Below are 57,042 nucleotides of genomic sequence, written 5' to 3' on the forward strand. Positions count from 1 at the left end.
ATACCGAAGAGCAAGGATTTTCGAAGCATGACCACCCACCCGGCCACGGCCGAAGCACTGAAAGAGATTCTGCGGGTTACCGCGAGAGATTGGGAGTTGAGGGATGGATGAAGCCGGCGACGATTGGAACGAGCAAGAAGCCGAGTATGACGACGAACATAGTACCTGCCCGCACGGGATCACACCGAAATGGGACTGTGATTGGTGCGAGCGGCCGGAAGAGTGAACTGGGGGAGTAACATGGAATCGTTGACCCTTACCGAAAGCGAGATTGTCGAGGCAACCGGGTACAAGCAGCCCGCCAAGCAACTCTCCGCATTGAAACGCGCTGGAATCACAGCCGACCGACGGCCTGATGGCAGCGTGCGCGTCTGGCGCCACCACATCACTGGCATCAGCATGCCCAAAGCATCACCCCAGCGCCACGAGCCAAAACTGAAATCTGACCGGAAGGCTGCCTGACCATGATCGGACGACGCAAGAACGCCTCTCCCTTGCCTGCACGCGTGTACGAAAAGCACGGCTCATGGTGGTTCGTTGACACTCGCCGCAAATGGTTCAAGCTTTGCCGTGTCACCGACGGCCTGACGACGCTCTATGCCGAACTCGCGAAGTTCACACGCGAGTCCGACGACAAGGAGTTGGATACGATGCCGTCGCTGATCGACGACTGGCTGCTCAAGAAGCTCGGCAAATACGCTCTGTCGACGCGGGAAGACTATCGTCGGATGGCAACGTTCATACGCAGCGAATTCGACGGTGAGTGGCTGGTGACTGACGTCAAGCCGACACATATCGCGCGCTTCCTCGACAAGCACTTCGAGGCAAAGCCGAACACCAGCAACAAATATCGCGCCCTCTTCTCCCTCCTGTTCGCCCACGCTGTGCGCAAAGGGCTCCGCGACAGCAACCCTGCGAGTGAGGTTCAGGGCGCCATCGAGCGCAAGCGCGACCGATATATCAGCGACGCCGAGTTCTACGCCATCCGCGCGGCAGCCATGACCGGCCGAGACGGCCGAGTCACCGAGTCGGGAAACACGATCGTCTGCCTGATCGACCTGGCCTACCAGACTGCACAGCGGATCAGCGACCTACTGGCGTTGAACTGGCAGGATGTCAGTGACGAAGGCATTTTCTTCAAGCCCGCCAAGACGGTAAATTCAAGTGGCGTGCGTATGCTGATCGAGATGACGCCGGATCTACGCGCTACGATCGACAGCGCAAAAGGCGGCAAGGTAAAGGCGATCGGCCCCGTAATCTGTACGCAAACCGGGAACCGTTTCGCCTATAGCGGTGCTCAGTCGGCATGGAAGCGTGCGTGCCAACGTGCGCGGGAGAAATACGAGGAAGCGTGCAACAAGTCCGGCGTGGAACCTGACGCACAATTTTTGCGTGACCTGCACTTCCATGACCTGCGTGCTAAGGCTCTGACCGACATGAAGCGGCTCGAAGGCGCGGACGCCGCCCAGGCACTCGGCGGACACACGACCGCCGAAATGACCGCCCATTACACAAAGTCGCGGGCCGTCGAACGAGTGTCGCCGGTCCCTCTCAAGCGAGCTAGTTGAGGCATTTTTACTGTCTAACTTGGCATTTTGATGCGGCTCAAACCCGCATAAATGCGTGCTTATATTTTAATCAGCAAGTTAGACAAAACACCATAAGCCATTGATCTTAAAAGAATAGCTTTCTATATGGGGTGCAGGTGGTCGGAGGTTCAAATCCTCTCGCCCCGACCAGAATTAAACCCGCACAGTCATTGGCTGTGCGGGTTTTTTCGTTTTGGCCGGATGATGGCGTGGCGCGCGCGGACGGTCGACCACGTCCGATATCTGACGTGCTCCGTAGGAGTCCTACACAGAGAAGAATTTTCGAGGGGTTCGACCGCGCATATCCGTCAGCGCCCACCGCAGCCGGACCGTTCCGGCCGCAGGGTCTTCAGGGCGTGCCCCTCATCAGGCGGTCAGGCCGACAGGCGTTCGAGCAGTGTCCGGGGACGCGATGCGCGACCCGCCGCCGCCTGGGCGGCTTCATGCCAGCGTGCCGTGGGTACGTCCAACGGCGAGAGCAGGCTGTCGAACCCGCACGCCCACAACATCGCCAGTTGATCCGGCAGCAACGGACCCGCCGCGCGAATCGCCCCTTCGAAATGCCACTTGTCCCGCAAGAGCTTCGCCAGCGTAAAACCCCGCCCGTCGCGGGTCTTCGGGAATTCGATCACGATGAGATCGAGTTGCGGCAACAGCGGCGCAATATGTGACGCATCGTCATGCCCCTGCACCCGCAGACCCGCCGGCGCCACGCCCTGCGCATTGGCCGCCAGCCAGGCCTCGAGCGGCAATACGTCCTTGCTGCGCGGTTGCGCAGGCGTGGCCGAATCGTCGGTACCGAGATACGTCCAGACGTCCGCCACAGGCAGTCCGTTTCGATCAATCAACATTCAAAGCTCCCTTGAATTCTTCTGCCCCAACGCGTCCGAGCGTATCGATAAAGCGCTCGCCCTCGTTTCGCAGCGAGAGATAACGTCCGAGAATGTTCTCGATCACTTGCGGCACGGCCTCATAGGTCACCCCCGGGCCGAGAATCTTGCCAACGGCCGCGTTTTCGTCGGCTGAGCCGCCCAGCGTGATCTGATAGTTTTCCTTGCCCGCCTTGTCGACACCCAGAATGCCGATATGCGCGACGTGGTGATGCGCGCAAGCGTTGATGCAACCGGACACGTTCAGCGTCACCGGCCCGATCTCGCGTTGCTGTTCTTCCGTGAACCGCAGCGCAATGCGTTGCGCCACCGGCACCGAACGTGCATTCGCGAGCGCGCAATAATCCAGGCCCGGGCAAGCGATCGCATCCGAAATCAGGCCGATGTTGGCCGTCGCCAGACCCGCCGCCTTCAGGCGCGACCAGAGCGCATGCAGTTCGTCGCGCTTGACGTGCGGCAGCACCAGGTTCTGTTCGTGCGTGACACGCAGTTCGTTGAACGAATATTGCTCCGCCAGATCGGCCAGCAGCAGCATCTCCTGCGCGCTGGCGTCACCCGGAATGCCACCGGCCGGCTTGAGCGAGACGACCGCACTGATATAGCCGGGCACCTTGTGCGCGTGCGTGCAGGTATCAACCCAGCGGCGGAAATCGACATCGCTCGCGTAGGACTGCGCGAACGCCGTGGATTCGCCCGGCAGCGTCTCGAACTCGGGCACGATGAAACGCTCGCGAATCCCCTCGACGACGGCATCGCCCAGCGGACGATGTGTGAGCGCAATGCGCGCGAACTCTTCCTCGATCATCTCGATGAACTTCGCGGGCTGCATCTCCTTGATGAGGATCTTGATGCGCGCCTTATAGATGTTGTCACGTCGACCCAGCGCGTTGTACACGCGCAGAATCGCCTCGACGAAGCGCAGCAGATCCGCTTCGGGCAGCCACTCGCGCACCAGCGTGCCGACGATCGGCGTGCGTCCCAGGCCACCGCCTGCGTAAATCTGGAACCCCACTTCGCCGCGCTCGTTGATGCGCGCCAGAATGCCGATGTCGTGAAAGCGCACGGCGGCACGGTCCGTCTGCCCCCCCGTGATCGCGATCTTGAACTTGCGCGGCAGGTAGGTGAATTCGGGATGGTCGGTCGACCATTGACGCAGGATCTCCGCATACACGCGCGGATCGATGACTTCATCCTTCGCGGCGCCCGCGAACTGGTCGGTCGTGACGTTACGAATGCAGTTGCCGCTCGTCTGGATGGCATGCAGGTCCACGTCGGCCAGCGCCGACAGGATCTCGGGCGAGTCCGACAGCGTCGGCCAGTTGAACTGAAGATTCTGGCGCGTGGTGAAGTGGCCGTAGCCCTTGTCGTAGCGGGTCGCCACGTAGGCGAGCTGGCGCATCTGGATCGCGCTCAACGTCCCGTACGGAATGGCAACGCGCAACATGTAGCCGTGCAGTTGCAGGTACAGACCGTTCATCAGGCGATAGACCTTGAAGTCGTCTTCGCTGAGTTCGCCGGACAGACGGCGCGCCACTTTCTGACCGAACTCGTTGGCGCGATCCTTGAGGAACTCGCGCTCCGACGGGTCATACCGATAAATGCCCGCATGCTCCGGGGCTACGGTCAATGCCGGCACATGCGCCAGCGCCCACGGTTCGCCGCCCGGCTCGGCCTGCTTGCCCAGGTCTTCGCGCACCGACGGCCCGCGCGAGCGCAGTTGCTCGCGAAAATCTTCCGGGACCGGTCCGGCGTCGCTCATTTGCGCCGGGCGCGGCATGGGATCGACGATCAGATTGGCCGCGAGTGCGCTGCGCGCGGCCGCTTGCGCCGGCTCGAGTTCCTGCGCGTCGAACACATGCGCCTGCGTCAGGTCGTCCACCCAGTTGTGTTGCTTGTCCAGCCAAACGACCAGTCCGTCTTGCAGCCGGTTTGCCGAAATCAGATTGCCTGCATTCATTCAACGCTCTCAATGCTTGTCATCATTTTGGTCGCAACTCGCGATTCGACCCGCAGGCTATCAAGACGCGCGCGAAGATACGACCATTTAGTAGTTATGTAGGCATTACGGGATGTTGTTTGGACCCGACGGCCCCGCCAAGCCTGATGGGTCGTGGGGAAGCCGTCGCCCCGCTCGCGGATCCGGGGGCACGGAACGCTTTCGAGATAGCGCTCAAATTCACTGTATTTTTATACAGTACTCGTGCTACAGTCCCGATCACGCAACTTCATCGTGAGTGACACCATGAGCGACGCCAAATCCATCAAGTTCATCGTCGTGCCCTATCGCAAGAACAAGAACGGCGTCTTGCAGCCCGGCGAGCTGCGCCAGGCGAGCACCGAGTTCGGCGCGGTGCGCATCGCGCAATCGATGTCGTCCGGGTTTGCCGGCATCGCCGCCTACGAAGTGCTGGTCGACGAGGAGGACGGCACCATGGACGCGCCGCGCGTGCTTTTCCAGGAAGGCGCCATTCCCGCCTTGGCCGACTGAGCGCCGAATCGCCTGGCGGGACGGCCGCGCAGGCATCAGCGGGGGCTTCGTGCGATGTCGTCCAGCAACGGCACGATGGCCAGCACGATGAGCACCCCCGCGAGCGGAACCGTTGCGACGAAGCCCAGGTGCTTGAAGCCCAATGCGCCCGCCAACCCGCCCAGGAAGAACATGCCCAGCAACGTGCTCAGCAATCGCAGCTTCTGACGGTCTCCCATCACGGGCGGCAGATCGCCCGCCACGCCGGGCCGATTCCAGTAGCCCAACTTGCCCAGCTCGATACCGATGTCCGTCACCAGTCCGGTGACGTGCGTCGTGCGAATCTCGGCGCGGGAGATCTTCGTGATGATGGCGTTCTGCAGCCCCATCACATAGCACAGCAAGCCGACGGTGCCCGGCACATACAACATTCGTCGACCTTCGAGATTGGCCCCCATCACGCCAAACGCCAGCAGCAGCAGGGCTTCGAGCATCAGCGGTGCGGCGTATTCGCTATGGGTGCGATGGCGCCGCCCCCAATTGATGAGGACGGCCGAAGTCGCGGCGCCGAGCAGGAACGCCAGCAAGGCGCTGAACCCGGCCAGCACGAGCATGAGTTGCCCGAGCGCCAGATTGTCGGAGAGCGAGGCGACAATGCCGGACATGTGCGACGTGTACTGCCCGACGGCCAGAAAACCGCCGGCGTTGGCGCCCCCCGCCACGAAGGCGAGCGAGTAGCCCAGGCGCCGGTTCGCAGCATCCGTGCGCACCGGCTGGGTGAATCCACGTAGATATTTGATCGGCATGACGCATGAGTCTCAGGCTTCGCACATGCGCTATTCTAATGTGCGTTGACGCTGCCCAGACGCCCAATGTAACCCACCCGGTACCCGAGAGCCGCAAAACGCCGGGGGCCCTGAGGCCCCCGGCGTGTCTCGTCTTCCCCGCGCGTGATGAATAGGCGCAAGGGGCATGCGATATCGAGATTATTGCTCGATCTGACGATTCCAGCGCTGATCCCACTGCGCGCGACGCTGGTTGATGGCATCCCAATCCACGGTCTTGATGTTCTTGACCAGCTCGTCAATCTTGCCCAGGCGCTTCTGCATCGACGGCGGCACGGTGGCATTCGGATTCGTCGGGATATACGCGCCCGCCGCGGCGGCAAGCGTCTGCCCCTTGGCCGAGAGCAGGAACTGCGCGAGCTTCTGCGCCATGGCGTTGTCCGGGCTGTTCTTCACGACACACAGGTCGACCAGCAACTGCACGGCGCCTTCCTTGGGCGCCACATACGCCACCGGAATGCCCTTCTCTTGCAGCTCGCTCACGGCCGTCGGGGTCAGCGGGAAGATCGCCGCTTCGCCGGTCTGGATCATTTCCGAGAGCTTGGCCGAGTTCGGGATGTACTCGACGACGTTCGGCCCCACGGTGGTGGCCCACTTGCTGAAGCCCGGCTCGACGTTGGTCTCGCTACCGCCCCAGATGCGGTTCAGCGCCAGGAAGCCATGCAAACCGAACGTGCTGCTCGACGCCGACTGGAAGACAACCTTGCCCTTGTACTTCGGATCGGCGAAATCGCTCCACGACGTCGGCGGCGCCCAGCCCTTGTCCTTGAAGATCTTGGTGTTGTAGCCGATACCCGTCATGCCCAGTTGCACACCGGCGCTCATGTCGCCCTTCACGCGCGCGAACGGATACAACGCCTTGAGCGCGGGCGAATCGTCAAGCTTCTGGCACACCCCCATGCTGATCGCGCGGGCCATCACGCCATCGTCCAGGAACACCACGTGCAACTGCGGGCTGTTTCGATTCGCGAGCAGCTTGGCCAGCACGTCGGACGACGTCCCCGGCACCACCACGACCTTCACATTGTTGGCCTTCTCGAATTCGGGGAAGACCTGGGTCGTGTAGGCCTTTTCCATCGAACCGCCATTCATGCCGATGTAGAGCGTTTTGGACTGCGACCAGGCCGCGCTGCTCGCGCCCATTGCCAGCGCCGCAGCGCACATGACGACCTTTCGGGATAGCTTCATCGTGGTTCTCCTTGTGTTTCCTGGGTGTGAGGAAGGTAGTGCTGTGACGAACTCGGGACGTACGGGAATCATTGGCCGATCACGCCTCGGCGGTGGCGGGCGCGAACCGGTCGACGGCGAATGCCTCGATCGGTGTCGCCGTCTCGCCGTGTGTGACCAGATCCGCCAGCACTTCGCCAACGCCGGGCGCCAGCAGGAAGCCGCCGCCCGAAAAGCCGAAGGCGTGCGCCAGACGCGGTGTCGTGCGGCTCATGCCGATGATCGGATTGCTGTCGGGCGTCTCGCCCTCCACGCCGCTCCAGGTGCGAATGAGCAACGCGTGGCGCAACGCCGGCAGCAACGCACAGGCCTCGCGCATGACGGCGCGCGTGGTATCGGCCGACGGCTGGGCGTACTCGCCGTCGCCGGTGCCGCGTCCGCCGCCGATCACGCAGTTGCCGCGCTCGACCTGCCGCGCATACACGCCGCCGCCATATACGCCCAGGTTATGGCCGATGAACTTCGGCAGCGGCTCGGTGACCCACATGTTCGGATAGATGGCATGCATCGGGACGCGCTCGCCGAACGTGCCCGCGATGTGATTCGCCCACGCGCCCGAGGTATTGAGCAGCCAGTCGGCGCTCACGTGCAACGGCTCGCCGTCAGCCGGCTGGGCCGTGAGCTGGAAGCGCACGCCATCGTGCGCCACCGAGCTGATCGGCGTGCGCTCGCGCACGTCAGCGCCCAGCGCGCGGGCGGCGCGCGCAAACGCGGGCGACACCAGACGGGGGTTCGCGTGACCGTCGCTCAGGCACAGCGAACCGCCGACGGCGCCGTCACCCAGCCACGGGAAGCGCTCGCGAAACGCCGCCCCGCGCAGCACGGTCGTCGCGAGTCCATAACGGCTGGCCATCGCCGACCAGACGTCGAGCGGTTCGAGATCACTCTCGCGACGGGCGAGGCGCAGGTGTCCCGAGCGCACGAATTCGCCGTCGATCCCGATCAACTCGGGCAAGCGATCCCAGAGCTTGCGCGCGCGCATGGCAAGTGGCAGTTGTTCTTCCGGGCGCCCCTGGCAGCGCACGCCACCGTAGTTCACGCCGCTGGCCTGCGCGCCGCAATAACGCCGCTCGAACAACGCCACGCGCAAGCCACGTTCGGCCAGCGCGCGCGCCGCCGACGCGCCGACCAGCCCGCCGCCGGCAACGACGACGTCGTAGTGCAGGGTCTCACTCATCGCGCGCCTCCTCGGGAATGGCCGCGACGTTCTCGTCGAACAGCATCGGCGCAATCGGAATCGGTTTGATCGGCGCCTGCGCCCGCAGACGCCCGACTTGCGCAAGCGTCTGCCCGCGCGCCTGCGCCAGCAGATGGCAAGCCGCCTCGCCGCACATGCGGCCCTGGCAGCGCCCCATGCCAACACGCGTAAGCGCCTTGAGCCGGTTGATTTCGGTCACGCCGTCATCGCGCACGCAGTCACGCAGCGTGCGCGCGTCGACCTCCTCGCATCGGCATACGAGCATGTCGTCCGGCCAGCGCGCCGACGGATTGTCGGGCAACGCAAACGCCTGCTCGATCCCCACGCGAAAGCGTTCGATGCGCGCGAGCTTGCGTTCGATGACGTTGACGTCGGGCGCGTCAGGCATCGACGTTGCGGCGATGCCGAGATCGTCGAGCAAGGCGAGCGCCGCACGACGGCCGGCAAGTTCCGCCGCGTCCGCGCCGGCGATGCCCGCGCCGTCCCCCGCCAGATAAATACCGGATTGCGAGCTGCGGCCGGCCGCGTCGCGCTCAGGCAACCAGCAACGATTGAGGACATCGAAGACGAATCGGCACCCGGCCAGATCGGCCAGTTGCGTCTCGGGACGCAGACCGAAGCCCAGCCCCACCGCGCTGCAGGCGAGCGTGTGTTCGCGGCCGCCGCGGTGCCAGCGAATCGCGCGTACCCCCACGCTGCCATCGATGCCGTCGAGCGTCACGCCCTGCTCGACTCGCACCCCATGTGCGCGCAGCCAACCCACGTAATAGAGCCCCTTGGCGAGCGTGGCCGGCTGATTCAGCAGACGCGGCGCGGCCTTCGCCTGACGCGCGAACGTGCTCGTGTCGAGCACGGCGGCCACGTTTGCGCCCGCTTTCGCATACTGGTACGCCACGAGATACAGCAACGGCCCAGTGCCTGCGAACACCACTTGTTCGCCAATCGCACACCCCTGCGCCTTGAGCGCCACCTGCGCGCCGCCCAGCGTGTACACGCCCGGCAGTGTCCAGCCCGGTAGCGGCAGGACGCGATCGGTCGCGCCGCTGGCAATGATCAGATGCGTGAACGGCACCGGCATTTCACGGCCGTCGTGCATCGTATGCAGACGCCCCGGATCACAGGCCCACACAAGCGTCTCCGGCCGGTAATCGACCTGCGGCAACAGTGCGGCCATCGTGCGGTGGATCGCATCGGCCTTGGCCGCTTCGAAGCCATACAGGGCTTGCTTGGACCGCGTGAAGCCTGCGCCGGCCGGCGGCTGACGATAGATCTGCCCGCCCCAGCGCATGTTTTCGTCGAGCACGACCGGACGCTGGCCCGCAGCGACCAGTGTCTGCGCGGCGCGAATGCCCGCAGGACCGGCCCCGACGATCACGATCTGCACGCGCTCAGGCATGGGAGCCTCCGTGCGCGGCGCCGGCATCGGCCGCGCGCGTGAGAATTCGCATACCGGCCTGCACCGGCGTCGAGCAGGCGCGCAGACGCACGAGTTGTGCGTCGCCCGCGGCGCCGGACGCTGCCTCGCAGCGCACCCAGCAGTCCTGGCATGCACCGATCAGGCAGAAGCCCGCGCGCGGCGTGCCGCTGAATTCGCTGATACGCACATGCCGCTGGTGCGTGAGGATGGCCGTGAGCAGGGTGTCGCCCGCGAGCGCCTGCACCGGCTGGCCGTCGAGATAAAAGGTGACGAGCGCTCGCGCCGTCTCGACCAGACGCACCAGTTGCGGATGGCCCGGCGCGCCGGCATCTTGCGAGTCGCGCAAAGCATGGGAAGCATGAGACATGGAATTCGTCCTCGGGCGCGCGTTCAATGCTGGCCGATCAGGATGCGGTTCAGGCCGTAGACACGGTCGAGCAGCAGCATCGCGCCCAGCGTCACGGCAATGACCAGCGCCGAGACGGACGCCATCATCGGGTCGATCGATTCGGTCGCGTACATATACATGCGCACGGGCAGCGTGACCGTCTGCGGCGACGTGATGAAAACCGACATCGTCAGTTCGTCGAAACTGTTGATGAACGCGAGCAGCCAGCCGCCGGTAATGCCCGGCAGGATCATCGGCATGGTCACGCGGCGGAAAGTGGTCCATGCGCCCGCGCCGAGCGACGCCGCCGCATGCTCGACACTACGGTCGAGGCCGCTGATCGCCGCCAGCACGAGGCGCATGATGAACGGCGTCACGACGATCATGTGCGCGAGCGTGAGCGCCGCGAACGACCCGCTCACACCGAGCATGGCGAAAAAGCGCAGCAGCGCGATGCCGAGCACGAGGCCCGGGATCACCAGCGGCGAGAGCAGCAAACCGTTGAGGAAGTTACGCCCCGGAAAGCGCGTGCGGCCGATGGCCAGGGCGGCGGGCAAGGCGATCGCGAGCGAGAGCGTCGCCGACAGGAACGCCAGCTTCAGGCTCGTGAAGAACGACGCGATGAAGTCGGGGTAGTCGAGAATCGCGCGGAACCAGCGCAGCGACACGCCGCGCGTGGGCAGCGAGAGCGTTTGCTCGGGCGTGAACGCGACCAGCACGACGATGATCATCGGTGCGAGGACGAAGAGGATGACGAGCGTATGGAACGCGAGCGCCAGGGGACTGTTTTTACGCATGATGACGAGTGGGTTCTGTTCTGCGGGAGACGCGTCCTGGCCTTAGCCCATGCTGCGCGAGTAGCGGCGATCGAGCAGTCGGTAGTACGTCAACATCACGATCAGGTTCGCCGCGAGCAGCAGCACGGCGATGGTCGCGCCTAGCGGCCAGTTCAACGAACTCAGGAACTGGTCGTACACGGCGGTCGCGGCGACCTTGAGGCGGCGTCCGCCCAGCAGGCTCGGAATCGCGAACGCGCTCGCCGACAGGCCGAACACCATCAAGCTGCCCGACAGAATGCCCGGCACCAGTTGCGGCAGCACAATGCGGCGCAGCGTCGTGGCCGGCGACGCCATCAGCGACAGCGCGGCGTTCTCCGTTTGCGGATCGAGCCGCTGGAGCGACGTCCACACGGGAATCACCATGAACGGCAGCATCACGTGCACGAGCGCGACGATGATCGCGAAGTTGGTGTACTCCAGCTTGTACGGGCCCATGCCGAGCGCGGCAAACGTCTGATTGATCAAGCCGCCGGAGCTGAGCAGCATGCTCCAGCCAAAAGCCCGCACCACGATCGACACAAGCAGCGGCGAGAGAATCACCAGCAAGAAGAGCGAGCGCCACGGGTCGCCCATGCGCGAGAGCACATACGCTTCGAACGTGCCCACCACGGCGCACACCGCCGTGACGGTGAGCGAGATGCCGAACGTGCGCAGGAAGATCGTATGGAAGTACGCGTCGAACAGCACCTCGGCGTAGTTATGGAACTGGAACGCCGCGATCGGACCGCTCGACGGATCGAACTGGTAGAAGGTGAGCGCGAGCGTCATGAGCAGCGGAATGAGCACCAGCGCCACGAACAGCAGCATGGCCGGAGCGCTCATCAACCACATCGGCAGATACGCGTGCCAGGGGGCACGGGTCGCGGGCGCGGTTTCGGGGCCGGCCGCTTGCAATGTCTCAGCCATGGGCGTGCTCTCCCGCGTTCGGCGTGATGAGGCGCACGGCCTCGGCCTGCCAGTCGAGACCGACCGGGGCGCCTTCGCTGAGTGGCTCGCCCCCTTCGTTCTGGCAGCACACGAGCACTTCGCCCAGCGGACTGTCCACGCGGTACAGCCATTGGCTGCCGAGGAAGAAGCGGCTCGTCACCGTGGCCGACATCCGGCCGTCGGCCGGCGCGCACAGACGAACCTTTTCGGGACGCAGGCACAGTGTGACTGCATCGCCCACCGCCATGCCGCGCTCGCGCGGCGAGAGATCGGACAGCCGCGCGCGCTGGGTCAGTTGCGGGCTTAGCTCGACATGTAGATGCTCGTCATCGCGCGCTGCCACACGGCCGGCCAGCATGTTGGCCTTGCCGATGAATTGCGAGACGAACGGCGTTTGCGGACGCTCGTAGGCGCGGTACGGCGTATCGACCTGGGTGATGCGCCCGGCCTCCATCACCACGACGCGATCGCTGATCGACAGCGCTTCGGATTGATCGTGCGTGACCATGATCGTGGTCGTGCCGATTTTGCGCTGGATGGCGCGCAACTCGAACTGCATGTCTTCGCGCAGCTTGGCGTCGAGGTTGGACATCGGTTCGTCGAGCAGGAGCACGGGCGGGGCAATCACGACCGCGCGAGCGATCGCCACGCGTTGACGCTGACCGCCGGAGAGTTCGCGCGGAAAGCGATGACCGAGCGCGTCGAGGCGCACGAGGGCAAGCACTTCGCGGATGCGCGCCTGGCGCTCGGCCTTGTCGATGCCGCGCATCTCCAGGCCGAAGCCGACGTTATCGGCCACCGTCATGTGCGGGAACAGCGCGTAGCTCTGGAACACGATGCCCAGCCCCCGCTTGTTCGGACGCATGTGCGTGATATCGCGTCCGTCGAGCGTAATCCGCCCGGACGTCGTTTCGACAAAGCCCGCGATCATCTGCAATGTGGTGGTCTTGCCGCAGCCCGACGGGCCGAGCAGCGAGACGAACTCGCCCTTCTCCACCGAGAGATTGACGTTCGAGACGGCATTCAGCTCGCCGAACGTCTTGGAAACATCCGTCAACGTCAGAAAAGACATGGTTACGACCTTTGGGCACGTATGCGCCGCAAGAAATGCAATTGCATCGAACAGTAGCGAGCCAAATTGCCTGCCGCAAGACAACGATTCCGTGAAATGAGATAAATATTCATAATATTTTGTTTGATGGAATATTTAGTGAATGAACACACGAATTTATTTCGCGTCACCGCCTCGGGATAATCCCTAACAACCCGTGAATATTGATTGTTTTCGCGATCCTTGGTCGATCGCGACAGTTTTCAAGCAGTATCGGCTTAGGCTAGTATTTCGTTTGACGGAATATTCGAGACACTGATGAACACCATCGATTCACCCCGTACGTTGACGTCGCCGACACAGGAAGCGGCGGGCGCGGGTATTCTCCAACGTACCTTTGCCGTCATCCGCGCGTTGGGCGACGCCAAGCCCGAGGGCGAGCGCGTGACCCACATCGCCAAGGCCGTCGGCCTCAGTCAGGCGACGGTGCACCGGATTCTGCATGCGCTCATCGCCGAGCAAGTGGTAGAACAGGACGAGACGTCCAAGCTCTACCGGCTGAGCATCGACTTCTTCGCGATGGCTGCCCAGGCCGGCAACCCGAGCGGCATGCGCACGCTGTGCCGTCCGTCGTTGCTGCGGCTGTGCGCAAGCCTCGGCGACACCATCTTCCTGCTGGTGCGCAGCAGTTTCGACGCCGTGTGCCTCGACATGTGCGAAGGGCCCTTCCCGATCCGGTCGTTTACCGGCGACATCGGCGGGCGTGTGGCGCTGGGCGTCGGCCAGGGGAGCCTCGCGATTCTCGCCTTCCTGCCGGACGCCGAGCGCGAGGAGATCATTCGTTTTAACGTGCCGCGTCTACGCGGGTATGGCGTGCTCGACGAGGTCTATTTGCGCACCGAGATCGAGCGCGTGCGTCAATTGGGTTACGCGGGCAGCAACAGCGGCGTACTCGACGGCATGGCCGGGGTCGCCGTGCCGGTGTTCGATCGCACGGGGCACGCGGTGGCCGCCCTGAGCGTGGGCACGCTGGCCGCGCGTCTGTCGCAGGATCGCCTGCCGACGGTGGTGGAATTGCTGCGGCGTCAAGCCGAGCTGATCGGCCCGCAGACCAATCCGTTCGACGTCGCCATGCGCCGGCCGATGCACGGCCTCACGCGGGCGCTGACGACCGAGCCGCTGGCGTGACGCACGCCGGCCTAACAAGGAGACATTTCATGGCATCAGGCGAACACCAGTACCGGATCGACGTCGAATGGATTGGCAATCAGGGCAGCGGCACGTCGGGCTATCGCGAGTACGGACGCAATCACGACATTCGCGCCGATGGCAAGCCGACGCTCCCCGGCTCCGCCGACCCCGCCTTTCGTGGCGACGCCGCGCGCTGGAATCCCGAAGACCTGCTGGTCGCGTCCGCGAGCGCGTGCCACAAGCTCTGGTACCTGCATCTGTGCGCCGAAGCGGGCGTGATCGTCGAGCGATACACCGACCATGCCCTCGGCACGATGATCGACACCGCGCAAGAAGGCCGCTTCACGCGCATCGTGCTGCGTCCGCATGTGACGATCCGCGCGGGCAGCGACGCCGCGCTGGCGGCCGAGCTGCACCACCGGGCGCACGCCAGGTGTTACATCGCCAACTCGGTCAACTTCCCCATCGACTGCGAGCCGCGCATCGACGTGTTGCCTGACTGACGGCGTGGTGGGCTGATGGGCCGACCGTCCGATCGGCCGGCAACTAGGCAGCGAGTTGCCTCGCCAGCTCGGCGTCGCGCTGCTGCGCCCGCACGAACGAGTCGCGGGCGCGGAAGCGTTCCACGTAGGCCGTCACGGCTGCGCTCGCCGGTACGAGCTTGAACTGGGTGAGGAAGTGCATCGCGTTGCCCCACAGGGCATCGGCCGCGGTGAACGACTCACCCAGCCACCACGGACCGGCGTCATGCGCCAGGTGCCGCTCAAGCGTCCACATGACGGAATCGTAGTCACCATACGGCGAGCGCGAGCGCTCTGCGCCATCGCGCCCCAGCGACTTGTCGACCACGGCCGGCTCCACACACGAGCCGTAGAACACCATCCAGCGCAGATAGGCACCACGACGCGGATCGCCCGGCATCGGCGCAAGCCTTTTCTCCGGATACAGTTCAGCGAGATACATGTAGACCGCTGCCTGCTCGGTGACGATCGTATCGCCATGACGGATGGCCGGCACCTTGCCCATCGGATTGACGTCCAGATATTCCGAGCCGCGTTGCTCGCCGGTGGCGAAACGCAGCAGATGAAGATCATGCTCGGCCTGCAGTTCGTCGAGCAGCACCAATACGCCTGAGGCGCGCGTATTGGGGGCGTGATAGAACGTGATGCGTCGGTCGGTCGTCATGGGCGTGTCTCCAGTCCAGCGCCAGGCGGGAGCGGCGTGGATCAGTCCGGACAAGCGCCGGGCTACCGCCGTCGAATTACGGCAAATGTTACTTCATCGCGTCCGGCGCTGGCGCACGGTTCCACCGGTCGCGTGCGAAGATAATGGGGGAAACGGTTCCCCGGGCGAGTCGCATTTGTGATTTGATACGGCAGACAGCCTACCCATCGGTTTCTCGCTTTTTCCGCAGGCGGCCTTCGCCAGCCGCTGTTCTTGATTTTCATACTCGTCTATTGTTGGAGGCGGACGTGCCAGGACTACTTCCCGATGTCGACCGCGAGGGGCTCCTCGAATATTCGGTCGTGTACACCGACCGATCCATCAATCACATGTCGCGGCGCTTTCAAGGCATCATGCGCGATATTTCCGACACGCTGAAAAAAGTCTACAACGCGAAGTCGGCGATCATTGTCCCGGGAAGCGGGACGTTTGGCATGGAAGCCGTTGCGCGCCAGTTCGCGACGAACCGGAAGTGCCTGACCATTCGCAATGGATGGTTCAGCTTCCGCTGGTCGCAGATATTCGACGCAGGCGGCATTCCGTTCGAATCGACGGTCATGAAGGCGCGCCCCGTCGAACCCGGAAGGCAGGCAGCCTACGCGCCGGCCCCGATCGACGAGGTCGTGGCGGCGATCCGGGAACACAAGCCGGATCTGGTCTTCGCGCCGCATGTCGAAACCGCCTCCGGCATGATGCTGCCCGATGCCTATTTGCGCGCGGTGTCCGACGCGGTTCATGCCGTCGGTGGCATGCTCGTGCTGGATTGCATCGCGTCCGGCACGGTCTGGGTCGACATGCAGGCGTGTGGTGTCGATGTGCTGATCAGCGCACCGCAAAAGGGGTGGAGCGCGCCGCCGTGCTGCGCCATGGTCATGCTCAGCCCGCTCGCCCGAGAACGTATTGACGCCACCACGAGCACCAGCTTCGCCTGCGATCTGCGGCAATGGCTGCAGATCATGGAAGCTTATGAGAACGGTGGGTTCGCGTATCACGCCACGATGCCCACGGACAGTCTCGCGACACTGCGTGATGTCATGAAAGAGACCGAGGCCTACGGCTTCGACAAAGTGAAAGCGGAACAGCTTGAACTTGGCGCGCGCATTCGCTCGCTCCTGACGGCTCAAGGCTTCAAGAGCGTGGCGGCCGAAGGTTTCCAGGCACCGGGCGTCGTGGTCAGCTACACGGACGACGACGGCATACGATCCGGCAAGAAATTTGCCGATGCCGGCTTGCAGATCGCCCCCGGCGTTCCGCTTCGATGCGACGAGCCCGACGACTTCAAGACCTTCCGCATCGGATTATTCGGCCTGGACAAATTGCATGATGTCGACGGCGCGGTGGCCAGGTTCTCCAAGGCGTTGCAGAGTATCGTGTAGCGCGTTGGTCGGCGAGCGTGCTCGGCGCTTGTCCGAGCACGTTTTTCCAACGCGTGGCGACCCTGGACGGCGTTATTTCTTGCCGACGCTGCCGCCAACCACTTCAATCGCTGAAATATCCACGAGATTCGAAGGCATCCCGATGCCCGAATTGCGGAACATCCGCTTGTTTTGACGGGGGTAGTCGCAAACATCGTGGGGCAGTCGCTCTCCGACGACAATGCAACGCAAGACCTCGGAACCGGTATTCCTGATCGAATGCGCCAAACCGCCTTTCCGGTAACCGATGAAATCCCCCGGCCGGATGACAAATTCGTCGTCCCCGATCACAGCGGTCGCCGTTCCGCTCAATACAAAAATGCACTCATCTTCGTGATGATGGACGTGATACTCCGTCGTCTCTTGCCCCGGCTCAACTTCAATGATGTGAAATCCGAACCCGGTGAGCCCAGTCGCGTCACCCAGCGATTTGTTGGTACGTTTTGCGTTGGCGTTCCGGAAATGCGTTTTCCTGACGCCATCCATCTCGGCAATCGCTTCGCTTTTGATCAGGTACGTGCTCATGGGTGTCGCGCCTCATTTTCGACGGTGGTGCCCTATTTTATTGGAAGTCGCGCCGCCGCCGGCGTGGCAACGTCGCTCACCGACCGTCGGCGTTGGCTCGCCCAGCCAACGGCGCCGCCGTATTGGCGGTTCCCTCACGAATGAACGGCGTTACCGCCAAGGCACTGCATCAACGACCTCGCATTGCGCTGCCCCTGATCCTCGTAATTGTTGTTGAACACCACATACACGCGGGCGACTTCCTTGGCGATGACGCGAATCGGATCGACCAGCGCCGCCAACTCCGCGTCGCGATAGTCGTAGTTGAAGCGATCCGACGCGGCGATACGCTCACGCACATTCCACGTCGCCTGATTGCGCCCGTGCAGGCGCACGACGGCCGCGAGCGGCGTGGTCGTCGCCCAGACCATCGGAATGCTGTTCGCGAAGCCCTGCGGCTCGTCAACGATCGTGTTGACCCAGCCCAACTCGCGCAGCCACGCCAGCGTCGCCTCGCCGTGCGCCCCGTCGAACCAGCCGCGATGACGGAACTCCGCCGCCACGCCATAGCCCTGCATTCGCTGCGCACACGCCTCGATGTGCGCGCGGCTTGCCCGATCTCCCGTCAGCCACGGCGGGAATTGAAAGTGCACCAGCCCCAGCTTCCCCGCCTGCCGCAAAGGTGCGAGCGCGTCGAGATAGCGCCGCCAGATCTCGTCCCTGAGGGCGTCGGGAATGTCCTTGTAATAGACGTTCGCGTGCGGCCCCGGCGGTAGCTCGGCCTGCAAGTCCTTCGGCAGCGCAATGCGAGGCGTCTGGTGGCCGGTGAGCAAACGGAATGCCTTGATATTGAAGACGAATGCGCACGGCGTGCGCTCGGCCCAAAGCTGCGCGTTGGACGCCGACGGCATGGCGTAGTAGCTGCTGTCGACCTCGACCATCGGAAACTGGCTCGCATAGTAGCGAAGCCGCGCTTCGGCCGACGTATGCCCAGGCGGATAGAAACGCTTGCAGGCGATCAGCGACTTATCGGTCCACGACGCCGTGCCGACATACACATTCCGGCCGGCCGTCGCGATGCTTGCCGGGGCATCGGTGGTGTCGGTGGCGGTGGCCGCATCAGCGCCGTCGGGCGTCAGCCAATCGGCCTGCCCCGTGGTGTGCGATTTCACTCAGCTCATGCCAGATCCTCCCGTGGCGGCAAGCGTTGTGTTCGACGTGTTGCGCCGTGCCAGTATAGGCCTGGCGCGCACGCAAGGTATGGGGACCGGACTGGGACGAACGGGTGCGATACTGCGCGCAGATCTGATCCGGCACGCGTTCCCCGCACCGTGCCGTTTATGCGACCCGCAGCTCACCCTGCGGGTCGCCTTTTTCACGACCTGTGCTTTCGTCACGGATGCCATCGGCATGTCGCCAGCCGCGCTATCATGGGCCGCTTGCCATCATGCCCGTCATCAAGTTACGCCTGCCGAGTGCCCGCCATGACCGAACGCCTGCCCGTCGAACTCTCCAAAGCGTATCGCCTGCTCAATCACGGCCCCACCGTCATTGCCGACGGCAACTTCTTCGAAACCGGCGAAGCGTTCGAAGTCAAATCATGAGCCACCCGCTGCCTGCATCTCATGACGTCGACACCCCGCACGACAGCCCCGACGACATCGCCCATGACGTCGCGCAGGCCGCCCGCGCCCTCTGGCACACGAACGGCACGAACACGACAACCGGCTCAACGCCCCCGCATTTGCCAACCGGCGACGAGCGCGGCAGAATTGACGCCGTTCCAGACATTATCGATCGAGCGTCGCCATTGACGCCTCCCCGTCGCGACATGACCGCCTCCGGAGCCGACTTCCACGCCCTGCATGCGCCCGCGTCCCCGCCGAAGCATGACCCGACCTCCGACGCGCGCCTCGACGAGACTGAACGTCTCGCGGCGCTGCGCCGTTACGAAATTCTCGATACGCCACCCGAGCCCGCGTTCGAGCGCATCGTGCATCTCGCGTCCCATGTGATCGACGTGCCAATCTCCCTGGTCTCGCTGATCGACGAAACCCGCCAGTGGTTCAAGGCACGTCAGGGCATCGACACCGCGCAGACCCCGCGCTCGATGGCCTTCTGCGCGCATGCCATTCTCGAGGACGACGTCCTGGTCGTGTCCGACGCCCGCGCCGACCCACGCTTCGCCGACAACCCACTGGTGACGGGCGCCCCGAACATTCGTTTCTATGCAGGCGCGCCACTGCGCACGCCCGAAGGGCATCGGTTGGGTACCCTGTGCGTGATGGACCGCCGCCCCCGCACGCTCGACGCCGAAAAGCGCACCCTGCTCGCGGATCTGTCCGCACTCGTCGTCGACGCCCTCGAGCTGCGCCGCGTCAATCGTGTGCTGGGCGACATGGCCATGCGCGACGGCCTGACCGGCGCACTCAATCGCCGCGCCTTCCTGGTGCAGGCCGAACGCCAGTTTTCCGCGGCCCGCGCTCAGCAGCGTCGTTTATCCGTCCTGATGCTCGACATCGACCATTTCAAGCGGATCAACGACACTTGGGGTCATGCCGTTGGCGATCGCGTCATCGTGGAGTTGACACTGATCATGCGCGCCACGCTGCGCAAGGGCACGGTGATCGGTCGTCTGGGCGGCGAGGAATTCGCCGTGCTGTTGCCCGAGGCCGACGCACAACGCGCCGTGCAGGCCGCCGAACGCCTGCTTATCGCGATCGGCGGCGCCAGCATGCCCGGCGCCAGCGGATCCAAGGGCCTCACCGGGCCGATCCGCTTTTCTGCAAGCATCGGCATCGGCAGCCTCACCCCCGACGACGCCGAATTCGGCAGCCTGCTGCAACGCGCCGACCGGGCGCTCTACGCCGCCAAGCAGTCCGGCCGCAATCGCGTGGCCGTGATGTGACCCTCCTGAGCGACTGACAACAACAACAACACCATGGGTAAAAACCGACTCGAAGCCTTCAGCGACGGCGTGATCGCCATCATCATCACGATCATGGTGCTGGAGATGAAAGCCCCGCACGGAAGCGAGCTGGCCGATCTCCTGCCGGTCGCTCCCACGTTCCTCACCTATATCCTTAGCTACATCTACGTCGGCCTGTACTGGAACAACCATCATCATCTTTTCCATGTCGTCCAGCGAGTCTCGGGCGGCGTGCTCTGGGCCAACCTTCACCTGCTCTTCTGGCTGTCGCTGATCCCGTTCGTCACGCGCTGGCTCGGGGATAACCATTTCACCGCCTGGCCGACGGCGCTCTATGGCATGGTGCTGTTCATGGCGGCCGTGGCGTATTACCTGCTCACGCGCGCGCTGCTTGGTGTGCATGGCACCGGGGGAAATGTGAAGCTCGCCGCCGCCGTTGGGCGAGACGTCAAGGGCAAGCTGTCGGTCGTAGCCTACGCGCTGGCCATCGGGCTGGCGTTCGTCGTGCCGGCGTTCTCGCTTGCGCTGTACGCACTGGTCGCCGCCGTCTGGCTGATCCCGGATCGCCGGATCGAACAGGTGATCGAGCCATAACGCGGCGCGCGTGGGCGGCCGTCATACGCTCACCCGCGGTGGCAGTCGACGCGCATCGGGTTTTTACGTAGTATCCGCTCCATCATGCAAAACGTAACCTTTGAACTGACAGGCGAATTCGTCGCCCTGAACGACTTGCTCAAGCTCACCGGCCTTGTGGATTCGGGCGGTGCCGGCAAAGTGATGGTGGCCAGTGGCGCGGTCAGCGTCGACGGCCAGCGCGAGACTCGCAAGACCTGCAAGATCCGCGCCGGTCAGACGGTTTCGGTCGACGGAGTGCGCATTCGCGTCATATCGGCTTGAGGTCCGCCGAGGCCGCCCAGGCGCTCACTGCACGCCAACGCAATCTCTTACTGCCCGGAACGGCGTCGACGTGTCGCGCCCCCCGGTTTTTCCCACGTGAGCCTGCCCCCGCAGGTCGCTATACTTGAAAGCGATTCTGGCGTGTCAGCCCAAGTCACACCCGACAATGTCCACAGGACGTCCGAGGAGGCCGTTGCGATGGTCGTACCCGGTTCACCGTCCGTCACCGGCGCCGCGCCGGGGCGCGAAGCGCTGCTCGCTGCGCTCGACCATTCGCTGGGCATGCTCACGCTTACGCCCGATGGCATCGTCGTCGATGTCAACGACAAGCTGCTCGGCATGTTCGGTTACGCGCGCGCCGACCTGCTCGGCCAGTCGCACGCCCTGCTGTGCGACCCCGCCGACCCCACATGCGGCAACGCCCTCGCCAAAGTCATCAGCACCCACCGCTCGCACACCGGGCAAGTCCGCCGGCGTCGCCGCGACGGTAGCCCGATCTGGCTCGAAGCCACCTACAATCCCGTCATCGACGACGATGGCAAGCTCGCTTTCGTCATCAAACTCGCGGTTGACGTGACGGCGCACGCGGAGCGTCAGGCGGCCGACAACGCCCGCCTGCATCTGCTCTCGCTCGGCGTCGACGAGACCGACAACGCTGTGCTCATCACCGACGCACAGGGTTGCGTGTGCTATGTCAATGCGGGGTTCACGCGCATGTTCGGCTACGCCGCGAACGAGCTCGTCGGCCAGTCAGCCAACGTCCCGTCGGACGAGACACCGGTGGGTCAGTTCGCCGATAACGCGTGCGCGGTTGATGTCAAAGCGGCCCTCGCGCTCTACCTCGTTTCCGCCCGCGACGGCCGCAGTTGCCATAGCGAAGTGCTCGTGCGCACGGCGCAGCGCCAGCCGCTTTGGGTGTCCGTGGTGACGAACCCGATTCTCGACGCAAACGGCAAGCTCATCAACGCCGTAGTGCTGTTCACGGACATCACGCAATCGAAGATTCAGGAAGTGTTGCAACACAAGGCGCTCGCCGCGATGGTGCGCGATGCCCCCCTCGCCGAGGTGCTCACGCTCATCTGCCGCGAACTGGAGCAGATTGCCCCCGAGGTCGTGGCCTCGGTGGTGCGGGTCGATGCCGAAGGCCGGCTGCGTCCGCAGGCAGGGCCAAGCCTGCCTGCGCAGTATCACAAGCGCATCGACGGCCTGGCCATCGGCCCGAACGTGGGCACGTGTGGCACGGCAGCGTTCCTGGCGCGCCCGGTGATCGTGACCGACATTGCCCACGACCCGCGTTGGGCCGATTTCCGCGACATGGCGGCCGAATTCGGACTGGCTGCGTCGTGGGCCATGCCCATCATCGCGAACGATGGGCGAGTGCTCGGGGTGCTCGGTTTCTATTACCGCACGCCGCGCAGCCCGGACGCCCTGCATGAACGGCTCGTCGACGTCTGCGTGCATCTGTGCAAGCTGGCCTTCGAGCGCGACGAGTCGCGCACGCGCATTCGTCAACTGGCGTTCTCGGACAACCTCACCGGCCTGCCCAATCGAAGCATGCTTGGCGTGCTCGCGGCGCAGGCGATCGCCAGCGCCGCGGAGTTGAACGCGCGCATGGCCGTCATCTTCATCGATCTGGATCGCTTCAAGCAGGTCAACGATTCGCTCGGCCACCTGGCAGGCGATGCCTTGTTGCGCACGATCGCCCAGCGTCTGCGGCGCTCGCTGCGCGGCGCCGATATCGTCGCGCGCCTGTCTGGCGACGAGTTCGTGGCCATGCTCACCGAGTGCGACCCCGAGCGGCTCGATATTGCCCTCGAGCGCATGCGCAGCGCATTGCGTGCGCCGTGCCAGATCGACGGCGTGACGCTTACGCCGTCGGGCAGCTTCGGCATCAGCCTGTATCCGAATCACGGCAAGGAATTCGACATCCTGCTGCAGCGTGCCGACATGGCGATGTACCAGGCGAAGATGACCAGCCCGGGCAGCGTGCGTATTTATCACGAAGACATGAACCTCCAGGCGCAGGAGCGGCTCGAGCTGGAGACCGCCATGCGCGACGCCCTGCGCCACGGCAAGCTCCAGCTTTTCTATCAGCCGCAGATCGACCTGTCCGACGACTCGGTCTACGGTGCCGAGGCGCTGACGCGCTGGACGCATCCGCAATACGGCGACGTGTCGCCGTCGCGCTTCATATCACTGGCGGAGGAATGCGGCCTGATCGGAGAGCTGGGCACCTGGACGCTGCGCGAGTCATGCCGGCAATTGGCGGATTGGCGCCGACGAGGCGTCGGCATTGGCAACGTGTCGGTCAACCTGTCGCCGACGAACTTCCACGATCACGATCTGCCCCGCACGATTGCCGACGCACTGGCCGATCACGATCTCCCACCGTCGTGCCTGGCCATCGAAATCACGGAAAGCGTGTTGATGGACCACAATCCGAGCACGCTGCGCATCATCGAGGAAGTCCACGGCATGGGCGTCCGTCTGTCGATGGACGACTTCGGCACCGGCTACTCGAGTCTTGGCTATCTGCGCCGGCTGCCGGTCTCGGAGCTGAAGCTCGACCGCAGCTTCGTGCATGACATCGCCCTCGACGAAACGGTGCGGGCACTGACCAACGCCATCATCAGTATCGGTCGTAACCTGCGTCTTACCGTTGTCGCGGAAGGGGTAGAGGACGAAGCCCAGCGAGCACTGCTCGTCGCCCAGGGGTATCGCGTGGCACAGGGGTATCTATTCTCCCCCGCCCGGTCGGCCGTTGACCTCGAACACTGGCTCGAACAATGGTTGGCACGGCAACCCTCATCGAACGCCATTCCGTCCTGAAACATCCTGAAGGGTCTAGGAACGTTCGGAATCATCGCGAATCATGGCGCGAGACCCAGCTCCATCTGATGCAGCGCCGTCTCGATGGCCTGGCTTTGCTCGGCGTCGAGCGCATCGGCGGCAATGCTTGTCTCGCGGCGGTAGATCATCTCGCCATAGATGTTGGCCAGTGCACGCGCCGACTGACATAACGACCAGTGGCTGTCGGCGGCCTGGCGGCCAGTCCAGTAGTTGATCGCCTGCTCGATTTCGGCGATGGAGTAGTTGGCTTTCATGAAAGAGTATGTCTCGCCGTGAAGTGGAATACTGTGATTATATACAGTGGCAAAAAAATCGGTGAATTGCCCATGTCATGTCCGGGATAGGTCCGGATCCGCCATGCGTCGATTCGTCGATTCTCAGGCGCACGTTTCGGAACTGCAACACTTGACGTGCGGCCATCCGCGCAAACGCTTCATCGCAACCTCCACAATCCCCGAGGAATCATCCACTTATCGATTCCGGCACGATATTGGCTTCAGGATCGTGAAAACGCCGCGCAGCCGCTTGCGATGCTCGCCCTGCGCGCCCCAACGATCGCCCCGACGGAGCGCGCCATGCCCCCGAGACACACCAGGCCAAGAGTCCCGCCCACGTTGCATCCGGCTTTGCCGCCCGCGGTTCGTCACATGGCCTCGCGTCGCGTCGGCCTGTTCCTGCTCAGCGTGCTGATCGCGTGCATTGCACCCCGGGTCCACGCCCAAGCCTTGCCGCCGGCCGCGACACCCGCCGATCCCTTTCATCAGCCGTGTGTTGCCGTGCGCGCCTCGCCGGAAGCCTCCATGCCGGGCGGGCGCGGCACGCGTCGCGGCCTGGCCGTCCCGCGCCGGGTCGTGAAGACACCGGCCGCCGGGCGCGTCGTTCGAAAAGAATACGTCGACCTCGACAACCGCTGTGCGACACCGCCTGCATTCGCGCCGATGCGTGACGTCGACTCAACCTCCATCTGGCATGTGGACGCCCCCGCAGGCGACATGCACGCGACCGCAAAGCCGTCCGCGACACGTGCCTTGCACGGTCGCACGTCCTGAGCAGCACAGCACGACGTTTGCTATCCTGCGTCTTTCGCACGCCTTCGTCGTTGCGCCCCCAGAGTTTCCGGAATCTCAATGCCCGCCAATCCCCCCAACCGGCCTGACACGCCCGACACGTCCTACGCCTCCGACAAGCCCCGCAGCGCCAAACCTTCGCCCGTCGGTGCCATGCCGCCACCGGGCGCGCTGCCGCTCGCCTGGATCGGGTTGCTGGCCGCTGCCGCCTGGGTGCTCAAGAGCCCACATCCTACCTGGGCCGTCGGTGTGATGTGTCTTTGCGCCGGTCTGATTTCGTCGTTCGGCGCGCGTCGCCGCGGCCGTGGGCCATGGCCCGCCTTCTTCACGGGCCTGCTCCCGGTCGGCGTCGCGCTGTTCTTCGCGCTGCTGATGCTGCGCCCGCTGCTTCGGTGAGGATGCAGCGTCGGTTCGTGTCACCCTCCGGTGCCGACCGGCGTCCCGCATCCCGACGCTTGTCCAGCGCTCGACGAGTTACCCACAGGTTCTGTGGATAACCCACTGGATAACCGGGCATGTGAGCGCTGAAACGCCCGTCATTACAAGGTGTCAAGAGGATTGCCCGTTTCAGCGTCAGCCTTGGATAAATTTTTTAAGCTTGACGTTTCAGCGTGCTTCTGTACGCACGCGTTACGCTGCGTCATGCCTTTGACGTGACGCAAACCCTTGGGAAATCACGCGGCGGTTCGCGCGAAAAGCGAGGGCTGCGCGCCGATGGGAGGGTTCGCAGCGCAAGGGAATCAGCCTATGATGGAATCGTGCGATACCTCGCCATGCATGACCAGGGATCCTCGCAGGATCCGCGGTTCAGCGGCCGCTTCGCTTTTCAGTAACCTAGGGAGAACGTCTCGTATGACCCAATCCGACAAACCGTCCGTTACCTCTGCCCCGTCGCCCGCCGACGCGTCCGCGACCGAAGCGGAGCGCGTCCATCTGGACGACCTGCTCGCGCGTCACTCGGTCACGGAAACGGTCGACCGCGCATCCGTCATCGACTTGATCAACGCATTGCGCTCGCCGGATGTCAAAACAGCGGAAGACCGTGATCGGGTCGTCAAGGGAAGTCGCTTATGGCGCGAGGTATCCCATCGCGACACCGCGATTTCGCTGCTCAACTCGCTCGCGCAGATGGCGCCGATCTTCCTGAACCAGATTCACTGGTAACCTCTGTCGCGCCGGTCGTGGCCGGCGTGCCCCCTTCCTGCGTCCGTCCCTCTCTGATTCGCGCACCTGCCGCACCCATCCATTGATCTGGATTAACGTTGCATGTGGACACGCCCGCCAGCAAGCCGGACGTCGGGCTGCGCTTGCCTTACAATGCGGATCGCGCAAGTTATCCCTGTTGACCCGACATCATGACGACCACGCTGGACACCTCCACCGAATTCAAGCGCTGGATCTGCCTGATCTGCGGCTGGATCTACAACGAAGCCGAAGGCGCGCCGAACGACGGACTCGCCCCCGGCACGCGCTGGGTCGACGTGCCCGCCGACTGGCGCTGCCCGGAATGCGACGTCGCAAAGGGCGATTTCGCGCTGTCGGAGTTCTGAGTGCGGTAGCGGACGCGCACAGGGCGCCGGGGCCTGGCGTCCAGCCCACCCCGTCGGCGCATTCTCAGTGATGCCAACCCCATCCGCCGCCTCGGCCGTGCCAGCCGCGGTAATATCCGCGGCCGTAATAGCCGCCCGATATCCCAAACGTCACCACCGGCGCGGGCTCGACCGCGTAGCCCGGCGCATAGCCATAGCTGTCGTAGTAAGCGTTACCGTACGCCGGTGGGCCATAAGGCACGGCAACACAACCGGCCATCATCACCGCGACGGCAGCGCCGCCGGTCACCCAAAGTAGTCGTTTCACGATAAGGTCTCCCGCATGAGCTATTTGCGTCATGTGCGAAGAGAGTCGACGATCGACCATCGGCGGTTCGTCGAGCCTCGCAGCCCATGGTTGACTTATTAGACATGCAAGTTCCCGTGAAATCCACGCAGAGCGCGGCTTCTTTGGTTACCAAACGTGACATTGGTAACTGCACCGCAATATGACGTGCGGCCGGTGCCCGGCAGGCACCCGGTCCCGGATCAGAACACCCAGCAACGGTCGCGACCGGCGCGTTTCGCGCGGTAGAGCGCCATATCGGCACGCTCGACCATGGACATTGCCGAATCGTCGTCCTGCCACTCGGTGATGCCGAAACTCGCCGAGAAGCGCAGCGGTGGCTCACTGCCCTCCAGCGACTCACGCTTGCAGCGCTCGCGAATGCGATCCGCCACGCGCAGCGCGTCGCGCTCGCTCGCCCCCGGCAACAGAATCGCGAACTCCTCGCCACCGATACGACCGATCAGGTCGTCGCCGCGCAACGTCGACGAACACACCAGCACAAAACGGCACAGCACCTGATCGCCGATGGCATGCCCGTAGGTGTCGTTGATGGACTTGAAGAGATCGAGATCGGCCACGATGAGGCTCATCGGCTCGTTCTTGCGTTGCGTGCTTTCCAGCAGCCGCTCGAAACGATGAAAGAAATAGCGCCGAGTCAGGCTGCCCGTCAGTTCATCGTAACTCGCCTCGAACGCCAGTTGATGATTGGCCGCGCGCAGCGCCTCGTTCGACTGACGGGCGACCTGATGCTGCGCCCGCTCGCGCCAGTAAGTCCAGATCGCGAGGGTCACAATGACGACACCGCCCAGGTATAGCAGGAAACACAACGCCAGATCCTTGGCATGCTCTCGCGTGAGCGCCTCCCAGGCGTCAACGCCTTCCACCGCATAGACGATCAGGTCGTTGCTTGAACTCGGACGCGACGCGATCACGAACGGCTTGCGGAACTCACCGAATGCCGACATCCGCGCGAGCAATTCCTGCGGCACCCAGGCGTTCGAGCGGCCCGGCGCACGCTTGAACGGCGAGATGGGCATGCGTGCGAAGTCGCGGCGCTGATACAACGCCCGCCGCTCGGCATCGGAGAGCGCCCCCAGCTTCCCGTCGAGCATGAAACGATTCTCGAAGCGGGGGTCGTTCGCCATGATGACCACGCCGTTGCCGTCTACGATGAACGATTCGCCACTGCCCACCCAATGACGCAAGCGTCGGAGTCCGATCTTGGTCATCACGACACCAACCAGCGCGCCTTGGCGATACACCGGCGCGCTGAAATAAAGGCCGGGCGCCTGTTGCTCCCAGCCCGCGGCATAGCTCTCGAAGCGTCCGCCCAACAGCGCATTGGTGACGTAGGGCATGTCGGCCACGGACTGCCCGATCGGTGTCGGCTGGTCACCGAAGTTGCTCGCGGCGACACAGACGCCGTTAGCATCGATCAGCCACACCCGGTCAACGCCAAAGTATCCCTGGGCGCCAAGCAGAAATTGGTTGGCACGATCGACGATCTCGGGGGACGGCGCCCCGCCGCCCGGCGGGCGCAGGACGTCGCTCAGCAAATCCACTTCGGCCAACGTGGACGGAATGGCGCGCACCATCGCCAGATCCGTGTTGATCGCGTGAATCATGCCGTCGGCGACACGGTCGGCCACCATTTGTCCGGCGTCGACGCTCTGGGTAAGCTTGTTACCGACCAGCGACGTGGCAGTTCGGTCCGCCGCAACCCAGCAGACGACCAGCACGCCAACCGAGACGCTGGCAGCATAAAGCCAATGCCTTATCCTCATCCGAAAATAAAACGCTCGTTCTAATATTATTCACTTCTTACGTTGGCGAAATATCCACCCCATTCGTGTCGCGTTTCTGTCATTTCCCCGGACAGAAGCTCTGGTCGCGACTGGCATCCGTAGTGCCTGCGAATTACCGCCAATTCTGGTCTGCGCGTCGAACTCGTTCCCCCCTTCCCGATCCCCGGCTTGTCGCGCCCCGCGCCTTCGGATCCTGACTGCCCTGCATTGCCCACCCCGACAACGGCAGGCGGCTGACACCCTGCCGTCCTCGCCTTCAGGCATCGCCCGCGAAGGCTGGCAGCCGTCCGCTCTCGCCGCTTATGCCGCGCATGCCGATCAGATTCATCACGAGAATTCGGCAATTTTATAGCACGCCGACGATCACACCGTACCGACGAACATCAAATCACGAATTTATTACGAATATCTATTTAATCTATTAACTGGCCGGATACTTCCCTCGTTCCCCTCGTCCCATTGCGAGGATTTACTGGCAAATACCTAAACGCGCGATGACCGAATCAAGCTGCTCGATTTCCACTGGGCGGGAGAATAAGTAACCCTGTGCGCACAGCGGCACGAAATGACGCAGCCAATCCAGTTGCCGCGCGTTCTCCACCCCCTCGACAATCAGCTCGATACCCAGCGAACGCGCGATGTTGACGATGTTCGAAATCATGAGGCACGAACGCGACGAATCGGGGATCGACTCCACGAATGAGCGATCGACCTTGAGGGTGTCGACGGGAAAACGCGTCAGGTAGGACAACGACGAGTATCCGGTACCGAAGTCGTCCAGCGCAATGCGCACTCCGGCGCGCTTGAATTGCTGGATCTTCATCTCCACGAGCGCCGGGTTCCTGACCATGACCGATTCGGTGATTTCCAGCTCCAGACGATTCGGCTCGATCGCATACGCCCTCATGAGACGCTCGACCAGCTCGCCAATATCGCCGCGCCAGAATTGCACTGACGAGACATTGACGGCCAGCCGCAGCGACGCCATCGGCGTGTCTCGCCACGCCGCCAGTTGGCGGCACGCCTGCGTCAGTACGTACTCGCCGATGGCGACGATCTGCCCGGTCGTCTCCGCCAGGGGAATGAAGTCGCCCGCACTCAGGACGCCTCGCTCCGGGTGACGCCAGCGAATCAACGCCTCCATGCCACGCACGCAATCGGACTCGAGCGCGACGATGGGTTGATAGGCGAGGAAGAATTCCCCGTTGGCCAGCGCCTGCTCCATCTGGCGCTCCCACACAACGAGCTGATGGGCCTGATACGTCATCTGCTGTGTGTAGACGCGCACGACGCTCTTGCCAGCCTCCTTGGCCGAGTACATGGCCAGATCGGCCTTCTTGATGAGATCGGCTTCGGTTTCCTCCACCTTGGACCAAAACGTCACGCCAATGCTCGCGTGCAACGCGAATGAGGTGCCGTCGGCCACCATCGGCGACTTGAGAGTGGCAAGCAGCGTCTCGCCCAACGGCTCGGCTTCGTCCGGCGCGCCGCCGCCTTCGAGCAGCACCATGAACTCGTCGCCGGCAAAACGCGCCAGCATCGCGCCTGGCGGCATGCGCGGGGCGAAGCGCTCGGCCACCTGTCGAATGATCTCGTCACCCTGCGTATGGCCCAGTGTGTCATTGACGCTCTTGAAGTTGTCCAGGTCGATGTGCAGCAGCGCCACCTTGCCGACCTGATCAGGCGTGGCCAGCGCGCGCCGAAGCGACTCCATCAACGCGTAACGATTGGGAAGTCCGGTGAGCGCGTCGAACGAAATCAGACGCGTGAGCTGTTGATCGCGACCGATCAGCCGCTGCATCAGGTAGGCGATCAGCGCGAAGAACACGACGAGGGCGACCGACACGAACGTCGCCATCGTCAGATAGACCCGCGTCACATGCTGGTGCTCGGCCAGCGCCTCTTCCATCGACAGGCCGACCTGAACGGCAAGTGGGTAATCGCGCAGATGACGGTAAGCCACGATGCGCTCAACGCCATCGATGGGATCGCGCTGAATGCCGGAGGTGCGTTGCGCTGCCGAGAACAGCGGCAATTCGCCCGTACCGGTGACGGCAACGCCAGCGCCGGCACTTCGCGCGAGCATCCCACCGTCGTCGGCAACGACGGCGACCTCTCCATACTGGCCGAGTACGGCGTTTGTGTAGAAGTCCGTGGTGAAGTACGCTGGCGACTGAGACACGACCACCACACCGGCGAAGCTGCCATCGGGATGGTTGAGCCGCCGGGTGAACTGAAGCACCCACTTGTGCGATACGCGTCCAAGGACCGGATGACTGATGAACAGATTATCGTTCGCGAGTTCCTGATGCACCCGGAAGTGCTCCCGGTCGGCGATGCTGATCCCGACGCCGGCGCCCATCGTCGTGGCGACGACGGTGCCGTTCGCATCCGCCACGCTGACCAGCACCATGAAGGGATCCATGACAGTCCCTTCGGCGAGGGACCGCTTCAGATCGAAATTCCCGTGATGTCGTTCGTACTCGTATTTCACGAAACGAGTCAGTTGATCGACCTGACGGATGGCCCGCAGCGTATGCTGCTCAAGTGCCGTCGCCACGGTCGACGCCGAGCCAGCCGCGTCGCGCAGAATAGCCTTGCGCTCGATGGCGATGCGCCAAAGCACAGCCGCCCAGACGAGGGTCAGGATCAGCAGACCGAAAATCAGAATTGCGGCAATCGAGCGATGGGGTGTCATCCAACGCCCGCGTTGCACTCCGGTTGTGCTCGGTTCCGCCATAGATCGAGATCCTTTCAGCCTTTGCATCCATGCGCGCAAAGGTCGGTGTTGGCCCGGTCGTCAGTAGGCGCCAGCGGTCGTCGCTGCCGGACACCATGGTTTCCGGCAAGTGTAAGGCAATCGCGGCGCCCCCGGAAGTCGTTCGACGCCGGCGCGAAAAGGTCGACAAGATGGCGGAGCACGTGAAAGGAAAGCGGCCGCTCGGGCGCGACCTCCCCGCTCAGGACTTCAACAGATCGATGATGGCTTCCAGGCGGCGACGCAGATCAACGACGTCGACCGTGGCCCCCGATTCAGCCAACGGCGCCGGCTCGCCCGCTGGCCCGGCGGCCCCACCCATTGTTCGCGGGCCGCGCGACGTATCGGCCTCGAGACGGTTACGTGCGCCATTGATGGTGAAGCCCTGCTCGTAGAGCAGTTCCCGGATACGCCGGATCAGCAGGACTTCATGGTGCTGGTAGTACCGTCGGTTACCACGCCGCTTGACTGGGCGCAGTTGCGTGAATTCCTGCTCCCAATAGCGCAGTACATGTGGCTTGACGCCACACAGCTCGCTCACCTCACCGATGGTGAAGTAACGCTTTGCGGGAATCGGCGGCAAGGCAACGTGATCCATCGCGGCGTGAGCAGAACGGGACGACGGTTAAACTGCGGAGGAAAAACCAGCGGCCGCCACAGAATGCGGCGGCCGGGAATTACTTGCTCAGCACGCCGGATTCCACCATCGACTTGAGCTTCTGGCTGGCGTGAAAGGTGACCACGCGACGTGCCGCGATCGGAATGGCCTGGCCGGTCTTCGGATTCCGGCCTGGCCGTTGCGGCTTGTCGCGCAATTGGAAGTTACCAAAGCCGGAGAGCTTGACGCTGTCGCCGGACTCCAGCGCATCACGGATCGATTCGAAGAACGCCTCGACCATATCCTTTGCTTCGCGCTTGTTCAAGCCGACTTGCTCGAACAGCAACTCGGCCAGCTCGGCCTTGGTCAGCGTCGGCGCTTCGGTCGAGACCTCGTTCGTGTCGCTGCGACCCAGCGCGATGCGCTGCGCCGCAAGCATGGCTTCAAATTCACCAGGATTCATTTCGTTCATACGTCCCACGCGATGGCGATGACAGTGCGATAACCCACTCGCAAGCGGATGCTTACCAAGTTTCAGGCGCGCAAACGTGCGCCAAACCCTTCTACCCGTTGTACCAGTGCGTTAATAGCGCCCTGGACCGTCTCGTCCTGCAACGTACCCGAGGGGTCTTGCAGAGTAACACGAAATGCCACGCTTTTGTCCTGCGCCCCCAGCGAGCCCGACGCCGCGCCAGCCTTCGGCCGGAACTCGTCGAACAGGCGGACCGATTGCACCACGCTGCATGCCGGATCGTCGTGACGCGCCGCCAGCATGGCGTCGATCAGCCCTTGCACCGGCTGCGCCTGATCCACCACCAGCGCGATATCGCGCGTGACCGGCGGGAACTTCGAGATGTCTTCGTAGCTCGCGACGTCGCGCACGAACAGCGCCTGCGCTTCGATCTCGAACAGCACCGGCGCATGCGGCAGGTCGTACTTCTGCTGCCAGCGCGGATGCAGTTCGCCGATGATCCCGACACGCTTGCCGTCGACTTCGATCGCCGCGCTGCGTCCCGGATGCAACGCCGGGTGGTCGGCCTTGACGAAGCGCGCCGTGCGCGGGGACAGCAGCGCTTCGAGATCGCCCTTCACGTCGAAGAAATCGACCTGACGGGTTGCCGCGCCCCACTGCTCTTCAAACACCGGGCCGTAGGCAAGGGCCGCCACCGTGAGCGGCTGGCGGTAGCCGCCAACGCTCAGCTCGCCCGAGGCGACCGTGTTGTCGCGATGGTAGGTGCGGCCGATTTCGAACACGCGAACGCGCGACGCCTTGCGATTCAGGTTGTAGCGCGTGGTCGCGATCAGGCTGCCGATGAGCGTCGAGCGCATCACCGCGAGATGGCTGGCGATCGGGTTGAGCAGCTTGATGGGCTGGTCGTTGCCGGCGAAGTCGGCTTCCCACTCGGCGTCCACAAAGCTGAAGCCAACCGTCTCGTGATAGTCGCGCGCGGCCACGGCATGGCGCACGGCATGCTGCGAGCGGCGGCCTTCCTGTGTCGGACGCATTTCGCTTGCGGCGACCGGTGGGTTGGCCGGAATGCGATCGAAACCGTAGATGCGTGCGATCTCTTCGATCAGGTCCTCTTCGATCTCGATGTCGAAGCGATACGATGGCGGCGTGACATGGAACACGCCGTCTTGCAGCGTGAACGGCAGGCCCAGCCGCGTGAAGATGGCGCTCATCTCCGCCTCGGTGACCGGCACGCCCAGAATCTTGACGGCGCGCGCCACCCGCAGGCTCACCGGCTGGCGTTCGGGCAACTTCGCAACGTGGTCCTCGAGCGGACCGGCCTGGCCGCCGCAGATGTCCAGCACCAGTTGCGTGGCACGCTCGAGCGCGCGCCCGTTGCCCGCGAAGTCGACGCCGCGCTCGAAGCGATGCGAGGCATCGCTGGTGAAGTTGTACTTGCGTGCACGGCCCTGAATCGCCTGCGGGAAGAAGAACGCGCCTTCCAGGAAGATGTTCTGCGTTTCCAGGCCCGCCTTGGTGGCGTCGCCGCCCATGATGCCGGCGAGCCCGATCGGGCCGCTGGCGTCGGTGATGGCGAGCACCGTCTCGTCGAGCGTCACGGTCTGTTCGTTGAGCAGCTTGAGCGTCTCGCCTGCACGCCCGAAGCGCACGTCGATCCCGCCTTGCAGACGATTCAGATCATAGACGTGCAGCGGCTGCCCCAATTCGAGCATCACATAGTTGGTGATATCGACCAGCGCGGAGATGCTGCGCTGACCCGCACGCTCAAGGCGCTCCACCATCCAGCGCGGCGACGCTGCGGCAGCGTTCACGTTGCGAATGATACGGCCTCCGAAGCGCCCGCATCCTTCCGGCGAACCGATGCGCACCGGCAACGTGTCAGCGATCGTCGCAGGCTGGGCGCCCTGCCCCGGCAAGTCCTTGAGCGGCGCGCCGGTAATGGCGGCGACTTCGCGGGCGATGCCCAGCAGCGACAGGCAATCCGCCTTGTTCGGTGTGAGCTTGACGACGAACACGGTGTCGTCGAGATCAAGATACTCGCGAATGTTCATGCCGACCGGTGCGTCGTCCGGCAGAATCATCAGACCGCCGTGGTCTTCCGAGAGCTTCAGCTCGCGTGCCGAGCACAGCATGCCGTAACTCTGCACGCCGCGCAGCTTGCCAATCTTGATCTGGAACGGGGCCCCGCCAGCCTCGGCCGGGGGCAATGCCGCGCCCACGGTCGCGCACGGCACCTTGATGCCCGGCGCCACGTTGGGCGCGCCGCACACGATGGTGAGCGTCTCGCCGGTGCCGGCATCGACCTGGCAGACATTCAGGCGGTCAGCGTCCGGATGCCGGGCGACGTCGAGCACCTTGGCCACGACCACGCCGGTAAACGGCGGGGCGACCGGGTCGGTTTCCTCGACTTCGAGCCCGGACATCGTCAGGGCGTGCGCCAACGCGTCCGTCGACAAGTCCGGGTCGACCAGGGTACGCAGCCACGATTCGGAGAATTGCATGGATCAGTTCGCTCGCAGTTAAGTCTTCACATCCGAGAGCCCGGCGGCAGCGGCGTCGCGCGCCAATCCGGGGCCATCGGCATCGATTACATGAATTGGCGCAGGAAGCGCAGGTCGTTCTCGTAGAACAGGCGCAGATCCTGCACACCGTAGCGCAGCATCGTCAGACGCTCCAGGCCCGAGCCGAACGCGAAGCCGATGTAACGCTCCGGGTCGAGTCCCATATTGCGCACGACGCTCGGATGCACCTGCCCCGAGCCGGAGATCTCCAGCCACTTGCCAGCGTTCTTGCCGGTCTCGAACTGCATGTCGATTTCGGCGGACGGCTCCGTGAACGGGAAATACGACGGGCGAAAACGCACTTGAATGTCGTCGCGCTCGAAGAACTTGCGCAAGAAGTCGGTGTACACGCCCTTCAGGTCGGCGAAGCTGATGTCTTCGGCAATCCACAGGCCCTCGACCTGGTGGAACATCGGCGAGTGTGTGGCATCGGAGTCGACGCGATACGTGCGGCCCGGCGCGATCACCTTGATCGGCGGCTTGTTCATGCGCGCGTAACGCACCTGCATCGGGCTCGTGTGCGTGCGCAGCAGCAACGGCTTGCCGGCGTCGTCATTCCCTTCGATATAGAACGTGTCCTGCATCGAACGCGCCGGGTGGTTCTCCGGGCTGTTCAGTGCCGTGAAGTTGAACCAGTCGGTTTCGATTTCGGGGCCGTCGGCCACGTCGAAACCAATGGAACGGAAAATCTGTTCAACGCGCTCCCAGGTGGTGAGCACGGGGTGCAGGCTGCCAGCGCCCAGGCCTCGGCCGGGCAGCGTGACGTCGACGGCCTCGGCGGACAAGCGCGCGTCGAGCAGCGCGTCGGCCATGGCCTGGCGGCGTGCCTGCAGGGCGCCTTCGATCTGTTGCTTGGCCGCATTGATCCGCGCGCCCTCATGCTTGCGCGCGTCGGGATCAAGCTTGCCGAGGCCCTTGAGCAACTCGGTCAGCTGGCCGGTCTTGCCAAGAAAGCGGGCTTTCTCGTTTTCCAGCGCGGCGGCGTCGGGAGCGGCGGCGAACGCACGCTGCGCTTCGCTGACGATAAGTTCCAGATCCATATGCTACAGACTCAAGTTAGGCGGTCGGAATGGCCGCATGTTCAAGCAAAAAGCGAGCGAAAAGGCAGGCAAAAAACAAAAGGGGGCTCCGATGAGAGCCCCCTCCTGGCGGATGGCGCGCGGTAAAGCGCGCGATACGCTAACTACAGCTTAGGCTGCGACGGCGGCTTTCACCTGGGCGACAATCGCGGCAAACGCCGGCTTGTCGTTGATGGCCATGTCGGACAGCACCTTGCGGTCGAGTTCGATCGAGGCCTTCTTCAGACCAGCGATGAACACGCTGTAGGTCATACCGTGCTGACGCACACCTGCATTGATACGCGCAATCCACAAGGCGCGGAACACGCGCTTCTTGTTACGGCGATCGCGATAGGCGTACTGCCCAGCGCGCATGACCGCTTGCTTGGCGATGCGGAAGACGTTATTGCGGCGGCCGCGGAAACCCTTGGCAGCAGCGATGACTTTCTTATGGCGGGCCCGTGCGGTGACCCCACGTTTGACTCGAGGCATGTTTCTCTCCTATCTAAGTCGGGGTTTAAGCGAAGGGCAGCATTGCGCGTACGGAGTTCAGATCAGACTCATGAACGCCGACGGCACCGCGCAGGTGACGCTTATTCTTGGTGGTCTTCTTCGTCAGAATGTGACGCTTGAAGGCCTGACCACGCTTGACGGTACCGCCAGGACGCACGCGAAAGCGCTTCTTGGCACCGCTCTTGGTTTTCATCTTGGGCATGAAAAACTCCGGGTTTTTAACATGATCACAGGTGTGACGCCAAAATCGCGCCCCTTGTAGAACCCGAGACCACTTGTGTTCAGGGTCAGACGGCACCCTGCATCGCTGCCGCGGCCTTACGGACCACGGCGGCAATTCCTTGCAGCCTGGCGGTATCGTTCGACACCGCCACGGCGTTACTTCTGTTACTTCTTCTTCGGCGCGATGACCATGATCATCTGACGGCCTTCCATCTTCGGCATCTGTTCCGGCTGGCCGAACTCTTCGAGATCGGACTTCAGACGTTCCAGCATACGGGCGCCGATTTCCTGGTGAGCCATCTCACGGCCGCGAAAGCGCAGTGTGATCTTGGTCTTGTCGCCTTCTTCGAGGAACCGCCTCAGATTGCGCAACTTGACGTTGTAGTCGCCGTCGTCGGTGCCAGGCCGGAATTTGACTTCCTTGATCTGAACAACCTTCTGCTTCAGCTTGTTCTCGTGCGCTTTCTTCTGTTCCTGGTACTTGAACTTGCCATAGTCCATCAGGCGGCACACTGGCGGCTGCGCCTGCGGCGCGATTTCCACCAGATCGACGTCAGCCTCTTCGGACAGACGGAAAGCCTCGGCGAGTTTCATGATGCCGAGCTGCTCACCGTCGACTCCGGTTAGACGCACTTCAGGCGCAGTGATCTCGCCATTGATGCGATGCGCTTTATCGGTAGCGATGTTGCTTATCCTCGAAAAAAACAAAAAATTTAGCCGCGCTGTCCGACAGGCGTTATTGGAACGTTGCGCATTCCTGCGCCAGACGTTCGATGAGCGCGTCAACGGGCATCACACCCAGATCCACGCCGCCACGGGCACGCACGGCTACCGTATTTGCTTCCTGCTCTTTGTCCCCAACCACAACGAGATAGGGAACCTTCTGCAACGAATGCTCGCGTATTTTATAGCTAATTTTCTCGTTGCGCAAATCGCCGCGAGCCCTAAGCCCTTGTTCTTTCAACTTTTTCGTCACTTCCTGGGCGTAATCGGCGGTTTTTTCGGACACATTCAGCACAATCACCTGCTCTGGCGCGAGCCAGACCGGCATTGCACCAGCATGGTGCTCGATCAAAATGCCAATGAAACGCTCGAGCGAACCCAGGATGGCGCGGTGGAGCATGACGGGGCGGCGACGGCTGTTGTCCTCGGCCACATACTCGGCGTCCAGGCGCTCAGGCATCGAGAAATCGACCTGCATCGTGCCGCACTGCCATTGCCGGCCAAGCGCGTCCTTGAGGGTGTATTCGATTTTCGGTCCATAGAACGCCCCGTCGCCCTCGGCGATCACGAATTCGCAGTTCGAACGGCGCAGCGATTCCATCAATGCAAATTCGGCCTTGTCCCAGTTCTCGTCCGAACCGACACGATGCTCAGGACGCGTTGCGACCTTGTAAATCATGTCCGTGAACCCGAAATCCTTGTATACGGCATGCAGGAGCGCCGTGTAATTCACGCACTCGTCGAGAATCTGGTCTTCCGTACAGAAAATGTGACCGTCGTCCTGCGTGAAGCCGCGCACGCGCATCAAGCCGTGCAGACCGCCCGACGGCTCGTTGCGATGACACTGGCCGAACTCGCCATAGCGCAGCGGCAGGTCGCGATAGCTGTGCAGCGCCGAATTGAAAATCAAGACGTGGCCCGGACAGTTCATCGGCTTGAGCGCATAAGCGCGATTCTCCGACTCCGTCGTGAACATGTTGTCCTTGTAGTTCTCCCAGTGCCCCGATTTCTCCCAGAGCGAGCGATCGAGAATCTGCGGGCCCTTCACTTCCTGATAACCGTTATTGCGATAGACGCGGCGCATGTACTGCTCGACCTGCTGCCAGAGCGTCCAGCCCTTCGGGTGCCAGAAGACGAGACCGGGCGCCTCTTCCTGCATGTGGAAGAAGTCCAGTGCGCGGCCGAGCTTGCGGTGATCGCGCTTTTCCGCCTCTTCGAGCATGTGCAGGTACGCATCCTGGTCTTCCTTCTTCGTCCAGGCCGTGCCGTAGATGCGCTGAAGCTGCTCGTTCTTGGCGTCGCCGCGCCAGTAGGCGCCTGCGACCTTCATCAGCTTGAAGACCTTGAGCTTGCCCGTCGACGGCACGTGCGGGCCCCGGCAAAGATCGACGAACTCGCCTTCGCGGTACAGGCCGATCTCGTCCGTCGCCGGAATCGATTCGATGATCTCGGCCTTGTATTTCTCGCCCATCGACATGAACAGGCGCACGGCGTCGTCGCGCGAGAGCACTTCACGCGTGACCGGCTCGTCCTTCTTCGCCAACTCGTGCATCTTCTTCTCGATGGCCTCGAGATCTTCCGGCGTGAAGGCGCGATGGAACGAGAAGTCGTAGTAGAAGCCGTTCTCGATGACCGGACCGATCGTGACCTGCGCTTCGGGGAACAACGTCTTGACGGCGTAGGCCAGCAAGTGAGCCGTCGAGTGACGGATCACGTCGAGACCATCGGCATCCTTCTCGGTGACGATGGCAAGGCTCACATCGCGATCGATCAGATAGGACGTGTCGACCAGCTTGCCGTCCACGCGGCCGGCCAGGGCCGCCTTGGCCAGCCCCGTGCCGATCGAGCCGGCGACTTGCGCCACCGTGAGCGGGGCTTCGTACTGGCGTTGCGAGCCGTCAGGCAAACGTACCGAAATCATGTCGCACTCCCATGCGCAAAAACGTCACGCGCGGCCAACGCCACGCGGCAAAACCACGAAAAAAAACGGCCTCGACTGTCGTCGAGGCCGTCTCTTCATTCCGTGCATCCAGACGAAAAACACCCTCGACTTAACGTCGCACCTTCACCACTGTGAAAGTTCGGGCGGTCTTCAACATGAGTGTTTTTCCAGCACCTGTGTCTGCGGGGTCTCGCGGACTGTCATGCATCAAATTCGTTGGTAGGCTCGATTGGACTCGAACCAACGACCCCCACCATGTCAAGGTGGTGCTCTAACCAGCTGAGCTACGAGCCTACTACAAGAGAACGAGATTCTAGCAACATTTCCGCAGGGCGCCAAGCGATTATTGTGCCTGCCGCAAAAACCGCTTACCGCCGACGCGACGACACCACGCCCGCCACCCCGCCCAGTTGTGCCAGCGCTCGCTGCAACTGTCCGCCATCGCGCACTTCCACCGTGAACTGCATGAACGCCTGCGCCCCCCGCGACTGCGTGCTGACACCCGTGACGTTGAGCTTCTCCCGCGAGAACACTTCGGAGATGTCGCGCAGCAATCCCTGACGATCCGTCGCCTCGATCTGGATGTCCACAGGATACGCGGCGACGCCCCGCCCTTCGAGCACGTCGGCCGACCATGCGGTCTGAATCACTCGCTCCGGCGCGCGCGTCTTCATGGCCTGAAAACTCGTGCAATCCTGGCGATGAATCGACACGCCCTTGCCTCGCGTGACAAACCCCACGATCGGATCCGGCGGCGCCGGCCGGCAGCATTTGGCCAGTTGCGTGAGCAACGCGCCGACGCCCACGACCAGCACGCCGCTCTTGGCCCCCTGAGTGACGCTGGTGTCGAGGCTCTTCTTCGCGACGAGCGTGTCCTCGTCGCGCGGCTCCGGCCCCGGCAGGTTGCCCGACAACGCCTGCTCGACATGTCGCAGGCTGAACTCATCCTTGGCGATGGACGCGTAGAGATCGTCCGGCGTACGGAACCCGAGACGAGCGGCCAGCTCCTCCAGATTGACCGACGTCTTGCCCTCGCGCTGCAGCGTCTTGTCGATCAGCGCGCGGCCGTGGGCAATCGTCTCTTCGAGATCGATGGCATTGAACCATTGACGCACCTTCTGGCGTGCCCGGTGGCTCTGCAGATACCCCAACTGCGCGTTGAGCCAGTCGCGCGACGGACCGCCCTGCTTGACCGTCACGATTTCGACCGTCTGGCCGTTTTGCAGCGACGTATTGAGCGGCACCATCGCGCCGTCGACACGCGCGCCACGGCAACGGTGCCCCAGCTCCGAATGCAGGTGATACGCAAAATCAACCGGCGTCGCACCTTGCGGCAACGCGATCACCCGCGCCTGCGGAGTGAGCACGTAGATGTGATCGTCAATCGTCGCGCGCTTGAGCTGCGCCCACGGTTGCGCGGCCCCTTCGGCGCCCACGGTATCGGCCACGTCGTCTTTCCAGGCGAGCAACTGACGCAGCCAGGCGATCTTCTCGTCGTAGGCCTCGTTCGCCGAAAACGCTCCACCGTAGCCGCGCTGCCCCGCTTCCTTGTAGCGCCAATGGGCCGCGATGCCGTACTCGGCGAAGTGATGCATCTCGTTCGTGCGAATCTGTACCTCGAAGGCCCGCCCGTCGTCGCCGATCACGACCGTATGCAGCGACTTGTAGCCATTGGGCTTCGGACGCGAGATGTAATCGTCGAACTCTTTCGGAATCGGCTGCCACAGGTTGTGGACAATGCCCAGCACCGTGTAGCAATCCTTGATGTCATCGACGATCACGCGAAACGCGCGCACATCGTACAGCTCGGCGAAATCCACCGCCTTGCCGCGCATCTTCTTCCAGATGCTGTAGATGTGCTTCGGCCGCCCGGACACTTCGGCCCTGACGCCGGCGCGCGCCAGTTCCTCCTGAAGACGCTGGATCGCCCCCTCGATGAACGTCTGACGCTCGACGCGCTTTTCTTCGAGCAGCTTGGCAATCTGTTTGTACGTGACGGGCTCAAGGAAGCGGAAAGCGAGGTCTTCGAGCTCCCACTTCAGTTGCCAGATGCCAAGGCGATTCGCGAGCGGCGCATAGATCTCGAGCACCTCGTGCGGCATGTCCTCGGGGGGCGCCTTCTTCTGCGCCGCATACCATCGCAGCGACTGCAGACGCGACGCCAGCCGGATCATCACCACACGGATGTCCTGCGCGAACGCGAGCAGCATCTTGCGCAACCCTTCGACCTGCGACTTGCGCTCCGCCGCGGCGTCGCGATCGCGCCCGTCGGACGGCATGGCCTGCGCGGCGCGCGAGCCCGCGCCCGAGAGACGCTGCAACCTGCGCACGTCGATCACGAGTGCAGCAACTTCGGCGCCAAACGTTTGGGTCAACGTGGTTTGCGGATCCGGCAGGTACTCGACCGCCGAGAAAAGCGCCGCGGCCTGATGCGTTGCCTCGTCGACACGCAACGTATCGAGAATGGCGAGCATGCCGCGCGCGTGCGCCATGATCGGCTCGCCGGACGACAGCAGGTGCTCGCCGCACAGCGTCTCGGCGAACGCGAGCGCGTCGTCGAGCGTGGCGGGCAGCGGGGTATCCCCCGCGCCGGGGGGCGAATTCCTGGCGTCGGGCGCCATTGCCGAATTCGTGCCAGCGGATGTCGGGGCTTGATGTTGGGTCATGTCGGAACACGGGGCGACACGCGCCCCTGATGATGCGGGCCGTGCACTCAGCGCTCGCGCTGAGCCGCCACGACCACGATTTCAACAAGCATGGCAGGGTCGGCGAGCAACGCCTGCACGGTGGCACGCGGAGGCGCATTACCGGCCGGTACCCACTCGTCCCACACCTGATTCATTTCACCGAAATACTTCATGTCCGAAATGTAGATCTGACAGGAAAGAATCAGCGACTTGTCGCTGTTCGCCTCGGCGAGCAGACGGTCGATGTGCGCGAGCACCTGACGCGTCTGGCCGGCGATGTCCTGCGTACGGTCATCCGGCGTCTGGCCTGCCAGATAAACCGTGCCGTTGTGCACGGCCATGTCCGACCAGCGCTTTTCGACATAGAAACGTTGTACTGCCATGATATAAGACTCCTCGTGTTCTTCGAACGTCGGACCTGTCGACGTACCCGGCCACCGGGGCGAGTATCAGTCGGCACATCCTGCAAAAAATCGTCGTGCGATCTCGATCTGATCCGCATGCACAAACGTCGGTGCGTGTCCCACGCCGGGTATTTCGACGGCGCGCGCGTGTTGGGCGTGCGCCAGCATTTGTTCAAGCGTCGCGCGCGAGAGCAGATCCGACTGCTCGCCGCGCACTACCAGTATGCGCCCGGAAAAGGCCGCAAGCGACGCCCATAGCATGGCCTCACCGGCCGTCACGGCCTCGGGCGAGATCGCGGCAAACGCCGCCCCGAGGGAAGGGTCGTAACGCAACACATATCCATCGCCGTCGGCCTTGAGCAGCGGTTCGCACAATGCGCGCCATTCCTCAGGGGTATGCGGGCCAAAAGACGACGAGATCGACCAGAGGTAAGCGGCGCCCTCGTCGATCGATGCAAAACGCTTCGGCGTGCCGACATATTGACCGATGCGCGCGAGCGCCGCAGCGTCGATATGCGGCCCGACATCGTTGAGCAGCAAACTCCGAATCGGTGTATCCGGCAAACCCGCGAGCCCCATGCCGATCAATCCGCCCATCGACGTGCCGAACCAGTCCACCGTCGCCACGCCCAACCGCGCAATCAACGTCACCATATCGGAGACATATTGCGGCACCACATACCCTGCCGGATTGCGCAGCCACGACGACTGCCCCCGCCCGACCACGTCGGGACACACAACACGGTAGTCGTTCACGAGCGCCTTCGCCAGCGCGTCAAAATCGCGCCCGCAGCGCGTGAGCCCGTGCACGCACAACAGCACGCGCGGATTCTCCGGATCGCCCCACTCCGTGTACGCCATACGATGCAACCCGGACGGACTCAGACACTGAACGTTCGACAAACGCGGCGCGTAGCTCGGCATGACAGACTCATCGGATCGGTTTCCAGATCCGAATTCTACCGCGCTTGTCGCGAACCGTACGCTAGAATGAGGCGACGCATGCGCCGCATCAAACCGCCATTTTCGGCCACGCGGATCGACATTGCTCCCATGCCGCCAGTCAGGTGCGCGGCGTCGCCTGGAACATGGACGGCGGCTGGGCCGCCCAGTCATTGCGCGAGCCGCGCCGACGGGACGCGAAAAGACCGGCGTCCGTATCGCTGGCAGCACCAAAACAAAACGGGCGGGGAAATCCCCGCCCGTTTCGCCTTCCACCGGTCACCGGGTTCAACGTCCACGGCAACCCTCAGCAATACTGCGTGTCAGACATCCCCGGCGCGCAAGCGACCGGAGACGACCGACACGTCGCCCACGCGTCAGACAGCGCTCACGTCGAGCGGCGCCCCGGTCTTCTGCGAAATTTCTTCCTTCGTCACGCCCGGCGCGAGTTCGACCACCTTCAGCCCGTCCGGCGTCACATCGATCACACCGAGGTCGGTAATGATGCGGTTGACCACGCCAACACCAGTAAGCGGTAGATCGCAGGCCTTCAGTATCTTGTGCGCATCGCCCTTGGCAACGTGCTCCATGAGCACCACCACGCGCCCGACGCCGGCGACGAGATCCATCGCACCGCCCATGCCCTTGATCATCTTGCCCGGGATCATCCAGTTCGCGAGGTCGCCCTTCTCGCTGACTTGCATCGCCCCGAGGATCGCCAGATTGATGTGGCCGCCGCGGATCATCGCGAACGAATCCGCCGACGAGAAAATCGACGACCCGGGCAGCGTCGTCACCGTCTGCTTGCCGGCGTTGATCATGTCCGCATCGACTTCATCTTCCGTCGGGAACGGGCCGATGCCGAGCAGGCCGTTCTCCGATTGCAGCCAGACTTCCATGCCTTCGGGGACATGGTTTGCCACCAGCGTGGGCAACCCGATGCCGAGGTTCACGTAAAAGCCGTCTTCCAGCTCTCGCGCCGCGCGCGCAGCCATTTCATCACGATTCCATGCCATGGTTATCTCCTTGATCTCGGCGCTTACTTGGCACGTACCGTGCGTTGTTCAATGCGTTTTTCCGGATGGGCGTTCAGCACGATGCGCTGAACGAAGATGCCGGGCAGGTGCACGTCGTCCGGGTCGATCGAACCGGTCTCGACCAGTTCCTCGACTTCGACGATCGTCACCTTGCCGGCCATGGCCGCCACCGGATTGAAGTTGCGGGCGGTGCGATTGAACACGAGGTTGCCGGCGCGATCGGCTTTGGCCGCCTTCACGAGCGCGACGTCGGCGCGCAACGAGCGCTCCATGACGTACGTGTCGCCGTCGAATTCACGGGTCTCCTTGCCTTCAGCGACCACGGTACCGACCCCCGTCTTCGTGAAGAACGCCGGAATGCCAGCACCACCGGCGCGCAGCTTTTCGGCCAGCGTGCCCTGCGGCGTGAATTCGAGTTCGAGCTCACCGGCCAGATACTGGCGCTCGAACTCCTTGTTTTCGCCCACGTACGACGAAATCATCTTCTTGATCTGACGCGTCTCGAGCAGCAGCCCCAGGCCGAAGCCGTCCACACCGGCGTTGTTGCTGATACAGGTGAGCCCCTTGACGCCGGAGTCGCGCAGCGCGGCGATCAGGGCCTCAGGAATGCCACACAGGCCGAAGCCGCCGACGGCGAGCGTTTGCCCGTCTGCGACAACATCGGCGAGCGCCTCCTTGGCGCTGGCGTATACCTTGTTCATCGTTTGTCCCTTTCCCTCGGTTGAGAATTGAAATTATGCCGCGCGCTTGCGCGTTGCGAGGCTTGCGCCGCCCCGCGAATCGCCGTGGCCACGCCCCTCATGCAATCATAGAGCTTACGGTGGTGTGCAAATCGGGCACAATACGTGAAATTACATATCTTCCTGCGCGCCGGGCCGTAGCACGCGACCCACCGGCGCGCGCTTCGACAGGATCTGCGCTGCTCCCCCATGCCGACGTTCGACTACCAGACAGCTTTTCACATCGCACCCGTCGGCCTGGTCATTTCGCGCCAGCGCATCATCGAGGACTGCAATCGCCAGCTCGGCAAGATCTTCGGCTACGAACCGGAGGCCCTGATTGGCCAGTCGTTCCAGGTGCTGTATCCGTCGCCGAAGGAGTTCGAGCGCATTGGTGAGCGCATTCCACCGATCATGAGCGCGCAGGGCGTCTATTCCGATGAGCGCATCATGCGCCGTGCCAGTGGCGAGTTGTTCTGGTGTCATGTGACAGGTCGATCGCTCGACGTGAACGACCCCCATGCCGCCGGTCTCTGGACCTTCGAGGACATGTCGGCCACCCGTCGGGTTGCCGTCGCGCTGACCGCTCGCGAGCGCGAAATTGCGGCACAACTCGTGCAGGGAAAGACGAGCAAGCAGATCGGCAAGTTTCTCGACATCAGCCCGCGGACTGTCGACATCTACCGTGCCCGTTTGATGCAGAAGTACGGCGCCGGCACCGCCACTGAACTCGTTCAACGGCTGCTCGGCAACTGAGCGACACGAGGGGGGCAGACAGCGCCCCCTTCCAATGCCCCGGACGCCCGCCTCAAGCCATCAATGCACGCACCGCTTCCGGCAGCGGCACCGATTTTTCAGCCTTGTAGTTGACCCAAACGATCTTCGCGCCGCCCTCGGCAACGAGCACATCCGGCATATCGGCGCGGCGCAACTCGAAGCGGGTATCGACACTGCTTCGACCCAGTGTGCCCACCGACATGCGGCAATCGATATCGCCCGGATAGCGCAACTGACGCAAGAACGTCATGTTCGCGTTGATGATCACAGGCCCCTCGCCCGTCGAGCTTTCTTCCGACGCGATATTCAGCGACTCCAGCCACGAAATACGCACCTGCTCCATGTAGCGGAAGTAGACGGTGTTATTCACATGCCCGAAGGCATCCATATCGCCCCAGCGAATGGGCATACTCATCCGAAACACTTCTTTGTATTCTGACGACACTGCAAATTCCCCATATTGAAAAGCGACGCCCTGCCGTCTAATGACAGCGCGCCATGGGGAGAAAGTGTAGCGCTTCGCAGGGATCCGCGCGCGGCAAGCCATGCCGATTGGCCGGGATCTGCCGCCTTTTAGGAATCGCGTGGAGCCGCGGCTCGGACACGTCCGACGCGAGCAGGCGCGTTACCTGCGAACGCTGGCGTCGCGCGGCTTGGCGGTCATCCCTTCGTCATTGACGGCGGCCTCGGCCTTGTCGACGAGATCGCGCCCGACCAGCACCTTCCATTTCGCATAGACGGGACGCGTCGCATCGACAAAGCGCTGGCGTTGTTCCGGCGTGAGTCGCGTCACCTTCACGCCGCGCGCCTCCAGGTCGCCCCAGGCTGCATTCGCGCCGCTCAGCACGTCTTCGCGCGCGAGTGTCACTTCGAAGCGCGCCGCCTCGACCGCCGCGTCACGAACGATGTCGCGATCCTGCGGTGTCCAGCTATCCCAGACCTGCCGATTGACCGAGAACACGATGGGATCGGCCACGTAATCCCACACCGTGATGAATCGCTGTCCCAACGTATCGAGCCGCACATTGTTGAAGACCGTGATCGGATTCTCCTGGCCATCGATCTTTCGTGCGCGCAGCGCACGCATTGCATCGTTCCACGTCATCTGGGCCGGCACGGCGCCCAATGCCGTGAAGATATCGTTGAACAGCAATGACCCGACAACACGGAAACGCAGACCGCGCATATCCTCAGGCGCACGGATCGGCCGGCGCGAATTGCTCAGTTGACGGAAACCGTTCTCCCCCCACGCCAGCGGCACGACGCCCTGCTCTTCCACGCGGCGAAACAGTTCGCGCCCCACGTCGCCCTGCGTAAGGGCGTCGAGAGAGCGACCGTCACGCAGCAGGAACGGCAGGGAGAAAACGTTGAATTCGGGAATCGCGGACGACCAGTTGATCGTCGAGCCGACCGCCATGTCGATCACGCCCTGGCGCAATGCAGTGAATTCGCGTGTTTGATCGCCGCCCACGAGCGAGGCCCCTGTGTGCAATCGAATGTTGATGCGTCCGCGCGTTCGCTCGCGCACCATGTCCGCCCAGAGTTGCGTGCCTTTGCCCCAAGGGGTGCCCGCATCGGGCACGATCGACAGCGCGTATTCAGCCTTGTAGGGGCGCGCGGCCACCGGCAGCGCGATTGCGGCAAGGGCAAGCGCGACTCCGACGAGCGCCCGCCAGCCTTGATTCGGCATGTTGTCCTCAAGATGATTCGGGATCCGACGTCAACGCGACGTCCTTCACGATCCCGTTCGCATCCGTGAATTATGCGCTCGTCGCCACGGCGCTGACTGCCTCGGACAATCCCCGATTGCCGCATCGCAGCGCGCCTGCGCAATGGGCCGAATCGCCCGCTGCACAAGGCCCACCACCGCTTAGGCAATCGCCAGGCCATCGTCGATCGTCATGATCGACCCGTTGATGAACCTGGAATCGTCTGACGCGAGAAGCAAAATCAGCCCGTCCAGATCGCTCGGTTCGCCGACGCGTTGGCGAGGCAGCATCTCAATGAGCTTGCGACCGGCATCGGTCTGCCAATGTTCGTGGTTGATCTCGGTGTCGATATAGCCCGGACACAACGCATTGACGTTGATGTTGTAACGCCCCCATTCCAGCGCCATCGCGCGGGTCATGTGGATGACCGCCGCCTTGCTCACGCAGTAGACGCCGAGCAAGGAAATTGCGCGCTGCCCGGCCACCGACGCCACGTTGATGATCCGATGCTGGCGCTGCGGGTCGCCCTTTGCACGCCGGATCATGCGCTTGGCGACTTCCTGCGCCACGAAAAAAGTACCGCGCGTGTTGGTGTTCAGAACGTAGTCGTAGTCCTGCGGCGTGACATCAACCAACCGCTGCTGCGTCGACACCCCGGAGTTGTTGATCAGAATGTCGATGGCCCCCGCCTCGGTCTCGGCATGGGCCACGCCGGCACGAATGCTGTCGTAGTCCGTCACATCGAGGGGAACGACGTGTGCCGCACCGCCTTGCGACTCGATCTCCGCGCGCAATTCCTTGAGCCGTTCAACGCGTCGGCTGGCAAGCACAACCTTCGCCCCAGCCTGGGCAAGGACCTTGGCAAACTGCATGCCAAGTCCGCTGGAGGCCCCCGTCACCATTGCCACTTTCCCTTCCAGATTCAGCGAACGCCCCATCATCGTCTCCCTCGAGCCTCGACACCAATTGAAAAACGGCGACGCCGCATGGCCTGCCGCTAGAGTTGACCACCTACCAAACTGAACGATCGTGCCATTAATATGCGGTTGCGAGGCGCCTCCCATTCCCGGAAAATGGCCGCACCCACGAATTCTAACGTTTATCACAGGAGCATCAATGGATCCCAAGCTGCTTGAGCAGTACGGCCCCAGGGAGTCGATGGAGTATGACGTCGTCGTTGTCGGCGGCGGTCCGGCCGGCCTGTCCACGGCTATCCGTTTGAAGCAACGCGCGCAGGAGGCGGGAAAGGACATTTCCGTGTGCGTGCTGGAGAAAGGCTCGGAAATCGGGGCCCACATCCTCTCCGGCGCAGTCATGGATCCGCAAGCGCTGACCGAACTTATCCCCGACTGGAAAGCCCTCGGCGCGCCGCTCGACACCCCGGTCACCGAAGATCGCTTCCTGTTCCTGAGTGAGAACGGCGCGACCCCCACGCCGTCGTGGCTGCTGCCCGCCTGCTTCCAGAATCATGGCAATTACGTCATCAGCCTGGGTAACGTCGTGCGCTGGCTCGGCCAGCAGGCCGAAGCCCTGGGCGTGGAAATCTTCCCGGGTTTCCCCGCCGCCGAGATCCTGTATGACGAGAGCGGCGCGGTCATGGGCGTGGCCACCGGCAACATGGGGGTCGGCAAGGACGGCGAACCGACCGAGAACTTCCAACTTGGCATGGAGCTGCATGCCAAATACACGATCTTCTCGGAAGGCGCACGTGGCAGCCTGGGCCGGCAACTGATGCGCAAATTCAATCTCGACGAGGGACGCGATCCGCAGGCCTACGGCCTGGGCATCAAGGAACTGTGGGAAATCGACCCGGCCAAGCACAAGGAAGGCCTCGTCATCCACACCGCCGGCTGGCCACTCAACGCACAAACCTACGGCGGCTCGTTCCTCTATCACCTGCCCAATCACCAGGTGGCTGTCGGCTTCATCGTCGGCCTTGATTACGGCAATCCGTATCTGTCGCCGTTCGAGGAATTCCAGCGCTACAAGACGCACCCATCGATTCGTCACTTCCTGGAAGGCGGCAAACGCATCTCCTATGGCGCACGCGCCATCACGGCGGGAGGTCTGCTGGCCCTGCCCAAGCTCGTCTTCAAGGGCGGTGCACTGGTCGGGTGCGAAGCGGGCTTCCTCAACGTCAGCCGGATCAAGGGCAGCCACGCCGCCATCAAGACCGGCATGATGGCCGGTGACGCCGCGTTCGACGCGCTGGTTGCCGGGCGTCAGCGTGACGAACTCAGCGCCTATCCGGCGGCATTCGAACAATCATGGCTGCACGAGGAGTTGAACAAGGCACGCAACTTCAAGCAATGGTTCAAGAAGGGCCTGACCATCGCCACGATCATGACCGGCATCGAGCAAAAGCTGCTCGGTGGCAAGATGCCGTGGACGATTCACCGCGAGAAGGCCGATCACGAGTGCCTGCTGCCGGCCGCGCAATGCCAGCCGATCGTCTACCCCAAGCCGGATGGCAAGCTCACGTTCGACCGCCTGTCGTCGGTGTTCATCTCGAACACCAACCACGAAGAGAACCAGCCAGCGCACCTCACGCTCAAGGATCCCAGCGTGCCGATCGGCATCAATCTGGCCGAGTACGCAGGGCCTGAACAACGTTATTGCCCGGCAGGCGTGTACGAATTCGTGAAGAACGACGACGACTCCGAGCGGCTGCAAATCAACGCGCAGAACTGTGTGCACTGCAAGACGTGCGATATCAAGGACCCGACGCAGAACATCGTGTGGGTCACGCCGGAAGGGGGTGGCGGGCCGAACTACCCGAATATGTAATGCTGCATCGCCGCCGGTTCGTCCGGCGGTTTTTGTTTGCGGGTCACGACGTTGCGTTGTGTCGCCACCCGCCTGCCGGCGACGCGTCCTGTCGATCTCGAACGCATGTCAATGGCAAGGAGACACGATGCCCAAATCGTCCGTTGCTCATCGGGTGGCGCAAGAGGCCGGACGGCACACGCTACGCCGCCAAAGGCGAACGCCCAATCACGCGATGCTGGGCGCCAGACGCAAAAACGCCAGACAATCTGTCTGGCGAATCGCACGCGCTGCGGCTGACGACGCCCGGGCGGCACCTTGCACCACGTCAGTCCGGCATCGTCATTCCGGTGCGTGTGCCGCGATGATCGGTGTGCTTACGTGCACATCGCCACACTGCGCGCGGTGACGCAACGCATGATCGATCAGCACGAGCGCGAGCAGCGCTTCGGCAATCGGCGTCGCGCGAATTCCAACGCACGGGTCGTGACGCCCGAAGGTCTCCACCGTCGACGCCTGCCCCGCCACATCGATGGAGCGACGCGGCGTACGAATGCTCGACGTGGGCTTGATCGCGATCGACACGTCAATATCCTGCCCCGTCGAAATGCCCCCCAGAATGCCACCGGCGTTGTTCCCGACAAAGCCCTCCGGGGTCAATTCGTCGCCGTGCTCCGATCCCTTCTGCGTAACGCTGCGGAAACCCGCACCGATTTCCACGCCCTTGACGGCATTCAGGCCCATCATCGCGTGCGCGATATCGGCATCCAGACGGTCGAACAGCGGCTCGCCGAGACCGACCGGAACGCCCGTCGCGACGACGCGAAGCTTGGCACCGACGGAATCTCCCGCCTTGCGGAGCGCGTCCATATACGCTTCCAGTTGCGGGACGACTTCCGCGTTGGCGGCGAAGAACGGATTCTGCGACACCTGCGACCAATCCGTCTGCGCAATCTCGATGTCACCGAGTTGCGTCATGCAGCCGTGCACCTGCACGCCGTATTTCTCGGCCAGCCACTTCTTGGCCACTGCCCCGGCGGCAACCACCGGCGCCGTGAGACGTGCCGACGAGCGGCCGCCGCCGCGGTAATCGCGCACGCCGTACTTTTGCAGATAGGTGTAGTCGGCATGTCCGGGGCGAAACGTCTGGACGATGTTGCCGTAGTCCTTGCTGCGTTGATCGGTGTTGCGGATCAGCAGCGCGATCGGGGTCCCCGTCGTCACGCCGTCGAACACGCCGGAGAGAATCTCGACCGTATCCGGCTCGTTGCGCTGCGTGACGTGACGCGACGTACCAGGACGGCGACGATCCAGCTCCCCCTGGATGTCGGCTTCCGTGAGCGTCATTCCCGGCGGACAGCCATCGATCACGCAGCCAATGGCCGGGCCGTGCGATTCGCCGAAAGTGGTAACGGTAAACAGGGTTCCAAGCGTATTGCCAGACATACGGGGTCGGGTTCGGGTAGGACGGGAAGGCCCTATTATGCCAGCGATCCCGTCACGCCGCGCCGCCAGGTGCGGCAGACTGAGGCGTGAAACGAGCGAATGGCGGCATTTTGAGGGCCTTTCGGGCGCGGCTTCGGAGCATTCCGAGCCAAGGTCGCGATTCAGGGGGAGGCGTTTCTCACACGGGCCAGGGCCCGCGCAGCTTGAGTACCTTTTCACGCAGGGATTCAGGCGTGGCCTGGGCAGGCGCCACCGGCGCACCGACGACAAGCTCGAGCCGATTCAAGATGCCGCGCTTGAATGGTCGTGTCATGGCCGAGCCGCCATGCCGGGAGAAGAAACTCCCCCACAGCCCACGCAGCGCCATCGGCACCACCGGCACCGGCGTGCGCTCGATGATGCGTTGTACGCCTTGACGGAAGACCTGCAGCTCGCCGGTTGCCGTGAGCTTGCCCTCCGGAAAGAGGCAAACGACCTCACCCGCTTCCAGCGCGTCCGCGATTCGCCGGTACGCTCGGTCGAGGGCAGCCGCATCTTCATATGCCGGGGCAATCGGAATGGCGCCGACCGTACGGAAGAACCACGACAGCACCGGGATGCGGAAAATCCGGTAGTCCATCACAAAGCGAACCGGACGCCGGATCGACGCGCCGATGACCACCGCATCGGCGAAGCTAACGTGATTGCAGACCAACAAGCATGGCCCGTCGTCCGGAATCTGGCCGGCCCCTTTGACTTCGATGCGGTAAAGGGTATGCAACAGCATCCACATCACGAAGCGAATCAGGAACTCCGGCAGGCGCAAATACAGATAGACCGCCACCAGCGCATTGAGAATACCGGTGACGAGATACAACTGGTCGATGGTAAGCCCGGCTTTCGTGAGCGCCATCGCCATGAGCGCCGACACGATCATGAACAACGCGTTGAGAATATTGTTCGCTGCAATGATGCGCGCGCGATGCGATGGCGCACTACGGCTCTGGATCAGTGCATACAGGGGCACGCTGTAGAAACCGCCGAACATCGCGAGCAGGAACAAGTCCGCCAGCACACGCCAATGGGCCGGCTGCGAGACGAACTGAGCCACGCTTTGCAAGGCAACGCCGTGAGCACCGCCCCGACTCGCGAAATAGAGATCGACCGCGAACACGGTCATGCCGATCGAGCCGAACGGCACCAGTCCGATTTCCACCTTGCCGCCCGACAGCCGCTCGCACAGCAGCGAGCCCGCCCCGATGCCCAGGGAGAACATGGCCAACAGCAGCGTGACGACGCCCGGTCCGGCGCCGAGCACGTCATGCGCGAAATTGAAAAACGATGCGAGAAAGGTGGCCCCGAGGAACCAAAGCCAGGAGATGCCGAGCAGGCTCTGGAAGACAGCGCGGTCCGTGCGCGCGATGCGCAGATTTCTCCACGTCTCGGTCAGCGGATTCCAATTGATACGCAGATCTGGCTGCGCCGCGGGCGTTTGCGGCACCCAAGTCGACACCAGCCGGCCCAGCACGGCCAACCCCAGGCAAACGCCGCCGATCCACGGCAGTGAACCCGCCCCGGCGCCCGCCAACTCGCCCCCGACAATCGTGCCGATCAGGATGGCCACGAACGTACCCATTTCGACCAGGCCGTTCCCCCCCACGAGTTCGTGATTGGCCAGGTGCTGGGGGAGATAGGCGTATTTCACCGGCCCGAAAAGCGTGGAGTGCAGCCCCATCAGGAACGTGCACACAAACAGCAGCGGTGCACTCGCCCAGAGGAAACCCGCCGCACCGACGGCCATGATCGCAATCTCCAGCGTCTTGACGAAGCGGATCAGGCGCGCCTTGTCCCACTTGTCGGCAATCTGGCCGCTGGTCGCGGAAAACAACAGGAACGGCGCGATGAAGATGGCCGAGATGAGGAACGCCGCCGTCTTGCCGTCGACGTCCTGAAAAAGCGATGCGTGATAGGTGACAAGCGACGTGAACGCGATCTTGAACACGTTGTCGTTCATCGCGCCCAGAAACTGCGTCCAGAAGAACGGCGCGAAGCGCCGCTCTTTCAACAGTCGTGATTGATGGCCCTCGCCGCGTGCCCCGCGCTGGCTGGCCTCACTCACTTGTTGTTTTCCGCTTCCTCGGCCGGCCAGTCGCGAATGTAGGCCTTGAGCATGCGATTTTCAAAGGATTGCTCCTCGACGACGGCACGCGCCACATCGTAGAAGGAAATCACGCCCATGAGCGTGCGATTGTCCATGACCGGCAAGTAGCGGGCGTGGCGCTCGAGCATCATGCGCCGGACTTCGTCGACATCCGTCTCCGGCGTGCATGTGAGCGGATGGTCGTCCATGACCTTGCGAATCGTGGAACTGCCGACCGTACCGCCATTCTCGCTGATCGTATTGATGATTTCGCGGAACGTGAGCATGCCCACGAGATCGCCAAACTCCATGACCACGAGCGAGCCGATGTCGTGCTCCGCCATCGTGTCGACGGCATCGGCCAGCAACGTCTCAGGGGTCACGGTGAAAAGGGTGTTGCCCTTTACTTTCAGGATGTCAGACACACGCATGGCACACTCTCCTCGTTGTGATGCTCGGGCAACTGCGGCGCAACGATGCCACCGGACGCATTTGCCAGACTTTGGTGTTCGAGGCGGATCGCCAGCGCGCACGCCGCTGTCGCCTCGTTATCGTGATTAGATCATGTTCGAAAGATGCTATCGGAAAGCGTCTGAAAAGGAAAGGAACAAGACGCGCGAATGTCCGTGCGACGAGGGTTTTCGGCCGATTCCGGGGATCGGTCGGATGTCCCCTCACCTCAAGCATAAGACAACACCGGCATTTCGCCGATGCGGGTGCCAGCGCCTGTCGAGATGCCCCGCGGTGGTGCTAGGATTACCGCATACGTGATGTCCGCATCACGCGCCAGCGCCAAGTCGCTGTCAAGTCAACGTCAAGCCAACCGCGAGGCCTTCTCCGACATGTCAGTCCCGCATTTCGACACGCTTGCCCTGCACGCCGGTGCCGGGCCCGACCCCGCCACCGGGGCACGCGCCACACCGATTTACCAGACCACGTCGTTCGTCTTCACCGACGCCGACCAGGCGGCTGCGCTTTTCAACATGGAACGCGCGGGGCATGTCTACTCGCGCATTTCCAATCCGACCAATGCCGTCTTCGAAGAGCGCATGGCCGCGCTGGAAAACGGCGTTGGCGCGATCGCCACGGCGAGCGGCCAGGCCGCGCTGCATCTGGCCATCGCCACGCTGATGGGCGCAGGCTCGCACATCGTGGCGTCCAGCGCGCTGTACGGCGGCTCTCACAATCTGCTGCACTACACGCTGCGCCGCTTTGGCATCGAGACCACCTTCGTGCGCCCCGGCGACCTGGATGGCTGGCGCGCCGCCGTACGCCCCGAGACCCGGCTGCTCTTTGGCGAAACGCTCGGCAATCCGGGGCTCGACGTCCTCGACATCCCCCATGTCGCCCAGATCGCGCATGACGCCGGCGTGCCCCTGATGGTCGATAGCACGTTCACCACACCATGGCTGATCCGGCCCTTCGATCATGGCGCCGATATCGTCTATCACTCGGCCACCAAGTTCCTCGGCGGACATGGCACGACCATTGGCGGCATTCTGGTCGACGGTGGCACGTTCGACTTCGAGCGGAGTGGCAAATTTCCTGAACTGACCGAACCGTATGAAGGCTTCCACGGCATGGTCTTCGCCGAAGAGAATTCCGTCGCGCCGTTCCTGCTGCGCGCGCGACGCGAAGGATTGCGCGACTTTGGCGCATGCCTGCATCCGCAGGCGGCGTGGCAACTGCTGCAAGGTATCGAAACGCTACCGCTGCGCATGGCGCGGCACGTCGACAACGCGCGTCGGGTGGTGGAATTTCTGGCGGGACACGAGGCCGTGGCGAGCGTCGCCTACCCTGAACTGGCGTCGCACCCCGACTACGCACTAGCCAAGCGCCTGCTGCCGCGCGGGGCGGGGGCGGTATTCAGCTTCAATCTGAAGGGCGACCGGCAGGCAGGGCGTCGCTTCATCGAATCGCTGCAACTCTTCTCGCATCTGGCCAACGTTGGCGACGCGCGCTCGCTGGTCATTCACCCCGCCTCCACCACGCATTTCCGCATGGACGCCGCAGCGCTTGCGGCCGCTGGCATCGGAGAAGGCACCGTACGCCTGTCGGTCGGCCTGGAAGACCCCGACGACCTGATCCAGGACCTCAAACGCGGCCTGAAGGCGGCAGTCAAATCCACGGCCAAGGGGCAAGCGCGATGAACTTCGACATCGACGACAACAACCTCTACGCCTATACCGCCGGCAAATCGATGGATCCAGCGCTGCCGACCGTTGTGTTCCTGCATGGCGCGCAGCACGATCACAGCGTGTGGGGCTTACAAAGCCGGTATCTCGCCCATCACGGCATGAACGTGCTCGCCCTTGATTTGCCGGGACATCACCGCAGCACGGGCGCCCCGTTGACAACGATTGGCGAGATGGCCGATCGCGTCGTCACCGTCCTCGATGCCGCCGGCATCCGTCAGGCGACCTGGGTCGGGCACAGCATGGGGTCGTTGATTGCGCTGGACGCCGCCGCCCGCCATCCCGAGCGGGTGTCCCGTATTGCGCTGGTGGGCACCGCTTACCCGATGAAAGTCGCCGACGTTCTGCTCGAGGCCGCCGCCGAGCGTGAGCCCGAGGCCATCGCCCTCGTCAACGCGTGGTCGCACAGCACGCTCGCCGCCAAGCCTTCGGCGCCCGGCCCGGGTTTCTGGACATGGGGCGGAAATCAACGGTTGATGGAGCGCGTGTCGCAACGCAATCCGGCCAAGGTGTTCCTCATCGATTTCGAGGCGTGCAATCGCTACGATCAGGGGATGGAGGCGGCCGCGCACGTCCGGTGTCCGGTGCTCGCCGTGCTGGGACAGCGAGATCAGATGACGCCCCCGCGCGCGGCGCAAGCCCTGCTCGACGCGCTGCGCGAGGCCGGCGCACCGGTCTCGATCAAGATCGTCGATGCGGGACACGCAATCATGACGGAACAGCCGGACGCCCTGCTCGATGCGCTCGTGGAATTCATGCGACACTGAGCGCGTCACCTTCCCAATGGAGGAGGCTC

The 57,042-nt window shown here is 63.3% G+C and carries 53 protein-coding genes, 1 tRNA gene and 1 pseudogene; 18 read left to right on the forward strand and 37 right to left on the reverse strand.

The features are described from left to right. Window positions 1-240 precede the first annotated feature (240 nt). Window positions 241-462, forward strand: coding sequence for a DUF4224 domain-containing protein (locus PTE31013_RS10115; RefSeq protein ID WP_150612702.1), 222 nt, complete (start codon window positions 241-243; stop codon window positions 460-462). A gap of 2 nt (window positions 463-464) precedes the next feature. Beyond that, window positions 465-1,568 carry a tyrosine-type recombinase/integrase gene (locus tag PTE31013_RS10120; protein WP_150612703.1) on the forward strand — a complete coding sequence of 368 codons (1,104 nt, stop codon included), beginning with the start codon at window positions 465-467 and terminating at the stop codon, window positions 1,566-1,568. 395 nt (window positions 1,569-1,963) lie between these two features. Here the strand turns inward: PTE31013_RS10120 and PTE31013_RS10125 are convergent, their stop codons facing one another. Next, entirely contained in the window at window positions 1,964-2,440 is a 477-nt protein-coding gene (locus tag PTE31013_RS10125; RefSeq protein ID WP_150612704.1) for a DUF934 domain-containing protein, read from the reverse strand. Then, window positions 2,430-4,436, reverse strand: a complete 2,007-nt coding sequence (locus PTE31013_RS10130; protein ID WP_150612705.1) for a DUF2849 domain-containing protein — start codon at window positions 4,434-4,436, stop codon at window positions 2,430-2,432. Before PTE31013_RS10130 ends, PTE31013_RS10125 begins: the two co-directional genes overlap by 11 nt. Before the next feature lie 285 nt (window positions 4,437-4,721). Between PTE31013_RS10130 and PTE31013_RS10135 the strand changes: the two genes are divergently transcribed. Next, complete coding sequence (locus PTE31013_RS10135) at window positions 4,722-4,967, forward strand: hypothetical protein (RefSeq protein WP_150612706.1); 246 nt, start codon at window positions 4,722-4,724, stop codon at window positions 4,965-4,967. A 35-nt stretch (window positions 4,968-5,002) separates the two neighbouring features. On the opposite strand, the gene PTE31013_RS10140 is transcribed toward PTE31013_RS10135, so the two are convergent. The 8 genes from PTE31013_RS10140 to PTE31013_RS10175 form a co-directional block, all read right to left on the reverse strand. After that, window positions 5,003-5,752, reverse strand: a complete 750-nt coding sequence (locus PTE31013_RS10140) for a YoaK family protein (protein WP_150612707.1) — start codon at window positions 5,750-5,752, stop codon at window positions 5,003-5,005. Between the two features lie 180 nt (window positions 5,753-5,932). Continuing rightward, window positions 5,933-6,979: an ABC transporter substrate-binding protein gene (locus PTE31013_RS10145; RefSeq protein WP_150612708.1), complete on the reverse strand. Its 1,047-nt coding sequence runs from the start codon at window positions 6,977-6,979 to the stop codon at window positions 5,933-5,935. Between the two features lie 79 nt (window positions 6,980-7,058). Beyond that, a complete protein-coding gene (locus PTE31013_RS10150) occupies window positions 7,059-8,195 on the reverse strand; it encodes an NAD(P)/FAD-dependent oxidoreductase (RefSeq protein WP_150612709.1) in 1,137 nt (378 codons plus the stop codon). Continuing rightward, window positions 8,188-9,612, reverse strand: coding sequence for an FAD/NAD(P)-dependent oxidoreductase (locus PTE31013_RS10155; RefSeq protein WP_150612710.1), 1,425 nt, complete (start codon window positions 9,610-9,612; stop codon window positions 8,188-8,190). The genes PTE31013_RS10150 and PTE31013_RS10155 overlap by 8 nt, the downstream gene beginning before the upstream one ends. Continuing rightward, complete coding sequence (locus tag PTE31013_RS10160) at window positions 9,605-10,000, reverse strand: (2Fe-2S)-binding protein (RefSeq protein WP_150612711.1); 396 nt, start codon at window positions 9,998-10,000, stop codon at window positions 9,605-9,607. The genes PTE31013_RS10155 and PTE31013_RS10160 overlap by 8 nt, the downstream gene beginning before the upstream one ends. 23 nt (window positions 10,001-10,023) lie before the next feature. Beyond that, window positions 10,024-10,818, reverse strand: a complete 795-nt coding sequence (locus tag PTE31013_RS10165) for an ABC transporter permease (protein ID WP_150612712.1) — start codon at window positions 10,816-10,818, stop codon at window positions 10,024-10,026. A gap of 42 nt (window positions 10,819-10,860) precedes the next feature. Then, window positions 10,861-11,766, reverse strand: a complete 906-nt coding sequence (locus PTE31013_RS10170; protein ID WP_150612713.1) for an ABC transporter permease — start codon at window positions 11,764-11,766, stop codon at window positions 10,861-10,863. Then, window positions 11,759-12,859 carry an ABC transporter ATP-binding protein gene (locus tag PTE31013_RS10175; protein WP_150612714.1) on the reverse strand — a complete coding sequence of 367 codons (1,101 nt, stop codon included), beginning with the start codon at window positions 12,857-12,859 and terminating at the stop codon, window positions 11,759-11,761. The genes PTE31013_RS10170 and PTE31013_RS10175 overlap by 8 nt, the downstream gene beginning before the upstream one ends. Before the next feature lie 297 nt (window positions 12,860-13,156). On the opposite strand from PTE31013_RS10175, the gene PTE31013_RS10180 reads away from it, so the two are divergent. Together PTE31013_RS10180 and PTE31013_RS10185 are read left to right on the forward strand one after the other, a co-directional pair. Further along, window positions 13,157-14,026 (forward strand): IclR family transcriptional regulator, encoded by an 870-nt coding sequence (locus PTE31013_RS10180; protein WP_150612715.1) that lies wholly within the window; start codon window positions 13,157-13,159, stop codon window positions 14,024-14,026. A 29-nt stretch (window positions 14,027-14,055) separates the two neighbouring features. Next, window positions 14,056-14,532 carry an OsmC family protein gene (locus PTE31013_RS10185; RefSeq protein WP_150612716.1) on the forward strand — a complete coding sequence of 159 codons (477 nt, stop codon included), beginning with the start codon at window positions 14,056-14,058 and terminating at the stop codon, window positions 14,530-14,532. Between the two features lie 43 nt (window positions 14,533-14,575). Here the strand turns inward: PTE31013_RS10185 and PTE31013_RS10190 are convergent, their stop codons facing one another. Continuing rightward, complete coding sequence (locus PTE31013_RS10190) at window positions 14,576-15,214, reverse strand: glutathione S-transferase family protein (RefSeq protein ID WP_150612717.1); 639 nt, start codon at window positions 15,212-15,214, stop codon at window positions 14,576-14,578. Window positions 15,215-15,501: 287 nt separating this feature from the next. Between PTE31013_RS10190 and PTE31013_RS10195 the strand changes: the two genes are divergently transcribed. Further along, on the forward strand, window positions 15,502-16,629 hold the full coding sequence (locus PTE31013_RS10195) for an aminotransferase class V-fold PLP-dependent enzyme (protein ID WP_150613019.1): 1,128 nt from the start codon (window positions 15,502-15,504) through the stop codon (window positions 16,627-16,629). Between the two features lie 72 nt (window positions 16,630-16,701). On the opposite strand, the gene PTE31013_RS10200 is transcribed toward PTE31013_RS10195, so the two are convergent. Next, window positions 16,702-17,193, reverse strand: a complete 492-nt coding sequence (locus PTE31013_RS10200) for a cupin domain-containing protein (protein WP_150612718.1) — start codon at window positions 17,191-17,193, stop codon at window positions 16,702-16,704. Between the two features lie 134 nt (window positions 17,194-17,327). Beyond that, window positions 17,328-18,251, reverse strand: a complete 924-nt coding sequence (locus PTE31013_RS10205; RefSeq protein WP_150613020.1) for a DUF72 domain-containing protein — start codon at window positions 18,249-18,251, stop codon at window positions 17,328-17,330. 368 nt (window positions 18,252-18,619) lie between these two features. On the opposite strand from PTE31013_RS10205, the gene PTE31013_RS10210 reads away from it, so the two are divergent. From PTE31013_RS10210 to PTE31013_RS10225, 4 genes are all read left to right on the forward strand, one after another. Continuing rightward, the gene (locus PTE31013_RS10210) at window positions 18,620-20,080 is read left to right on the forward strand and encodes a GGDEF domain-containing protein (protein WP_217426224.1); all 1,461 of its coding nucleotides are present in this window, start codon (window positions 18,620-18,622) and stop codon (window positions 20,078-20,080) included. 33 nt (window positions 20,081-20,113) lie between these two features. Continuing rightward, window positions 20,114-20,695: a TMEM175 family protein gene (locus PTE31013_RS10215; RefSeq protein ID WP_150612719.1), complete on the forward strand. Its 582-nt coding sequence runs from the start codon at window positions 20,114-20,116 to the stop codon at window positions 20,693-20,695. Between the two features lie 84 nt (window positions 20,696-20,779). Next, window positions 20,780-20,998 carry an RNA-binding S4 domain-containing protein gene (locus PTE31013_RS10220; protein WP_150612720.1) on the forward strand — a complete coding sequence of 73 codons (219 nt, stop codon included), beginning with the start codon at window positions 20,780-20,782 and terminating at the stop codon, window positions 20,996-20,998. Window positions 20,999-21,196: 198 nt separating this feature from the next. Next, on the forward strand, window positions 21,197-23,827 hold the full coding sequence (locus PTE31013_RS10225) for a sensor domain-containing protein (protein ID WP_150612721.1): 2,631 nt from the start codon (window positions 21,197-21,199) through the stop codon (window positions 23,825-23,827). Window positions 23,828-23,868: 41 nt separating this feature from the next. Here the strand turns inward: PTE31013_RS10225 and PTE31013_RS10230 are convergent, their stop codons facing one another. Then, a complete protein-coding gene (locus PTE31013_RS10230) occupies window positions 23,869-24,102 on the reverse strand; it encodes a DUF3717 domain-containing protein (protein ID WP_150612722.1) in 234 nt (77 codons plus the stop codon). Between the two features lie 393 nt (window positions 24,103-24,495). On the opposite strand from PTE31013_RS10230, the gene PTE31013_RS10235 reads away from it, so the two are divergent. The 4 genes and pseudogenes from PTE31013_RS10235 to PTE31013_RS10250 form a co-directional block, all read left to right on the forward strand. Beyond that, window positions 24,496-24,897 (forward strand): hypothetical protein, encoded by a 402-nt coding sequence (locus PTE31013_RS10235; RefSeq protein ID WP_150612723.1) that lies wholly within the window; start codon window positions 24,496-24,498, stop codon window positions 24,895-24,897. A gap of 78 nt (window positions 24,898-24,975) precedes the next feature. Beyond that, window positions 24,976-25,311, forward strand: coding sequence for a hypothetical protein (locus tag PTE31013_RS10240; RefSeq protein WP_150612724.1), 336 nt, complete (start codon window positions 24,976-24,978; stop codon window positions 25,309-25,311). Window positions 25,312-25,767: 456 nt separating this feature from the next. Next, on the forward strand, window positions 25,768-26,079 hold the full coding sequence (locus tag PTE31013_RS10245) for a hypothetical protein (protein WP_150612725.1): 312 nt from the start codon (window positions 25,768-25,770) through the stop codon (window positions 26,077-26,079). Between the two features lie 215 nt (window positions 26,080-26,294). Then, a pseudogene (locus PTE31013_RS10250) lies at window positions 26,295-26,465 on the forward strand (rubredoxin); the annotation flags it as partial. 64 nt (window positions 26,466-26,529) lie between these two features. On the opposite strand, the gene PTE31013_RS10255 reads toward PTE31013_RS10250, so the two are convergent. The 17 genes from PTE31013_RS10255 to PTE31013_RS10335 all read right to left on the reverse strand — a co-directional run bounded on the left by PTE31013_RS10255 (window position 26,530) and on the right by PTE31013_RS10335 (window position 45,216). After that, window positions 26,530-26,772 carry a hypothetical protein gene (locus PTE31013_RS10255; RefSeq protein ID WP_246174267.1) on the reverse strand — a complete coding sequence of 81 codons (243 nt, stop codon included), beginning with the start codon at window positions 26,770-26,772 and terminating at the stop codon, window positions 26,530-26,532. Between the two features lie 221 nt (window positions 26,773-26,993). Then, window positions 26,994-28,577, reverse strand: a complete 1,584-nt coding sequence (locus PTE31013_RS10260; protein WP_150612727.1) for a sensor domain-containing diguanylate cyclase — start codon at window positions 28,575-28,577, stop codon at window positions 26,994-26,996. A gap of 490 nt (window positions 28,578-29,067) precedes the next feature. After that, on the reverse strand, window positions 29,068-31,296 hold the full coding sequence (locus PTE31013_RS10265; RefSeq protein WP_150612728.1) for a bifunctional diguanylate cyclase/phosphodiesterase: 2,229 nt from the start codon (window positions 31,294-31,296) through the stop codon (window positions 29,068-29,070). 262 nt (window positions 31,297-31,558) lie between these two features. Then, entirely contained in the window at window positions 31,559-31,954 is a 396-nt protein-coding gene (locus PTE31013_RS10270; RefSeq protein ID WP_150612729.1) for a MerR family transcriptional regulator, read from the reverse strand. Between the two features lie 79 nt (window positions 31,955-32,033). Then, a complete protein-coding gene (locus tag PTE31013_RS10275) occupies window positions 32,034-32,426 on the reverse strand; it encodes an integration host factor subunit alpha (protein ID WP_150589157.1) in 393 nt (130 codons plus the stop codon). 62 nt (window positions 32,427-32,488) lie between these two features. Next, entirely contained in the window at window positions 32,489-34,927 is a 2,439-nt protein-coding gene (gene pheT, locus PTE31013_RS10280) for a phenylalanine--tRNA ligase subunit beta (protein ID WP_150612730.1), read from the reverse strand. Window positions 34,928-35,013: 86 nt separating this feature from the next. Further along, window positions 35,014-36,027 (reverse strand): phenylalanine--tRNA ligase subunit alpha, encoded by a 1,014-nt coding sequence (gene pheS / locus PTE31013_RS10285; protein WP_150589159.1) that lies wholly within the window; start codon window positions 36,025-36,027, stop codon window positions 35,014-35,016. 150 nt (window positions 36,028-36,177) lie between these two features. Then, a complete protein-coding gene (gene rplT / locus PTE31013_RS10290) occupies window positions 36,178-36,537 on the reverse strand; it encodes a 50S ribosomal protein L20 (RefSeq protein WP_010806048.1) in 360 nt (119 codons plus the stop codon). 25 nt (window positions 36,538-36,562) lie between these two features. Continuing rightward, window positions 36,563-36,760: a 50S ribosomal protein L35 gene (rpmI, locus tag PTE31013_RS10295; protein ID WP_010806049.1), complete on the reverse strand. Its 198-nt coding sequence runs from the start codon at window positions 36,758-36,760 to the stop codon at window positions 36,563-36,565. 185 nt (window positions 36,761-36,945) lie between these two features. Then, window positions 36,946-37,488, reverse strand: coding sequence for a translation initiation factor IF-3 (gene infC / locus PTE31013_RS10300; RefSeq protein ID WP_150613023.1), 543 nt, complete (start codon window positions 37,486-37,488; stop codon window positions 36,946-36,948). Window positions 37,489-37,516: 28 nt separating this feature from the next. Next, a complete protein-coding gene (thrS, locus tag PTE31013_RS10305) occupies window positions 37,517-39,424 on the reverse strand; it encodes a threonine--tRNA ligase (RefSeq protein ID WP_150612731.1) in 1,908 nt (635 codons plus the stop codon). 238 nt (window positions 39,425-39,662) lie between these two features. Beyond that, a tRNA-Val gene (locus PTE31013_RS10310) sits at window positions 39,663-39,739 on the reverse strand. Between the two features lie 74 nt (window positions 39,740-39,813). Further along, window positions 39,814-42,066, reverse strand: coding sequence for a RelA/SpoT family protein (locus PTE31013_RS10315; protein ID WP_150613024.1), 2,253 nt, complete (start codon window positions 42,064-42,066; stop codon window positions 39,814-39,816). Between the two features lie 92 nt (window positions 42,067-42,158). Beyond that, window positions 42,159-42,515, reverse strand: coding sequence for a RidA family protein (locus tag PTE31013_RS10320; RefSeq protein ID WP_150612732.1), 357 nt, complete (start codon window positions 42,513-42,515; stop codon window positions 42,159-42,161). A 66-nt stretch (window positions 42,516-42,581) separates the two neighbouring features. Next, a complete protein-coding gene (locus PTE31013_RS10325) occupies window positions 42,582-43,460 on the reverse strand; it encodes an alpha/beta fold hydrolase (RefSeq protein ID WP_150612733.1) in 879 nt (292 codons plus the stop codon). A gap of 395 nt (window positions 43,461-43,855) precedes the next feature. Next, the gene (locus PTE31013_RS10330) at window positions 43,856-44,494 is read right to left on the reverse strand and encodes a CoA transferase subunit B (protein WP_150612734.1); all 639 of its coding nucleotides are present in this window, start codon (window positions 44,492-44,494) and stop codon (window positions 43,856-43,858) included. Between the two features lie 23 nt (window positions 44,495-44,517). After that, window positions 44,518-45,216 (reverse strand): CoA transferase subunit A, encoded by a 699-nt coding sequence (locus PTE31013_RS10335; protein WP_150612735.1) that lies wholly within the window; start codon window positions 45,214-45,216, stop codon window positions 44,518-44,520. A gap of 228 nt (window positions 45,217-45,444) precedes the next feature. Here PTE31013_RS10335 and PTE31013_RS10340 point away from each other — a divergent pair, with 228 nt between their 5' ends. Then, a complete protein-coding gene (locus tag PTE31013_RS10340) occupies window positions 45,445-45,990 on the forward strand; it encodes a PAS and helix-turn-helix domain-containing protein (RefSeq protein WP_150612736.1) in 546 nt (181 codons plus the stop codon). A 52-nt stretch (window positions 45,991-46,042) separates the two neighbouring features. Here PTE31013_RS10340 and PTE31013_RS10345 read toward each other — a convergent pair whose 3' ends face one another. The 3 genes from PTE31013_RS10345 to PTE31013_RS10355 form a co-directional block, all read right to left on the reverse strand. Beyond that, window positions 46,043-46,456 (reverse strand): acyl-CoA thioesterase, encoded by a 414-nt coding sequence (locus PTE31013_RS10345; RefSeq protein WP_281351809.1) that lies wholly within the window; start codon window positions 46,454-46,456, stop codon window positions 46,043-46,045. Between the two features lie 180 nt (window positions 46,457-46,636). After that, window positions 46,637-47,701 (reverse strand): TRAP transporter substrate-binding protein DctP, encoded by a 1,065-nt coding sequence (dctP, locus tag PTE31013_RS10350; protein ID WP_150612738.1) that lies wholly within the window; start codon window positions 47,699-47,701, stop codon window positions 46,637-46,639. Between the two features lie 180 nt (window positions 47,702-47,881). After that, the gene (locus PTE31013_RS10355; protein ID WP_150612739.1) at window positions 47,882-48,658 is read right to left on the reverse strand and encodes an SDR family oxidoreductase; all 777 of its coding nucleotides are present in this window, start codon (window positions 48,656-48,658) and stop codon (window positions 47,882-47,884) included. A gap of 178 nt (window positions 48,659-48,836) precedes the next feature. Here PTE31013_RS10355 and PTE31013_RS10360 point away from each other — a divergent pair, with 178 nt between their 5' ends. Further along, window positions 48,837-50,507, forward strand: coding sequence for an electron transfer flavoprotein-ubiquinone oxidoreductase (locus tag PTE31013_RS10360; protein ID WP_150612740.1), 1,671 nt, complete (start codon window positions 48,837-48,839; stop codon window positions 50,505-50,507). Between the two features lie 321 nt (window positions 50,508-50,828). Here the strand turns inward: PTE31013_RS10360 and aroC are convergent, their stop codons facing one another. From aroC to PTE31013_RS10375, 3 genes are all read right to left on the reverse strand, one after another. Further along, on the reverse strand, window positions 50,829-51,932 hold the full coding sequence (aroC, locus tag PTE31013_RS10365) for a chorismate synthase (RefSeq protein WP_150612741.1): 1,104 nt from the start codon (window positions 51,930-51,932) through the stop codon (window positions 50,829-50,831). Window positions 51,933-52,110: 178 nt separating this feature from the next. Next, window positions 52,111-54,030 (reverse strand): MFS transporter, encoded by a 1,920-nt coding sequence (locus tag PTE31013_RS10370; protein ID WP_150612742.1) that lies wholly within the window; start codon window positions 54,028-54,030, stop codon window positions 52,111-52,113. Continuing rightward, window positions 54,027-54,482 carry a CBS domain-containing protein gene (locus tag PTE31013_RS10375; protein ID WP_150612743.1) on the reverse strand — a complete coding sequence of 152 codons (456 nt, stop codon included), beginning with the start codon at window positions 54,480-54,482 and terminating at the stop codon, window positions 54,027-54,029. The genes PTE31013_RS10370 and PTE31013_RS10375 overlap by 4 nt, the downstream gene beginning before the upstream one ends. 411 nt (window positions 54,483-54,893) lie before the next feature. Here PTE31013_RS10375 and PTE31013_RS10380 point away from each other — a divergent pair, with 411 nt between their 5' ends. Both PTE31013_RS10380 and PTE31013_RS10385 read left to right on the forward strand, forming a co-directional pair. After that, complete coding sequence (locus PTE31013_RS10380; protein ID WP_150613025.1) at window positions 54,894-56,201, forward strand: O-acetylhomoserine aminocarboxypropyltransferase; 1,308 nt, start codon at window positions 54,894-54,896, stop codon at window positions 56,199-56,201. After that, window positions 56,198-57,013 carry an alpha/beta fold hydrolase gene (locus tag PTE31013_RS10385; RefSeq protein ID WP_150612744.1) on the forward strand — a complete coding sequence of 272 codons (816 nt, stop codon included), beginning with the start codon at window positions 56,198-56,200 and terminating at the stop codon, window positions 57,011-57,013. The genes PTE31013_RS10380 and PTE31013_RS10385 overlap by 4 nt, the downstream gene beginning before the upstream one ends. Window positions 57,014-57,042 lie beyond the last annotated feature (29 nt).

Source organism: Pandoraea terrigena (genome assembly GCF_902459705.1).
GTDB classification, from domain to species: Bacteria; Pseudomonadota; Gammaproteobacteria; order Burkholderiales; family Burkholderiaceae; genus Pandoraea; species Pandoraea terrigena.

Coding starts and splice junctions, on each gene's coding strand:
- pheT (WP_150612730.1), bottom strand. CDS start 34,927: ATGCAATTCTCCGAATCGTGGCTGCGTACCCTGGTCGACCCGGACTTG.
- PTE31013_RS10355 (WP_150612739.1), bottom strand. CDS start 48,658: ATGGGGCGTTCGCTGAATCTGGAAGGGAAAGTGGCAATGGTGACGGGG.
- PTE31013_RS10235 (WP_150612723.1), top strand. CDS start 24,496: ATGGCCTCGCGTCGCGTCGGCCTGTTCCTGCTCAGCGTGCTGATCGCG.
- PTE31013_RS10230 (WP_150612722.1), bottom strand. CDS start 24,102: ATGAAAGCCAACTACTCCATCGCCGAAATCGAGCAGGCGATCAACTAC.
- PTE31013_RS10215 (WP_150612719.1), top strand. CDS start 20,114: ATGGGTAAAAACCGACTCGAAGCCTTCAGCGACGGCGTGATCGCCATC.
- PTE31013_RS10275 (WP_150589157.1), bottom strand. CDS start 32,426: ATGAACGAAATGAATCCTGGTGAATTTGAAGCCATGCTTGCGGCGCAG.
- PTE31013_RS10185 (WP_150612716.1), top strand. CDS start 14,056: ATGGCATCAGGCGAACACCAGTACCGGATCGACGTCGAATGGATTGGC.
- PTE31013_RS10315 (WP_150613024.1), bottom strand. CDS start 42,066: ATGGCGCCCGACGCCAGGAATTCGCCCCCCGGCGCGGGGGATACCCCG.
- PTE31013_RS10225 (WP_150612721.1), top strand. CDS start 21,197: ATGGTCGTACCCGGTTCACCGTCCGTCACCGGCGCCGCGCCGGGGCGC.
- PTE31013_RS10320 (WP_150612732.1), bottom strand. CDS start 42,515: ATGGCAGTACAACGTTTCTATGTCGAAAAGCGCTGGTCGGACATGGCC.
- PTE31013_RS10180 (WP_150612715.1), top strand. CDS start 13,157: ATGAACACCATCGATTCACCCCGTACGTTGACGTCGCCGACACAGGAA.
- PTE31013_RS10245 (WP_150612725.1), top strand. CDS start 25,768: ATGACCCAATCCGACAAACCGTCCGTTACCTCTGCCCCGTCGCCCGCC.
- PTE31013_RS10210 (WP_217426224.1), top strand. CDS start 18,620: ATGCCCGTCATCAAGTTACGCCTGCCGAGTGCCCGCCATGACCGAACG.
- rplT (WP_010806048.1), bottom strand. CDS start 36,537: ATGCCTCGAGTCAAACGTGGGGTCACCGCACGGGCCCGCCATAAGAAA.
- PTE31013_RS10335 (WP_150612735.1), bottom strand. CDS start 45,216: ATGAACAAGGTATACGCCAGCGCCAAGGAGGCGCTCGCCGATGTTGTC.
- PTE31013_RS10190 (WP_150612717.1), bottom strand. CDS start 15,214: ATGACGACCGACCGACGCATCACGTTCTATCACGCCCCCAATACGCGC.
- thrS (WP_150612731.1), bottom strand. CDS start 39,424: ATGATTTCGGTACGTTTGCCTGACGGCTCGCAACGCCAGTACGAAGCC.
- PTE31013_RS10360 (WP_150612740.1), top strand. CDS start 48,837: ATGGATCCCAAGCTGCTTGAGCAGTACGGCCCCAGGGAGTCGATGGAG.
- PTE31013_RS10385 (WP_150612744.1), top strand. CDS start 56,198: ATGAACTTCGACATCGACGACAACAACCTCTACGCCTATACCGCCGGC.
- PTE31013_RS10165 (WP_150612712.1), bottom strand. CDS start 10,818: ATGCGTAAAAACAGTCCCCTGGCGCTCGCGTTCCATACGCTCGTCATC.
- aroC (WP_150612741.1), bottom strand. CDS start 51,932: ATGTCTGGCAATACGCTTGGAACCCTGTTTACCGTTACCACTTTCGGC.
- PTE31013_RS10130 (WP_150612705.1), bottom strand. CDS start 4,436: ATGAATGCAGGCAATCTGATTTCGGCAAACCGGCTGCAAGACGGACTG.
- PTE31013_RS10150 (WP_150612709.1), bottom strand. CDS start 8,195: ATGAGTGAGACCCTGCACTACGACGTCGTCGTTGCCGGCGGCGGGCTG.
- PTE31013_RS10145 (WP_150612708.1), bottom strand. CDS start 6,979: ATGAAGCTATCCCGAAAGGTCGTCATGTGCGCTGCGGCGCTGGCAATG.
- PTE31013_RS10170 (WP_150612713.1), bottom strand. CDS start 11,766: ATGGCTGAGACATTGCAAGCGGCCGGCCCCGAAACCGCGCCCGCGACC.
- PTE31013_RS10325 (WP_150612733.1), bottom strand. CDS start 43,460: ATGCCGAGCTACGCGCCGCGTTTGTCGAACGTTCAGTGTCTGAGTCCG.
- PTE31013_RS10125 (WP_150612704.1), bottom strand. CDS start 2,440: ATGTTGATTGATCGAAACGGACTGCCTGTGGCGGACGTCTGGACGTAT.
- pheS (WP_150589159.1), bottom strand. CDS start 36,027: ATGGATCTGGAACTTATCGTCAGCGAAGCGCAGCGTGCGTTCGCCGCC.
- PTE31013_RS10140 (WP_150612707.1), bottom strand. CDS start 5,752: ATGCCGATCAAATATCTACGTGGATTCACCCAGCCGGTGCGCACGGAT.
- PTE31013_RS10270 (WP_150612729.1), bottom strand. CDS start 31,954: ATGGATCACGTTGCCTTGCCGCCGATTCCCGCAAAGCGTTACTTCACC.
- PTE31013_RS10220 (WP_150612720.1), top strand. CDS start 20,780: ATGCAAAACGTAACCTTTGAACTGACAGGCGAATTCGTCGCCCTGAAC.
- PTE31013_RS10200 (WP_150612718.1), bottom strand. CDS start 17,193: ATGAGCACGTACCTGATCAAAAGCGAAGCGATTGCCGAGATGGATGGC.
- PTE31013_RS10260 (WP_150612727.1), bottom strand. CDS start 28,577: ATGAGGATAAGGCATTGGCTTTATGCTGCCAGCGTCTCGGTTGGCGTG.
- rpmI (WP_010806049.1), bottom strand. CDS start 36,760: ATGCCCAAGATGAAAACCAAGAGCGGTGCCAAGAAGCGCTTTCGCGTG.
- PTE31013_RS10160 (WP_150612711.1), bottom strand. CDS start 10,000: ATGTCTCATGCTTCCCATGCTTTGCGCGACTCGCAAGATGCCGGCGCG.
- dctP (WP_150612738.1), bottom strand. CDS start 47,701: ATGCCGAATCAAGGCTGGCGGGCGCTCGTCGGAGTCGCGCTTGCCCTT.
- PTE31013_RS10340 (WP_150612736.1), top strand. CDS start 45,445: ATGCCGACGTTCGACTACCAGACAGCTTTTCACATCGCACCCGTCGGC.
- PTE31013_RS10155 (WP_150612710.1), bottom strand. CDS start 9,612: ATGCCTGAGCGCGTGCAGATCGTGATCGTCGGGGCCGGTCCTGCGGGC.
- PTE31013_RS10115 (WP_150612702.1), top strand. CDS start 241: ATGGAATCGTTGACCCTTACCGAAAGCGAGATTGTCGAGGCAACCGGG.
- PTE31013_RS10120 (WP_150612703.1), top strand. CDS start 465: ATGATCGGACGACGCAAGAACGCCTCTCCCTTGCCTGCACGCGTGTAC.
- PTE31013_RS10135 (WP_150612706.1), top strand. CDS start 4,722: ATGAGCGACGCCAAATCCATCAAGTTCATCGTCGTGCCCTATCGCAAG.
- PTE31013_RS10175 (WP_150612714.1), bottom strand. CDS start 12,859: ATGTCTTTTCTGACGTTGACGGATGTTTCCAAGACGTTCGGCGAGCTG.
- PTE31013_RS10380 (WP_150613025.1), top strand. CDS start 54,894: ATGTCAGTCCCGCATTTCGACACGCTTGCCCTGCACGCCGGTGCCGGG.
- PTE31013_RS10240 (WP_150612724.1), top strand. CDS start 24,976: ATGCCCGCCAATCCCCCCAACCGGCCTGACACGCCCGACACGTCCTAC.
- PTE31013_RS10265 (WP_150612728.1), bottom strand. CDS start 31,296: ATGACACCCCATCGCTCGATTGCCGCAATTCTGATTTTCGGTCTGCTG.
- PTE31013_RS10330 (WP_150612734.1), bottom strand. CDS start 44,494: ATGGCATGGAATCGTGATGAAATGGCTGCGCGCGCGGCGCGAGAGCTG.
- PTE31013_RS10375 (WP_150612743.1), bottom strand. CDS start 54,482: ATGCGTGTGTCTGACATCCTGAAAGTAAAGGGCAACACCCTTTTCACC.